The following is a 55844-nucleotide window of genomic DNA, read 5'->3' as shown; positions in this document are numbered from 1 at the left end:
CGGTCACGCCGGGGGCGTCGGTGAGCCTGCGGGCCAGCGCGGAGAACTCCGCGACGCTGCCGCCGCCGATCGACACGACGGTCCGGGCGCCGCGCTCGGCCAGCCAGGGCAGCTCGCGGGCCAGGAAGACGTCGACCCCCGGCCCCTGGAGCCCGACGGCGTTGAGAAGCCCTGAGGGCGTCTCGGCCATGCGGGGGGTGGGACGACCCGCCCGGGGCGCCATCGTGATCGTACGGGTCGTCAGGGCCCCCAGACGGGTCACGTCGGCGAAGGGGGCCAGCTCGCGGCCGGTCCCGGCGCAGCCGGAGGCGGTCAGGATGGGGTTGGGCAGCTCGACGTGCGCCAGGTAGGTGCGCATGTCAGCGGGCACGGTCGCCTCCCGGCGCCCCGTGGGCGTCGAAGGGGATCGTGCCGACGTCGTCGAACCGCACCCGCTCGCCCCGGAAGACCGGCCCGTCGACGCACGCCCTGGTCATGCGGGTCACGCCGTCGTCGCCGATCACGGGAACGGTACAGGTCATGCAGAGCCCGATCCCGCACGCCATCAGCTCCTCGACGCTCACCTGGACGGGGATGTCGAACTCGGCGCACACGGCGGTCACGCCGCTGAGCGTCGCCATCGGCCCGCACGCGTAGACGACGTCGGCGTGCGTGTCGGCGATCACCCCGGGCAGCACGTCGACCACCGACCCGCGTACACCCAGGGAGCCGTCGCGGGTCGTGAGGGTCGCCGTCTCGGCCATGCGGCGGGCGCGCAGGGCCCCGAAGACGCGGTCGGAGGAGGCGGCCCCCAGCACGAAGTCGACCCGGCAGTTGCGCTGCTGCAGCGCGTCGGCCAGGGCGAACAGCGCGGCGGCGCCGTACTCCGAGCCGACCAGCAGGCAGGTGGCCGGGTCGCGCGGCAGCGGGAAGGGCCGCCCGAGCGGGCCGATGAGGTCGAGCGGGTCGCGGGCCCGCCGGTCGGCCAGCCAGGCGGTGCCCGCGCCGCGCACGGTGAAGACCAGCTCGACGGTGCCGCCGTAGTCGGGCTTCACGTCGTGCACGGCGAAGGCCCGGCGGGTGAGGGTGGAGGTGCGCGGCCCGCCCACGGCGACGGTGACGAAGTGGCCGGGCCGGAACCGGTCGGCGATGCCCGGCGCGACGACGGTCAGCGCGTGGTAGGCGTCGACCCGGCGCATGGTCAGCACCGTCCCCGTCACCTGCACCGGGCTCCCGGCCACGTCGTACTCCCTTGTCAGCCCCTGAGGCGCTGAGCGTGCTCCTGCAGCGAGCGCACGCCCACGTCGCCGCGGACGATGTGCTGGATGCCCTGCACCGCGGCGGCCAGACCCTGGACCGTCGTGATGCAGGCGATTCCGCGCAGCACGGCGGCGGTGCGGATCTCGTAGCCGTCGAGCCGCGGCCCCGACTGGCCGGGGCTGCCGAAGGGCGTGTTCACGATGAGGTCCACCTCCCCGTCGAGGATGCGCCGCACGATCGTCGGCTCGCCGTCGGCGCCCGGACCGTCGCTCTGCTTTCGCACGATCTTGGCATGGACGCCGTTACGGCGCAGCACCTCGGCCGTACCCTCCGTCGCCAGGATCTCGAAGCCGAGCTCGGCCAGCGCCTTGACCGGGAAGATCATCGCCCGCTTGTCCTTGTTGGCGACCGACACGAACGCCCTGCCCTTGGTGGGCAGGCCGCCGTAGGCCGCCTGCTGCGACTTGGCGTAGGCCGAGCCGAACCCGGCGTCCACGCCCATGACCTCGCCGGTCGAGCGCATCTCGGGGCCGAGCACGATGTCGACGCCGCGGAACCGGTCGAACGGCAGCACCGCCTCCTTGACCGCGATCGGCGAGTCCATCGGCAGGGTGCCGCCGTCGCCGGAGGCGGGCAGCATGCCCTCCTCGCGCAGGCCGGCGATGGTGGCGCCCATCATCACCCGGGCCGCCGCCTTGGCCAGCGGCACCGCGGTGGCCTTGGAGACGAACGGGATGGTCCGGCTGGCCCGGGGGTTGGCCTCCAGGACGTACAGGACGTTGGCCGCCATGGCGTACTGGACGTTCAGCAGGCCGCGCACGCCCACGCCGCGGGCGATGGCCTCGGTGGCGGTCCGGATGCGCTTGATGTCGAAGCTCCCGAGGGTGATCGGGGGCAGCGCGCAGGCCGAGTCGCCGGAGTGGATGCCGGCCTCCTCGATGTGCTCCATGACGCCGCCGAGGTAGAGCTCCTCGCCGTCGTACAGGGCGTCGACGTCGATCTCGATGGCGTCGTCGAGGAACTTGTCGATGAGCACCGGGTGGTCGGTCGCGGCCTTGCCCATGTACGTCGTGAGCGTGTCGTCGTCGTACACGATGGCCATGCCGGCGCCGCCCAGGACGTAGCTGGGCCGCACGAGCACCGGGTAGCCGATCTCCTCGGCGATGGTGCGGGCCTCGTCCACCGACAGGGCGGTGCCGTGGCGCGGGGCGGGCAGGCCCGCCTCGGCCAGCACCCGGCCGAACGCGCCGCGCTCCTCGGCGAGGTGGATGCTCTCGGGCGGCGTGCCGACGACCGGCACCCCGGCGTCCTTGAGCGCCTGGGCCAGGCCCAGCGGGGTCTGGCCGCCGAGCTGCACGATGACGCCCGCGACGGGACCGGTGGCCTGCTCGGCGTGCACGACCTCCAGCACGTCCTCCAGGGTGAGCGGCTCGAAGTAGAGCCGGTCGGAGGTGTCGTAGTCGGTCGAGACGGTCTCGGGGTTGCAGTTGACCATGACGGTCTCGAACCCGGCCGCGGCCAGCTCGAAGGAGGCGTGCACGCACGCGTAGTCGAACTCGATGCCCTGCCCGATGCGGTTCGGCCCGCTCCCGAGGATGATCACCTTGGGCCGGTCGCCCGACGGGACCTCGGTCTCCTCGTCGTAGGTGGAGTAGAGGTAGGGGGTCTTGGCCGCGAACTCCGCCGCGCAGGTGTCGACCGTGTTGTAGACCGGCCGCAGCCCGAGGGCGTGCCGCAGGTCGCGGACCCGGACCTCGTCGAGGCCGAGGATCTCGCCGATCTGGACGTCGGAGAAGCCGTGCTCCTTGGCCTTCTTCAGCGTGGGCCCGTCGAACTCCGTGATGCTCTCGGCGACCTCGTGGATCAGGAAGAGCTGGTCGAGGAACCACGGGTCGACCTTGGTGGCGTCGTGGAGCTCCTCGATCGTGGCCCCGGCGCGGATGGCCTGCTGGATGGTCCGCAGGCGGCCGTCGTGCGGGATCCGCATCTTGGCGATCAGGGACTCCTTGGAGGCGACGGGACCCGTCCAGGAGAACTGGGAGTCCTTCTTCTCCAGGGAGCGCAGCGCCTTCTGCAGCGCCTCGGGGAAGGAGCGGCCGATGGCCATCGCCTCGCCGACCGACTTCATGTGGGTGGTGAGGGTCTGGTCGGCCCCGGCGAACTTCTCGAACGCGAACCTCGGCACCTTGACGACCACGTAGTCGAGCGACGGCTCGAAGGAGGCCGGGGTCTCCTTGGTGATGTCGTTGGGCACCTCGTCGAGCGTGTAGCCGACGGCCAGCTTCGCGGCGATCTTGGCGATCGGGAAGCCGGTGGCCTTGGACGCCAGCGCCGACGACCGGGAGACGCGCGGGTTCATCTCGATGACGATCATGCGGCCCGTGGCGGGGTCGACGGCGAACTGGATGTTGCAGCCGCCGGTGTCGACGCCGACCTCGCGGATGACCGCGATGGCGACGTCGCGCATGTTCTGGTATTCGCGGTCGGTCAGCGTCATCGCGGGCGCGACGGTGACCGAGTCGCCGGTGTGCACGCCCATCGGGTCGATGTTCTCGATGGAGCAGACGATGACGACGTTGTCGGCCCGGTCGCGCATCACCTCCAGCTCGAACTCCTTCCAGCCGAGGATCGACTCCTCGAGAAGGACCTCGGTGGTCGGCGAGGCGTCGAGCCCGGCCCCCGCGATGCGCCGCAGGTCGGCCTCGTCGTGGGCGAACCCGGACCCGGCGCCGCCCATCGTGAACGACGGCCGGACCACCACGGGGTAGCCCAGTTTCTCGGCGCCCGCCAGGCACTCGTCCATGGTGTGGCAGATGACGCTGCGGGCCGACTCGGCGTTGAGACCGTGTTCCTCGGCGACCTTGGCGACGATCGTCTTGAACTTCTCGCGGTTCTCGCCGGCCTGGATGGCGTCGAAGTTGGCGCCGATGAGCTCGACGTCGTAGCGGGTCAGCACGCCGCTCTCGTGGAGGGCGACGGCCGCGTTGAGGGCGGTCTGGCCGCCCAGGGTGGGCAGCAGCGCGTCGGGGCGCTCCTTCGCGATGATCTTCTCGATGATGTCCGGGGTGATCGGCTCGACGTACGTGGCGTCGGCGAACTCGGGGTCGGTCATGATCGTGGCCGGGTTGGAGTTGACCAGGATCACCCGGTAGCCCTCGGCGCGCAGCACGCGGCAGGCCTGGGTGCCCGAGTAGTCGAACTCGCAGGCCTGCCCGATCACGATCGGCCCGGAGCCGATCACCATGATCGACTGGATATCCGTCCGCTTAGGCACCCATGACCTCACAGAACTCGTCGAACAGGTAGGCCGCGTCGTGGGGTCCGGCGGCCGCCTCGGGGTGGTACTGCACGCTGAACACCGGCCGGTCGAGCAGCCGCAGGCCCTCGACGCAGTCGTCGTTCAGGTTGACGTGGCTGACTTCGGCCCGCCCGTAGGGGGTGTCGAAGGGGCCGTCGAGCGGGGCGTCGACGGCGAAGCCGTGGTTGTGGGCGCTGATCTCGACCTTGCCGGTCCGCCGGTCCTGGACCGGCTGGTTGACGCCGCGGTGGCCGTAGCGGAGCTTGTAGGTCCCGAGCCCCAGCGCGCGGCCGAGGATCTGGTTGCCGAAGCAGATGCCGAAGAACGGCTTCCCGGCGTCGAGCACGCCCCGCAGCGCGGCGACGGCGTGGTCGGCGGCCCCGGGGTCGCCGGGCCCGTTGGAGAAGAACACCCCGTCGGGGTCGAGGGCGAGGATCTCCTCGGCCGTCGCCGTGGCCGGGAGCACGTGCACCTCGCAGCCGCGCTCGGCCATGCGGTGGGGCGTCATGCCCTTGATGCCGAGGTCGACGGCGGCGACGGTGAACCGCTTCTCGCCGATCGCCGGGACCACGTAGGCCTCGGTCGTCGCGACCTCGGCCGCGAGGTCGGCTCCGGTCATCTCGGGGCTGCGCCGCACCTTCTCGACCAGGTCCGGTACGGGGGGCAGCGCGTCGCCCGAGAAGATGCCGGCCCGCATGGCGCCCCGCTCGCGCAGGTGGCGGGTGAGGGCGCGGGTGCCGCGCATGGCGATCCCGACCACGCCCTGCTCACGCAGGTAGTCGTCGAGCGACCGGTTGGCGCGCCAGCTGGAGTGGACGCGGGCGGGTTCGCGGACGACGTACCCGGCGACCCAGACGCGGCCCGACTCGGGGTCTTCGTCGTTGACGCCGGTGTTTCCGATGTGCGGCGCGGTCATCGCGACGATCTGTCGGTGGTAGGAGGGGTCGGTGAGGGTCTCCTGGTAACCGGTCATGCCGGTGTTGAAGACCATCTCCCCGAACGTCTCCCCGACGGCGCCGTAGGGCACCCCCTCGAAGACACGGCCGTCTTCCAGAACCAAGAGCGCGGTCATACCAGTTTCCCATCCAGAACAGTGGGGCGGCCCCGCAGGAGGGTCGCGACGACGCGGCCCGGCAGGGTGAGGCCCTCATAGGGCGTGTTGCGGCTGCGGGACACCATCGCCGTCGGGTCGACCGGGGTGCGGACCGCCGGGTCGTACAGGGTGATGTTCGCGGGCGCGCCCACCTCGAGCGGCAGGCCCTGGCCCGAGAGGCGGCCGATGCGCGCGGGGCGGACCGACATGCGGTCGGCGACGCCGGCCCAGTCGAGCAGGCCGGTCTCGACCATGGCCTCCTGGACGACGCTGAGCGCCGTCTCCAGGCCGATCATGCCCATGGCCGCCGCGGCCCACTCGGTCTCCTTGTCCTCAACCGGGTGGGGCGCGTGGTCGGTCGCGACGCAGTCGATCGTGCCGTCGGCGAGGGCCTCGCGCAGGGCGGTCACGTCCTCGTGCGTGCGCAGCGGCGGGTTGACCTTGTAGATCGGGTTGTACGGCCCGACCGGCGACGCCTCGGCGCAGGAGTCGGTCAGCAGCAGGTGGTGGGGGGTGACCTCGGCGGTCACGTTCCAGCCCTTGGACTTGGCCCACCGGATGATCTCGACCGAACCCGCGGTCGACACGTGGCAGACGTGCAGCCGCGACCCGACGTGGGCGGCCAGCAGGCAGTCACGCGCGATGATCGCCTCCTCGGCGACCGCCGGCCATCCGGTGAGCCCGAGCCGCCCCGAGACCTCGCCCTCGTTGAGCTGCGCGCCCTCGGTCAGGCGCGGCTCCTGGGCGTGCTGGGCCACCACCCCGTCGAAGGCCTTCACGTATTCCAGCGCCCGGCGCATCAGCACGGCGTCGCTGACGCACTTGCCGTCGTCGGAGAACACCCGCACGCGGGCCTGGGAGTCGGCCATCGCGCCGAGCTCGGCCAGGTGCTTGCCCTCCAGGCCGCTGGTCACCGCCCCGACGGGGTGGACGTCGCAGTGGCCGGCCTCCTGGCCGCGCCGCCAGACCTGCTCGACCACGCCGGCCGTGTCGGCGACGGGCGAGGTGTTGGCCATCGCGTGGACGGCGGTGAAGCCGCCCATGGCGGCGGCGCGGGTGCCGGTCTCGACGGTCTCGGCGTCTTCGCGGCCGGGCTCGCGCAGGTGGGTGTGGAGGTCGACGAGGCCCGGCAGGGCGATGAGCCCGTCGGCCTCGATGACGGTGTCGCCGCCGAGCCCGGCGCCGATCTCGGAGATCAGCCCGTTCGCGATGAGGATGTCGCGGGGCTCGCCGCCCAGGATGCGGGCGTTCCTGATCACGATCACTGGTTCTCGCCTCCGATGAGCAGGTAGAGCGCGGCCATCCGCACGGTCACCCCGTTGCCGACCTGCTCGACGATGGTCGAGCGGGGGGAGTCGGCCACCTCGGCGGAGATCTCCATGCCGCGGTTCATCGGCCCGGGGTGCATCACGATCGCGTCGTCGTGGAGCTTGGCGAAGCGGTCGCGGTCGAGGCCGTAGCGGCGGCTGTACTCGCGCGCGCTGGGGAAGTAGGCCGCGTTCATGCGTTCGAGCTGCACGCGCAGCATCATCACGACGTCGGCCTTGGGCAGGACGGCGTCGAGGTCGTAGGACACCTGGCACGGCCAGCGCTCCACCGAGACCGGCAGCAGCGTCGGCGGCGCGACCAGGGTCACCTCGGCGCCGAGGGTCGACAGCAGCAGCACGTTGGACCGTGCGACCCTGCTGTGCAGGACGTCGCCCACGATGGCGACCTTGAGGCCCTCCAGGCGGCCCAGGCGCTGCCGCATCGAGAAGGCGTCGAGGAGCGCCTGGGTGGGGTGCTCGTGGGTGCCGTCGCCGGCGTTCAGCACGCTGCCGCGCACCCAGTTGGCGAGCCGGTGGGGCGCGCCGGAGGCGCCGTGGCGGATGACCACGGCGTCGGCGCCCATGGCCTCCAGGGTCAGCGCGGTGTCCTTGAGCGACTCGCCCTTGGACACGCTCGACCCCTTCGCCGAGAAGTTGATCACGTCGGCCGACAGGCGCTTGGCGGCGGCCTCGAACGAGATCCGGGTCCGGGTGGAGTCCTCGAAGAAGAGGTTGACGACGGTCCGGCCGCGCAGGGTCGGCAGCTTCTTGATGGAGCGCTCGGAGACGCGGGCCAGCTCCTCGGCGGTGTCGAGGATGAGCAGGGCCTCGTCGCGGGAGAGGTCTCCGGCGGAGATCAGGTGCTTCACCTGTCGGCTCCCTTCAGCAGCTCGACGGCGTCGCGGCCGTCGATCTCGGAGAGCAGGACCTTGACCTTCTCGCTCTTGGCGGTCGGCAGGTTCTTGCCGACGTAGTCGGCGCGGATGGGCAGCTCGCGGTGGCCCCGGTCGACCAGGGTGGCGAGCTGCACGGCCTTCGGGCGGCCGATGTCGCCCAGCGCGTCGAGGGCGGCCCTGACCGTACGGCCGGAGAAGAGCACGTCGTCGACCAGGACGACGGTCCGGCCGTCGATCCCCCCGGCCGGGACGTCGGTCTTCCCGAGGGGCCGGGCCGGGCCGAGGCGGAGGTCGTCGCGGTACATGGTGATGTCGATCGAGCCGACCGGGACCTTCACGCCCTCGAACTGGGCCACGCGCTCGGCCAGGCGATGGGCGAGGGTGGCGCCGCGGGTGGGGATGCCGAGAAGGACGACGTCGGAGGCGCCGCGGGTCCGTTCGAGGATCTCGTGGGCTATCCGGGTGAGGGCCCGGTGGATGTCCGGCCCTTCGAGCACTGCCCTGGCGACCTGATTTTGGGCATGCGTCATCGGAAAGTTCACCGCCTTTCCCGCCTCACGGGACGGGTCTTAAAAGGGTGTCTGGCCACCGAAACCCTACCAGGCCCCCTACCGCTGCCAGCAGGGACGGGTCCCATGGCAGGTAGGAGGCCGACCGGCACGGAGCGCCCGAAATCCGAAGGATGCTCGGTTCTCGCCGAGAGCACGGTTTCGCCATCTTTTCCCAATCGACTTGACCTTTGACTGTGACGGCTTTACCGTCACTGTCCGTAACCACAACTCTCGACCTTCCTGGGTAAAACCCGACGCAACGGTCACCGTTGGTACCTGCCCCCAGGTGCCGCACCCGGTGAACCGGGCATACGGGACGTGGGCACACAATCAAGTAAGAACAGACATAGAAAGCCGGGGGCCCAAACGATGCCGTCTGACTACGCCAAGTCGCTTGGCGCGCGGCTGCGCGCGATCCGAACACAGCAGGGGTTGTCGCTGCACGGGGTGGAGGAGAAGTCCCGCGGTCGCTGGAAGGCCGTCGTGGTGGGCTCCTACGAGCGTGGCGACCGTGCGGTGACCGTGCAGAAGCTCGCCGAACTGGCCGATTTCTACGGGGTGCCGGTGTCCGAGCTGCTTCCCGGGGGCACCGCGCCCTCCCCGCTGCTGCCCACGCCGAAGCTCGTGATCGACCTTGAGCGTCTTGGCCAGTTGCCGAAGGACAAGGCCGGCCCGCTTGCCCGCTACGCGCAGACGATCCAGTCGCAGCGTGGTGACTACAACGGCAAGGTGCTGAGCATCCGCCAGGAGGACCTGCGCTCCCTGGCCGTCATCTACGACCGGTCCCCGGCCGAGCTGACGGAGGAGTTCATCGCCTGGGGCGTGCTCGACGCCGAGGCCCGCCGCGCCGTCGAGTCGTTCTGACTCTGCGATCACCCCTTCCGCGAGCCGGGGTGATCGCGCTGGCCATTTCGGACAAACAACGCTAAAACTTCCTTCACGGTTTCCCCAAGTGGAGGAAGATCACATGAGGCTGTCCCGGGCCGAGCGGCGTGCTCTCGACGAGATCGCGCGGCACTTCCGCCGGAGCGACCCCCAGCTCGCCCAGGACCTCGCCGAACACGGCAGCGGCGCCCCCGCGGAGCGGGAGGTCCCCATCCTCCCCGCCTTCATGACCGGCCGTCCCGCCATGGCCGTGGCCGGAATCGTGCTGATTACCGCGTTTTTGATGCCCCTTATGGCGATCAACTAGCGTTTGACCAGATTTGGTGCCGGGCAGGTCGCCGAGCATGACGTTCACCGTCGCCTCCGAGGTCGGGCGCCTGCACCACGTGCTGCTGCACGCCCCTGACCTGGCGCTGAAGCGGCTCACCCCCACCAACATGGCCGATCTGCTCTTCGACGACGTGCTCTGGGTCGCGCGGGCCGTCGAGGAGCACGAGGAGTTCCAGCGGGTCCTGCGCGAGCGCGGCGTGCGGGTCACCCTGCTGCACGACCTGCTGCGCGAGACCGCCGAGATCCCCGAGGCCCGCAAGCACATCCTCGACGGCAGCGTGGAGGAGCGGTTCTACGGCCCGATGGCGGCCGACGCGATCCGCAACACCCTCGACTCCCTGTCGGCCGCCGACCTGGCCTCCCACCTGACCGGGGGGCTGACCAGACGCGAGGCCCTCGACCTCGGCTGCGACCCCAAGTCGCTGTTCTTCCACTCCCTCGACCTCGACGACTTCGTCCTGCCGCCGCTGCCCAACCACCTCTACACGCGCGACACGTCGTGCTGGATCTACGACGGCGTCTCGGTCAACGCCATGCGCAAACGGGCCCGGCGCCGCGAGACGGTCAACATGGAGGCGGTCTACCGTTTCCACCCGATGTTCGCCGAGGAGCGGTTCGGGGTCTGGTATCCCGGCACGTCCATGGCGCCCGCCACGATCGAGGGCGGCGACGTCCTGGTGCTCGGGCGGGGGGCCGTGCTGGTCGGGATGAGCGAGCGCACCCAGCCGCAGGCGATCGAGATGCTCGCCAAGAACCTGTTCGCGGCCGGTTCGGCCTCCGTGATCGTGGCCCTGCGGCTGCCGCAGGCGCGCGCGTTCATGCACCTCGACACGGTGATGACCAACGTGGACGTCGGGGTGTTCACCAAGTACGCGGGGCTGGGCATGCTGCCGTCGTACACGATCGAACCCGGCGACACCGAGAAGGAGCTGAAGGTCACCGACCACGCGCCCGAGGACATGCACCGCGCCATCGCCCGCGCCATCGGCCTCGACGACATCCGGGTGCTGACCCCGACCCAGGACGTGCACGCCGCCGAGCGCGAGCAGTGGGACGACGGCTGCAACGTGCTGGCCGTCGAACCCGGCGTGGTCATCGGCTACGAGCGCAACACGACCACGAACAACTTCCTGCGCGCCAGCGGCGTCGAGGTCGTCACGATCAGGGGCAGCGAACTGGGCCGCGGCCGGGGCGGCCCGCGCTGCATGAGCTGCCCGCTGCTGCGCGACGGGATCTGAGCCGGCGTGAACATCGTCACCGGCTTCGTCCCCGACTCTGGGGGCCACGACGCCCTGGCGCTGGCGGGCGTCTTCGCGCGCACGCTCAACGGCCATGTGAGGGTGGCGGTCGTGCGCCCGGCGGTGTGGGAGACGCCCGGCCCGGCGAAGGCCGACGCCGAGTGGCGGGCCTATCTGCTGTCACGGGAGTCGGCGGCCCTGAGCCTGGCCGAGCAGGCCGCGCGGGAGGCCGGCCTGGACGACGCCGAGGTGGTCTCCACCGTGCACCGCAGCGCGGGCCTGGGGCTCAACCGGCTGTCGGCGCAGGAGACCTGCGACCTGATCGTCATCGGCTCGGCCCCCCACGGCCCCGGCCGCCGGATCGCCGTCGGCAGCACCGCCGACCAGCTCCTGCACAGCAGCCACACCCCCGTGTGCCTCGCCCCGCGGGGCTACGCGGCCGATCCCCCGGCCGCCCTGGACCGCATCACGTTCGGCTACGACAAGTCCCCCGCCTGCGAGGCCGCCCTGCTGCTGGCGATCAGGGCGGCCGGGACGCTGCAGCTCCCCCTCCGCCTGATCACCGTGCTGCCGACCGCCCCCCAGGTGCCCGAAGAGGTCCTGGAGCAGGTCCGCGCCCGCTACGAACACGCCCTGCGCGCGGCGGTCCGCAGCCCCCGCCGCACGGCCGCCCTCCCCCGGGGCGTCACCACCGAGGTGCTGACCGCCCCGGACGCCTCCGAGGCGCTGGCAGGGACCGACTGGACGCCGGGCGAGCTGCTGGTCTGCGGGTCGAGCTCGGTCGGCCCCCTGCGCCGCGTGTTCGTCGGCGACATGTCGCTGAAGGTCCTCCGGGCCGCCCCCTGCCCGGTGGTGGTCCTCCCCCGCGCGGCGACCAGCTAGCTCGCCTCGCGGAGCGGCGCCAGCGCCCGGCTCCAGGCGACGACCTCGTCGAGCATGGTGGTCAGCGTCGCGACCTGGTAGTCGCTCGGGTTCAGCTTGGTGAAGTCGACGAAGTCGGTGAACATCGACAGCGCCACGTTGGTCCGCACGTCGGCGAGCTTGAGCTCCCCGCCGATCAGCCGCAGGTGCTCGGCCGCCCGCGCCCCGCCCACGCTCCCGTAGGAGACGACGCCGAACGCCTTGTTGTTCCACTCGGCGAACAGGTAGTCGATGGCGTTCTTCAGCACGCCCGAGGTCGAGTGGTTGTACTCGGGTGTCACCATGACGAAGCCGTCGTAGGAGGCGATCTTCGCCGCCCACGCCTTGGTGTGGTCGTTCTTGTACTGGCCCATCAGCGGGGAGATGGGCTCGTCGAAATGCGGGAGCGGGTAGTCGAGCAGGTCGATGATCTCGAACGTGGCGTCGGTGCGCTGGGACGCGTGTTCGTACACCCATCGGGCGACCTGCTCGCCGTTGCGGCCGGGCCGGGTGCTGCCGAGGATGATGCCGATGCGGGTCATGGGGAGAGGTCCTCTCGCCGAAGGCAGCGATCATGCTCGCCACCTGCTCAGTAACTGATGAGTACTGAGTACACGGCGGTAACCGGTAACTTCAACTAAACCCGGTCACACCCGGTTGACCGACCCTGTCATTCGAGCTCGTCGTCGAGGTGGCCGGCGGCGGCGTCGAACGCGCGGCGGTTGGCGACGATCGTGTTCTGGTTGTCGGCGGCCCACTGGGCGAGGCCGATGACGGGGGCGGTGAGGGTGTGGCCGAACGGCGTGACCTCATATTCGACCCGGGGCGGTATCTCGGGGTAGATGGTGCGCTTGACGATGCCGTCGCGTTCGAGGTTGCGCAGCGTCAGGGTGAGCATCCGGCGGGAGATGCCCGGGGTGGTGTGGAGCAGCTCGGTGAAGCGCATCGACCCGGTGTCGAGCAGCCCGATCAGGATGAGGCTCCACTTGTCGCCGATCCGGTCGAGCACGGAACGGAAGACGTCGGGGTCGTGTTCGAGGCACAACTTCCCCATGGAACGCATGACACGGTCGGCCTCGACCTCATGAGACATGGCGAAAACTCCCGCGGTCGCTTTTTCGGTCACCGAACCTTACTTGAGGTGCGAAGTGGTAACCGACCAGCTCGAACCACGGCGGCGTGCGTCCGGATGCGGCGGGGAAACGCATCCGGACGCCTGCGCTATCCCGCCATGGGCAGGGTCTCCTGGGTGGTCACGCCGAGGGTGGACTCGATGATGGTCACGAACGCCGTCGCCTCGGCGATGAGCTCCTCCGCGTCGTGGACGCTCACCAGGTGGACCAGCCCGGCCTCGGCCGCGGCGCGCTTCTTGGCGCTGACGGCGAAGTAGGCGGCCCACTGGGACAGTTCGGGCTGGACTTCGGGAAGGAGCTCCCACGCGCTGCGCAGACGGCGGCGACGGCCGTCGATCGGCTGGGGACGGGCGGCGAGGATGGCCGCGGCCGAGCGGAGGGCGGCGAGGTGGGCGTGGATGTAGCGGTCGGCCGGGTTGCCCGCCTGTGCCGCGTCGGCGAGGCAGGCGCGTGCGTCGGTGAGATGCGCGAGGACGGTCCGCGACACCTTGGGCCCGCTGGCGGGCCCGGTCGGGGCGGCCCCGTGGCCGTTCTGCTGCGGTCCGGTCATGGTGGTTCGGCCTCCTAAACGAGTGGCCACCGGCGGTCTCGTCGCCGGTCAGGGTCAACAGTCGCAGACCCCACCGACATTTCCGCCGGATCGGGCGGCCGGACGAGGAGCTTCCCCTCTCCCCGTCCGGCCCGAAGCTGTGGGGCCGCGACACCCGCCCTTCCGCCGATGGCCGGCGCCCGGACCCACGCGGTGAGAGCGAGCCGCGAGTCTCGCTCCCACCTTCATCGAACATAGTTTCGACCAACATCAAAGTCAAGAAACTTCGAAAGCCCGTTCGATCAATCGGTGGCCGCGTACGGAAAAGGAAAAGGCCCCGCCGAGGGGCGGGGCCTTTCGAAAAGCAGGTGTCAGCGCCGGAACTTCCCGCGCACGTGCACCGGCACGCCCTTGCCCAGCAGGCCGGGGAGGACCTCCGCCACGTGCATCGGGAGGCGCACGCAGCCGTGGGAGGCCGGGTAGAGGGGGACCGACAACGCGCCGTGGAAGGCGATGCCGCCGTTGAAGAAGATCGGGTTGTAGAGCTGGCCCAGGTAGGACTTGTGCCAGCCGTCGCGCCGCCAGGTCGTCTTGAAGTTCCCCGTCGGGGTGCGGGCGTCGCCGGTGAACTTCTGGCGGGTGCCGTTCCAGGTCGCGTACTCCACGTAGGGGATGCCGCTGCCGCTGGAGATGTGCGAGATCAGCGTGATCCGGCCCTTGACGTACAGGACCAGGATCTGGGTCGTCAGGTTGACCTCGGCGCGGGTCGGCCTGCCGTTCGGGACCAGCACCTTCGGGAGCTTGGGGTTCTCCAGGGCGCGCCAGGTCTTCGACGCGACGGTGCTGGTCGGCTTGATGCCGTTGACCTTCTGGAAGGCCCAGACGGCCGACTGCGTGGCGCCGCCGTAGCGCCCGTCGATCTTGCCGGGCAGGTAGCCCAGTTCCTTCAGGCGCGTCTGCAGGCTCTTGACGACGCCGCCCTTCGCGCCGATCTTCAGCGTCTTGCCGGGTGAGACCCAGCCGGGAGCCGCCTGTACGGTCTGCTGCGCGGCCACCGGCGCCGCCACGGCCGGTGGTGATATCGCCAGCACGGCCCCCGCCGTGACCACAGCGGCGGCGACAGCCAGGTGCTGCCGAACCCCCATTGCTACCAACCCCTCCAAAAGTGCACAAGCTCGGGTCAAAGGACCATAACCCAAGGGTCGATTGGTCCAAGTGGGAGGCATGGTGTCGTTATCAACACGCCATGTCCCATCCGATCTGTTTAGAGTTGGCGCGTGCCAGAAAAGTTGCCGCCGAGCGCTGTCCATATCGCCGGAATCCTCCGCGCCCACGGGGCCACGGGAGAGGTCGTGCTCCTGGAGGACGCGGCGCCGACCGCCGCGACGGCCGCCGCCCAGCTCGGGTGTGAGGTCGGCGCGATCGCCAACAGTCTCGTGTTCGACGCCGACGGCGCCCCGCTGCTGGTGCTGACCAGCGGCGCCCACCGCGTCGACACCGGCCTGGTCGCCTCGCTGCTCGGGGTGGCGAAGGTACGCCGGGCCAGCCCCGAGTTCGTGCGCGAGCACACCGGGCACCCCATCGGCGGGGTGGCGCCCATCGGGCACCCGGCCCCGGTGCGCACCGTCGTCGACACCTGGCTCGGCAAGCACCCCGTCGTCTGGGCCGCCGCCGGTCACCCCCACACGGTCTTCCCGACGACGTTCGACGAGCTCGTCGCCCTGACCGGGGGTACACCCGCCGACGTGGCGTGATCGGTTAGGGTGCGGAGGATGATCGAGATGCGCCGGGTGGGGCCCGAGAGCTTCACCTCGGAACTGCGCACGGTCCTGGGCATCTACACCGCCGCCATGCGCCCGCCGCCCGACCAGTTGTCGGGGCGGCTGGCCATAATGCGCAACCACACCACCTATCCGGCCTTCGCCGGGGTGCTGGCCACGACCGAGCACGGGGAGATCGCCGGGTTCGCCTACGGCTTCCACGGCGCCCACGGCCAGTGGTGGCACGACGTGGTCAAACGGGCCCTGTTCGAACGCGCGGGCCCCCTGGTGGCCGACGACTGGTTCGGCGACGCGCTGGAGCTGGCCGAGATCCACGTCCACCCCGACCACCAGAGCAAGGGCATCGGCCGCCGCATGATCCACACGATGTGCGCGGGGCGTCCGGAACGCACGGCCGTGCTCTCGACCCACGACGCCCCGACGGCGGCCCGCCACCTCTACGCGAGCCTCGGCTTCTACGACCTGATGACGGCCTTCGCCTTCCCTGGCGGCTCGGAGCTCTACGCCATCGCCGGCGCCCGCCTCCCCCTCGCGCCGCCCGCCTAGAGACGTTCCGCAGTGATCCTCAAGACACTTGCAAGATCGCTTTGGCAGCGTGGAGGTGACTGGTCCACCTCACCCAAGGGGTTCACATGAGCGATTTCGCCTCCTCCGCCCGACAGCTCGACGAAAGCGAGCTCGCCGAGATCACCGGCGGCCACGCCCCCGACTACAACTGGGCGGAGTGGGACTGGCGCGACGCCGTGATGTGCGCTCTGCCGTAGTCATGCGAAAGGCGGGGCCGTCCGGGTGGACGGCCCCGCCTTTTCCGTCTCAGACCACCGGGACGGCCGGCATCAGCGCCTGGTAGACCTCGCGCGTCGCGTTCGACCGGTTGAACGTGATGAAGTGGATGCCCGGAGCGCCCTCGTCGAGCAGGCGGCGGCACAACTCCACGCCGTGCTCGATGCCGAGCCGGTAGACGGCGTCGGGGTCGTCCTTGACCCGCTCGAAGCGCTCGGCGACCTTCGCCGGGAACGGCGCCCCGGAGAGCTGCTCGGAGCGGGCGATCGTGGCGAACCTGGTGACCGGCATGATGCCGGGGATGATCGGCGTGTCACAGCCCGACGCCGCGACCCGGTCGCGCAGCCGCAGGTAGTCGTCGGCCTCGAAGAACATCTGGGTGATCGCGTAGTCGGCGCCGGCCCGGCACTTGCGCACGAAGTAGTCGACGTCGGACTCGATCGACGGCGACCGGGGGTGCTTGTAGGGGAACGCCGCCACCCCCACGCAGAACTCACCCGACTGACGGATCAGCCGGACCAGGTCTTCGGCGTAGTGGACGCCCTCCGGATGGGCGATCCACTCGCCCATCGGGTCGCCGGGCGGGTCGCCCCGGACGGCCAGGATGTTGCGCACGCCCGCGTCGGCGAAGCGGCCGATGAGGTGGCGCAGCTCGCGCACCGAGTGGTTGACGGCGGTGAAGTGGGCGACCGGCGTCAGCGTCGTGCTGTGGGCGATGCGTTCGACGATGTCGACGGTCCGGTCACGGGTGGAGCCGCCCGCGCCGTAGGTGACCGAGACGAAGGTCGGCTTCAGCGACTCCAGTTCCCGGATCACCCGCCAGAGCTGACGTTCCGCCTCGGGTGTCTTGGGCGGCATGAACTCGAACGAGAACGACCGCTCGCCCGCCGCGAGCAGTTCCCTCACGGTGGCGACACGGTCGGGAAAGCGTGAGGGGAGACCCAGAGCCATGCGGCCAAGGTTACTAGTCCCGCCGGAAAGTCGGCGGAAACCGTCTTACCGGATGATCAAATCTCGGCTCACCCGTCACAAACACCCCGCCAGATGAACGAATCGATCACCTGCAGATACCCTCATTACATGACAAATGCCACCGCGCCTTTGGACTTCATCCGTCCCGAGGTCGACCAGGCCCTCCAGCGCTTCGTCGACCGCCGCCGGGCGGCCTTCGACGATCCCGACCTGGCGGCCGTGTTGGGCGCGGTGCGCGACTTCCTGGTGGGGGGCAAGCGGCTGCGGCCGGCCTTCTGCTACTGGGGCTGGCGGGCCGCCGGAGGCGCCGACGACCCCGGCGTGATCTCCGCCGCGTCGGCGCTGGAGCTGCTCCAGGCCAGCGCGCTCGTCCACGACGACGTGATGGACTCCAGCGACATGCGGCGCGGCATGCCCTCGGCGCACCGGCGCTTCGAGAAGCTGCACGTCGACTCCGGGTGGCACGGGTCGGCGGTGCAGTTCGGGGAGGGCGCGGCGATCCTGGTCGGGAACCTGCTCCTCATCTGGTCGGGCGAGTTGTGGCGGACCTCCGGCCTGCCCGCCGAGAGCCTCGCGGCGGCGCAGCCCGTCTTCGACCACATGCTGACCGAGCTGATGAACGGCCAGTACCTCGACCTGCTGGCGCAGGCCCACGGCGAGAACTCCTTCGAGAGCGCGCGGCGGGTGGCCCTGTTCAAGAGCGGCAAGTACTCCGTCGAGCACCCGCTGCGCCTGGGCATGATCCTGGCGGCCCAGTCGCGCGAGCCGTGGATCGACCAGGTCTGCGCCGGCTACGGGCAGAACGTCGGCATCGCCTTCCAGCTGCGCGACGACGTCCTGGGCGTCTTCGGCGACCCGGCCGAGACCGGCAAGCCCGCGGGCGACGACCTCCGCGAGGGCAAGCGCACGATGCTCATCGCGCGCACCCTGGAGCTGGCCTCCCCCGCCCAGGCCCGTTCGGTACGCGCCCTCGTCGGCGACCCCAAGCTCGACGAGGAGGGCGTGGACACCCTCCGAGGCGTCATCGAGGACACCGGCGCCCTCGCCTCGGCCGAGGAGCTCATCACGACGTACGTGAAGGAGGCCGTGGCCGTCCTGGACGCGGCCCCCATCGAGGCGGAGGCCCGCGAGGCGCTCAAGGCGCTGGCCATCGCGGCGACCACCCGCCGCAACTAGGCCCGCAGGCGGCGGGCGAACTCCCCTGCGGCGGCCTTGGGGTCGGCGGCCTCGGTGATGGCGCGCACGACCACGACCCGCGTCGCCCCCTGGGCCAGCACCTCGTCGAGGTTGCCCAGGTCGATGCCGCCGATGGCGAACCACGGGCGGTCGGAGGGCACACCCGAGGCGTGCGCGAGGAGGGGCAGGCCCGGCGCCGGGCGTCCCGGCTTCGTCGGGGTCGGCCAGGTGGGCCCGCAGCAGTAGTAGTCGACGCCCGGCTCGGTGGAGGCGGCCGTGGCCTCGACGGCGGAGTGGGTCGAGCGGCCGATCAGCATGCCGGCGCCGACGATCTCCCGGGCCAGCGGCACCGGCAGGTCGTCCTGCCCCAGGTGGAGCACGTCGGCCCGCGCCGCGTAGGCGATGTCCGCGCGGTCGTTGACCGCCAGCAGCGCGCCGTGCCGGTCACAGGCCGCGCGGAACACCTCGAGCAGGGAGAGCTCCTCCCGGGCCTCCAGGCCCTTCTCCCGGAGCTGGACGATGTCCACCCCGCCGGAGAGCGCCGCGTCGAGGAACTCGACCAGGTCGCCGCGCTCCCGGCGGCCGTCGGTGCACAGATAGAGGCGTGAGTCGGCGAGTCTGCGCCGGGAGGAGTCGGTCACCCGACCCACGATGTCATGGGACGGCTAGAACCCGAGCGCCTGGGCCCTGCGCTTCACCTCGGTGTGGCGGCCGGCCTTGATGGCGTCGATCGGGGCGCCGGGCAGCGACTCGTCGGGGGTGAACAACCACCGGATCGACTCGACCTCGCTGTAGCCCGCGTCGGCGAGCACGGTCAGCGTGCCGGGGAGGCCCTTGATGACGTCGTCTCCGGCGATGAAGACCGCCGGGATCTGGGGCTCGCCACCGCCTCTGCGGGCGCCCACGAGCTTCTTGTCCTTGATGAGCTGCTTCGCCCTGCCGATGCTGAGCTGGAGCTTCTTCGCGACTTCCGAGAGAGGGAGCCACTCCCCCACGAGCTGGTCGGTGTCTCGGTCGATCTGCGCAACTGTAAGCGTCACGAATCCACCATTACCACACGTCCGCCACCATGAAACACCCGGTTTACGCCACGGTGCAGTCTCGAAGGGTAACGCTTGGGTCGGCGAGGCGGGCGGCGTCGAGCCTTTGCCGTCCTTCGACGAGACGTCGGCCTTGCACCAGATCGCGCGGTCTGTCGACGGTGAGGATCGCGGTCAGCCGGTGGTCGTGGGTGAGCCAGCAGGCGGCCCACTTGGCGTCGGTCTCGGGGTCGCCGCGCAGCACCAGGCGGGCGCCGTGGTGGTGGCCGGCGTACTGGACCATGCGGCCGAACTGCTCGGACCAGAAGTAGGGCACCGGGTCGTAGACGGCGTTCTCGCCCATCAGGGTCGCGGCGGCGACGTCGGGGGCGCCCAGGGCGGTGTCCCAGTGTTCGACGCGCATGCGGCGGCCGAAGCGGCGGCTGTACCAGTTGGCGCAGTCGCCGACGGCGACGACGTTGGGCACGAAGCTGCGCAGGTGCTCGTCGACCAGGACGCCGTTGTCGAGCTCCACGCCGGAGCCGTCGAGCCAGGCGACGTTGGGGCGCACGCCCACGCCGGTGACCACGACGTCGGCCTCGATGCGGCCGCCGTCCATCAGGGTCAGGCCGTCGGGGTCGACGGTTCCCACGGGGGCGTCGAGGACGAGCTCGACGCCGGCCTCGGCGTACCAGGGGATCATGAAGCGGCCGATCGGCAGCGCCGCCGCGACCGGGGCGTCGGCGGCCTCGACGACCGTGACGCGGCAGCCCGCGCGGGCCGCCGCCGTGGCCACCTCGGCGCCGATCCAGCCCGCGCCGACGACGGCCACGCGGGCGCCCTCGACCAGCGTCTCGCGCAGGGCCAGGGCGTCGTCGATGGTGCGCAGGACGTGCTGGTGGCCCTCGCCGCGCAGCCGGACGGGCGTGGCGCCGGTCGCGACGACCAGGCCGTCGAAGGCGAGTTCGCCGTCGGTGGTCGACAGGACGCCGTCGTGGAGGCCCTTGGCGGCGGTGCCGAGCATGAGGCGGACGTCGAGCGCCTCCAGGTCGGAGTCGACCACCGTGGAGTCGGCGTCGCCGAGGAGGACCGCCTTCGACAGGGGCGGGCGGTCGTAGGGGCGATGGGGTTCCTCGCCGATGAGGGTGATCCGGCCCTGGTACCCGTGGGCCCGCAAAGCCTCGACACTCCGGACACCGGCCAGGCCGGCGCCCACCACCACGACGTGATCCACGAGTAGACCCTAGATTGCCGACGGGCCCACCCGCCAATGGAGATTCGGTAACGAATTGAGTAAGTAGCTCGCACAGCGCGGCTATTCCGTGTTGTGCGAATCAGATCAATTCGCATTACTCTGGACAAAGACGCGCGGGAGTCCGGCTGACCGGGCTGAGAGGGGAACTCCACAGGTTCCCGACCGCTATCGAACCTGATCCGGATCATGCCGGCGAAGGGAGCGCGGATGAACGCTTCAGACGTGTTCGTGATCGGCGGCGGCATCGCCGGCCTGTCGATCGCCTGGCGGGCCGCCACGCGGGGCCTCACCGTCACCCTGGCCGACCCCGACCCGGGGTCGCAGGCGACCCGTGCCTCCGCCGGCATGCTGGCGCCCGTCAGCGAGGTCACCTACACCGAGGAGCCGCTGCTGCGGCTCGGCCTCGCCTCGCTCGAACGCTGGCCCGCCTTCGCGGGCGAGCTGGAGGCCGCCGGCGGGATCCCCGTCGACCTGCGCGGCGACGGGACCGTCGAGGTCGCCTACGACGCCGACGACCTGGCCCAGCTCGACGAGCTGGCCGCGTTCGAGGAGAAGCTCGGGCTGCGCGTGGAGCGGCTGACCGGGCGGCAGTGCCGCCAGGCCGAGCCGATGCTCTCGCCCAACGTCCGGGGCGGCCTGCTGGCCCGCGACGACCTGTGGGTGAACCCGCGGCGGGTGGCCCAGGCGCTGCAGCAGGCGTTCCAGAACGCGGGCGGCCGGCTCGTCAGGGAGCGCGTCACCACGCTGGAGGGCCTGCCGGCCGACCACGTCGTGGTCGCGGCCGGGGCCTGGTCGCCGAGCCTCCTGCCCGGCCTGCCGATCCGGCCGGTCAAGGGGCAGATCCTGCGGCTGCGCGGCCCGCGCGGCCTCCTGGGCACGTGTGTACGCGGCACGGTCCGCGGCTCCGAGGTCTACCTGGTCCCCCGCGACGACGGCGAGATCGTGGTCGGCGCGACGATGGAGGAACTCGGGTTCGACACCCGGGTGACCGCCGGCGGGGTCTACGAGCTGCTGCGGGACGCCCGCGAGATCGTGCCGGGCATCACCGAGCTCGAACTGGCCGAGACGTTCGCCGGGCTGCGGCCCGGCACCCCCGACAACCTCCCCTACGTCGGCAGGCACGGCGACGTGTGGGTGGCGGCCGGTCACCACCGGGCGGGCGTGCTGCTCGCCCCGCTGACGGCCGACGCCGTCGTGGCCGGCCTCTTCGGCGAAGCCGATCTCATGCCCGAATGCACTCCGGCGAGGATCTAGATGCGCATCACCATCAACGGCGACCCCCACGACCTCGACGACGGGGCGACGGTCACGAAAGCCGTGCACAGACTGACGGCCCAGGCCACCGGGATCGCGGTGGCCGTCAACGACGAGGTGGTCAGCCGGGGCGCCTGGGACGCGACCGTGCTGGCCGACGGCGACCGGGTCGAAGTGCTCACCGCGGTCCAGGGAGGCTGAAGGACATGGACGATCCCCTGCTGATCGGCGGCGAGGAGTTCGGCTCGCGGCTCATCATGGGCACCGGCGGCGCGCCGTCGCTGGAGGTGCTCGACCGGGCCCTGGTGGCCTCGGGCACCGAGCTGACCACGGTCGCGATGCGCCGGCTCGACCCGGCCGCCCGAGGGTCGGTGCTCGACGTGCTGCGCGAGCGCGCCATCAAGGTGCTGCCGAACACCGCCGGGTGTTTCACGGCGGGCGAGGCGGTGCTGACCGCGCGGCTCGCCCGGGAGGCGCTCAATACCAATTGGGTAAAGCTCGAAGTCATCGCCGACGAGCGGACGCTGCTGCCCGACCCGATCGAGACGTTCGACGCGGCGGAGCGGCTGGTGGCCGACGGGTTCGTGGTCCTCCCCTACATCGGCGACGACCCGATCCTGGCCCGGCGGCTGGAGCAGGCGGGGTGCGCGGCCGTCATGCCGCTCGGGTCGCCGATCGGGTCGGGGCTGGGCATCCGAAACCCCCACAACATCGAGCTCATCGTCGAATCCGCGCAGGTGCCGGTGATCCTGGACGCCGGGATCGGCACCGCGAGCGACGCCGCGCTGGCCATGGAACTGGGCTGTTCAGCGGTGCTGCTGGCCACGGCGGTCACCCGGGCGCAGAAGCCCGACCTGATGGCGGCGGCGATGCGCGGCGCCGTCGAGGCGGGGCGGCGGGCGTTTCTGGCGGGCCGAATTCCGCGGCGGCGATATGCTGAGGCGTCCTCGCCGGGGCGACCGTTCCAAGACGGGTAAACCTTCCTGTTTCGGTCTCGGTTTGGGATTCCTGCACTCAGCACGTGGCAAATCACCCGTAAACTCGAGGCCGTGGACACGACGCTTTCCGATCCGCTCGTCGGGCATACGCTCGACGGGCGTTACCGCGTCGAGTCCCGGATCGCCCGGGGCGGCATGGCGTCCGTCTATCTGGCTCTGGACGTCCGGCTCGACCGCATGGTCGCGATCAAGGTGATGCACCGGTCGCTGGCGGAGGACCCGCAGTTCGTCCGGCGTTTCATCGGCGAGGCCAAGTCGGTCGCCTCGTTGTCGCATCCCAACATCGTGCACGTCTTCGACCAGGGCACCGACGGCGACCACGTCTACCTCTCGATGGAGTACTTCCCGGGCAAGACGCTGCGGGCGGTGCTCGACGAGCGGGGGCCGCTGGCGCCGCGCGAGGCGCTGGAGATCATGATCCCGGTGCTGGCGGCGCTCGGCAGCGCCCACCAGGCCGGGCTGATCCACCGCGACGTGAAGCCCGAGAACGTGCTGATGACCGAAGACGGCCGGGTCAAGGTCGTCGACTTCGGGCTCGTGCGGGCCATCGAGGGCGGCAACCAGACCCGCTCCGGCGTGATGATCGGCACGGTCGGCTACATGGCCCCCGAGCAGGTCACCACCGGCCAGGCCGACGTCCGCGCCGACGTCTACGCCGCCGGGATCATGCTGTTCGAGCTGCTCACCGGGCGTCAGCCGTTCGGCGGCGAGAGCCCGGTGTCGGTCGCCTACCGCCACGTCCACGAGTCGGTGCCCGCGCCGTCGTCGTTCTCCTACGACATCCCGCCCGCGCTCGACGCGCTGGTGGCCGCGGCGACCGCCAAAGACCCGGCCGACCGGCCGCACGACGCCAACGCGATGCTGGTGGCGGCCGTCGAGGTGCACCGCACCCTCCCCGCCGCCACGACCGGCCGCCACTCGGCGGTCCGGCCGGCCCAGGCCGAGCAGGCCTTCCACTCCGGCTCCTACGCGACCGGCTCCCAGACGATGATCCAGCCCGCCATCCAGATCCCGCCGACCACGCCCCCGAGGCCGCGGCGCGGGTTCCGGGTCAACTGGGGCATCGTCGTGCTGGCCCTGGTGATGGTCGGCGGCATCGCGTTCAGCGGGTGGTATTTCACGGCGCCGCGCACCGCGATCGTGCCCGACCTGGTGCAGCGCAACGTCGAGGCGGCCCGTCAGCTCGCCGAGAGCAACGGCTTCACCATCAAGATCGCCGAAGGCCGCTACGACGCCAAGGTGCCCAAGGACATGGTGCTGGAGACCAGCCCGGTCAAGGGCGTCGAGGCCGAGCGCGGCTCGGTCATCACGATCATCGCCTCCCGCGGCCCCGAGATGGTGACCGTGCCGAAGGTCGAGGGCAAGACCGAGGCCGACGCCCGCGTGGCGATCTCCGACGCCGGGCTGAACGTCTCCCGCGTCCGCCGCACCCCGAGCGACACCATCGCGCGCGGCCTGGTGATCAAGACCGACCCCGTCGTCGGCAAGAAGGTCGAGAAGGGCTCCAACGTCATCCTCGCCGTCAGCATGGGCCTGCTGCTGCCCGACGTGGTCAACATGCCGCGCGACCAGGCCGAGGCGCTGATGCGTGAGAACGGCTACGACCCGAGCTGCATCAACGAGGTCGTCGACGACACCCAGCAGGGCACCGTCATCGCCCAGGAGCCGATCGCCGGCGCCGAGGTCGACAAGGGCGCCCGGGTCTGCCTGACCGTCTCGCGCGGCCCCGACACCGGCTGGAAGTGGCCCTGGGAGCAGGACCCGTCGGTCGCCGCGCCCGACTTCGTGCCCGTCCCCGACGTGCGGTTCAAGGACGTCAACGAGGCCAAGCGCGAGTTAGAGGCGGCCGGTTTCCGGGTGCAGGTCCACAAGCTGTTCTCCCGGGGCCGTCCCGGCGGCGACGGCGCGGGCAAGCGCGTGCGCGGCCAGAACCCGCTCGGCCAGGTGCCCGCGGGCAGCACGATCAATCTCTGGTACTAGCCCAGCAGATCGCCTAGCAGGCGTAGCCGGGCCAGGCCTCCGTCGGGGTAGATGTCGCACTTCACGTGGGTGACCGGGCGGTCGCCGTCGAGGCGGAAGCGGTGCTGGGCGTCGGGCTGGAGGCGGGTCTTGCCGAGGAGGCTGAACCAGTCGCCGTCGCCGTCGCGGCCCGACAGCGACACCCAGCCGGGGGCGTTGAAGACCAGGTGGGTGGTGTCGATCTCGGCGACGGCGACCGTGCCGCGCCCGGCCAGGCGGACCACCAGCCAGTCGTTGCCGTCGTCGCGGCGGCGCGCGGTCTCCCAGCCTTCGGCCTGGTGGCGGGCCAGGCCCGGGGCGATGACGTTGTTGGGCGAGCTGTAGAACTGGTTGGAGCAGTCGATCACCCGGGCGCCGTTGGCGAGCGCGGCCAGGTCGATCGTGAGGCCGTGCAGGAAGCGGGGGTCGGGCACGACCTCGCCGTGCACCCGGAACCGGGCCACTCCCCCGTCGGGGTAGATGTTGAGCCGCACGTGCGTGTAGCGGCCGGGGTCGTCGACGGCGAACTCGTGCTCGCGGTCGCCGCCCAGCGGGCTCCTGGGCAGGATCTGGGTCCAGCCGGTCAGCTCGTCGTGGGCCGCAGGCTCGTCGGCGGCGCAGGCGTCGACCGAGGCGTAGGGCGGGTAGTTGCCCTTGAACCAGGCGGTGTCGATCACCAGCCCGTGGATCACGCCGGGCAGGCCGAGCCGGACGATCGCCCAGTCGTGCCCGGGGGTGCGCCGGCGGCGGGTCTCCCAGCCGTCGTAGATCTGGCCCTTGGCGCCGAAGTCGTGGGTGTGGAACTGGGCGGGGTGCGGCAGGATCAGCGCCTGGCGTTCGGCGAACGCCTCGTCGTTGGCGGCGATCACCGAGCCGCCGTTGCCGCGCAGGGCGAGGTCGGGCAGGTGGCGGAAGGTCATCGGGCACCTCTCGTCAGGAACCGGCCGTGGCCGGGCGTCTCACCGCGGAGCCAGGTCTGCTGTACGACCCCCCGCAGCGTCCGCCCCTGGTAGGCGGTCACCGGGTTCTTGTGGGCCAGGTCCCCCGCCTCGACGACGAAGGCCGCGCCGGGGTCGAAGGCCACGAGGTCGGCGTCCGCCCCCACCTCGATCCGGCCCTTGTACGCCAATCCGGCGAAGTCGGCGGGCCCGCGCGCCATCCACCGGACGACGTCCTCCAGCGAGAAGCCGCGCGCCGACGCCTCGGTCCAGACGACGGGCAGGCCGAGCTGGAGCGAGGAGATGCCGCCCCAGGCCATGGCGAAGTCGCCGGGGCTCTTCATGTCGGCCGGGCACGGGGAGTGGTCGGAGACGACGCCCATGAGCGTGCCGTCGGCCAGCCCGGCCCAGAGCGCGTCGCGGTTGGCCGCCTCGCGGATCGGCGGGCAGCACTTGAACGCGGTGCCGGTGACCTCCTCGGCGCTGAGGGTCAGGTAGTGGGGGCAGGTCTCGGCGGTGATCCGCACGCCCTGGGACCGGGCCGCGCGCAGCACCGGGATCGCGTCGCCGGCCGAGACGTGCACGATGTGCGCCCGCGCGCCCGTCTCGCGGGCCACCGCGATGACCGTCTCGATGGCCCTGACCTCGGCGTCCTGGGTTCGCGAGCCGAGGAACTCGGCATAGGAGGGGCCGGTGGGCTCGGTGAGCGTCCAGGGGTCCTCGGCGTGTACGATCAGCAGGCCGTCGAAGCGGGCCAGTTCGCGCAGCGCCAGGGTGAGGCCGTCGCCGTCGAGGGCGGGGAACTCGTCGACGCCCGACGGGGACAGGAAGCACTTCACGCCGAACACCCCGGCGTCCCAGAGGGGACGCAGGTCGCCGAGGTTGCCGGGGATCGCGCCGCCCCAGAAGCCGACGTCGACCGCGATCTGGCCCCGGGCGGCCTTCTTCTTGATCTCCAGGTTGGGCACGGTCGTGGTCGGCGGCAGCGAGTTCAGCGGCATGTCGACCACGGTGGTCACGCCTCCGGCCGCCGCCGCCCGGGTGGCCGTGGCGAAGCCCTCCCAGTGGGTGCGGCCGGGCTCGTTGACGTGGACGTGCGTGTCGACCAGTCCGGGCAGCAGCGCGACGTCACCGAGGTCGAGGCCGCCGCCGGCGTCGTACGGCCGCAGCCCCGCGATCCGCCCGTCGACGACGTCGACGCCGAGCGGCCGTACCCCTTCGGGGGTCACCACCCGGCGTGACCGCACCAGAACCGTCACAGATGCTCCTTCACCACACTCGCCACGAGCCGCTCCAGCAGCGGCCCGGCCTGGGCCATGCAGATCTCGGGGTCGGGCTCGACGTCGGTGAGCGCGTACGCGGCCTCGATCCCGGCCTTGCGCAGGTCGTCGGCGGACACGGTGCGCCGTCCGCAGACCGCGACCACGGGCACGCCGTGCCGCATGGCCGCGTTGGCGACGCCGACGGGGGCCTTGCCGCGCAGCGACTGCTCGTCGAGGGAGCCCTCGCCGGTGATGACCAGGCGCGCGCCCTCGACGTGGGTCTCGAAGTCGAGCAGGCCGAGCAGGTAGGCGATTCCGGGCCGGATGGCCGCGTTCAGGAACGCGAGCGCGGCGAAGCCGACGCCGCCGGCCGCCCCGGCGCCGGGCTGCCCGGCCACGCCCATCGCGCGGACGACCCCGTCGTGCTCGACCGAGCCGGTCAGGCCGTGGGTGTGGGCGGCAACGGCGGCGAGCCGGGCCAGGCCGGACTCCAGGAGCCTGACCTGGTCGGCGTCCGCACCCTTCTGCGGGGCGTAGACGGCCGCCGCGCCGTGCGGGCCGAGCAGCGGGTTGTCGACGTCGGAGGCGACGACGTACTCGGCGGTCCCGGCGTCGAAGCCGGACAGGTCGATCGTGGCCAGATCCACGAGGGCGCCGCCACCGAGGGGAAGTTCCGCGCCGGAGGCGTCGAGGAAACGCGCGCCCAGGGCGCGGGCCAGGCCGGTGCCGCCGTCGGTGCAGGCGCTCCCGCCCAGGCCGAGCACGATCGTGGTGGCCCCGCCCCGCAGGGCGTGCGCGATCAGTTCGCCGGTGCCGTAGCTGGTGGCGGTCAGCGGTTCGAGCCCTCCGGGCAGGCGGCGCAGCCCGGACGCCTCGGCCATCTCGACGACGGCGGTCTGGCCCCTGACCGCGTACGAGGCCCGGACCGGTTGTCCCGTCGGGCCGGTCACCTCCACCTCGACGCGGGTGAAACCGCAGGCCGCGACCGCGTCGACGGTGCCGTCGCCGCCGTCGGCGACGGGCAGCAGCACGACCGGCACGTCGCCGAGCCCGGCGGCGACGTGGCGGGCGACCTCGGGGGCGGTCAGCGAGCCCTTGAACTTGTCCGGTGCGATGACGACGTGGCCGACGCTGTGATCCTTCATGCCGTCATCATGACCGAAGCAATCGCGCGTGCGCCCGCGCCCCCGCCGCTCCCGCCGCCTCGCCGGAGACCGTGCGGAGTTCGCCGTCCTCGACGACGGTCACGCCGTTGACGATCAGCCGGGCCAGAGGGGGTGTCTGGCCGTAGCCGAGCGCCACGATGGGGTCGGAGGCGGCGGCGTAGGGGCCGTCGACCCGCCAGACGGCGACGTCGGCGAGCTTGCCGGGTTCGAGGGAGCCGATCTCGCTCTCGCGGCCCAGGCAGCGGGCGCCGCCGATGGTGGCGATCTCCAGGGCCTGCCGCGCGGTCAGCGCCCGCGGGCCGTAGCGGGCGCGCTGCATGAGCATCGCCTGGCGGATCTCCCCGGCGAGCGGGATGAACTCGGCCGAGCCGGGGCCGTCGACGCCGAGCCCGACGGTCGCGCCCGCGCGGAGCAGTTCGCTGACCCGGGCGATCCCGGCGCCGAGGCGGCCGTTGGACGAGGGGCAGTGGGCGGTGCCGGTGCCCGTCTCGGCGAAGCGGGCGATGTCGGCGTCGGTGAGGTGCACGCTGTGCGCGATCCACACGTCGGGGCCGAGCCAGCCGAGCGATTCGAGGTACTCGACGGGGAGCATGCCGAACTGCTCCTTGCAGTGGTCGTCCTCGTCGAGGGTCTCGGCGCCGTGGGTGTGCAGGCGGACCTTGAGGTCCCGCGCGAGCGCGGCGGCCTGGCGCATGAGGTCGCCGCTGACCGAGAAGGGCGAGCAGGGCGCGACGGCCACCCGCAGCATCGAGTCGAACAGGGGGTCGTGGTACTTGCGCACCGCCGCCTCGGTCTCGGCCAGGATCTCGTCGAGGGTCTCGACGACCTCGTCCGGCGGCAGGCCGCCCTGCGAGCGGCCCCGGTCCATCGAGCCCCGGCACGGGTGGAAGCGCAGGCCCACCTCGGCGGCGGCCTGGATCTCGGCGGCGAACAGGTCGCCGCGGCCCTTGGGGAACACGTAGTGGTGGTCGGTCGTGGTGGTGCAGCCCGACAGCGCCAGCCAGGCCAGGCCCGCCGTCGCCGCGCCGTGCACGACCTCGGCGTCCATGCGCGCCCAGACCGGGTAGCTGGCCACCAGCCACTCGAACAGGGTGCCGTCGGGGGCCAGGCCCTGCGAGGCCCACTGGTAGAGGTGGTGGTGGGTGTTGACCAGGCCGGGGGTGACCAGGCGGCCGCGGCCGTCGATCCGCTCCCCCGCGCCGGGGTAGGGACCGGCGCCGACCGACACGATGCGGTTGCCCTCGACGGCGACATGGCCGTCGGGGATCTCGGCGCCCACGACCGGGGCGACGTAGGCGTTCTCGATGACGATCACGAACCGGCCTTCCGGCGGGCGGCCAGGCGGACCGCGTCGAGGATCTTCTCGTAGCCCGTGCACCGGCACAGGTTGCCCGCCAGGTGCTCGCGGATCTCCGCGTCGGCGGGCACCCCGTCGTGGCGGGCGATCAGCGAATGGGCCTGGACGATCAGACCGGGCGTACAGAAACCGCACTGGACGGCGCCGCACTCGACGAACGCCTGCTGCACCGGATCGAGCTCCCCCTCGCCGGAGGCCAGCCCCTCGACGGTCAGCACCTCGCGGCCCTCGGCCTGGCCGGCCGCCACGAGGCAGGCGCAGACCGGCTCGCCGTCGAGGTAGACCGTGCAGGAGCCGCACTCGCCCTGTTCGCAGGCGTTCTTCGCGCCCGGCAGGCCGAGCCGCTCCCGCAGGACGTAGAGCAGGCTCTCCCCCGGCCAGACGTCGTCGGCGGTCATCGGCGCGCCGTTGACGGTGACGTTGACCCTCATGACGTCCTCCTGTGTTCCTCCCAGGCCCAGCCGAGCGTGCGGCGGGCCATCACGGCCAGGGCGTGGACGCGGTAGTCGCGGCTGCCCCGGACGTCGTCGATGGGCGCGGCCGCGGCGGCGACGAGCTCCCCGAACCTCCTGCTCACCTCGGGATCACCCGGAGACCAGTTCTCGGCCAGGAAGGCCTCCGCCTCCGTGGCCCGGCGCGGCGTCGGCGCGGCCGAGCCGATCCCGGTGCCGACCGTTCGCGCCGCCACGTCGAGGGCGATGCCGAAGGAGCAGACCGCGATGACCATCGCGTTCCTGGTGCCGATCTTGGAGAAGTACTGCGGGCCCCGCCGCTCCGGCACGTGGACCGCCCGGATCAGCTCGTCGGGCGCCAGCGCGTTGCGCTTGACCCCGGTGTAGAAGTCGCCGATCGGGATCATCCGGACGCCGCCCACCGATTCGGCCTCGACGATCGCGCCGGAGGCGAGCAGCGGCGGGTGGCTGTCGCCCGCCGGGGAGGCCGCGCCGAGGTTGCCCGCGACCGTGCCCCGGTTGCGGATCTGCGGCGAGCCGACCGTGCGGGAGGCCTGCGCCAGGCCGGGCAGCCGGTCTGCGAGCTCGGCGATGATCCGGGTGTAGGTGACCCCGGCCCCGATCCGGACGGTGCCCGACCCGGCCGACCACTCGGTCAGCTCGGTCACGGGCGTGAGGTCGAGCAGCGCCGCCGGGCGGCCCTTGTCGAGGTTGATCTCGACCATGACGTCGGTGCCGCCCTGGACCGGCGTCGCGTCGGGCCGGTCGGCCTTCATCCGCAGGGCCTCGGCCCAGGTGGTCGCACGCAGGAAGTCCATCAGTCCCACGCCTTTCCGGCGCCGGGCGCGTCCTCGCGCAGCACGGCGCCCTCGATCAGGCCGTAGGGGCGGTCGGCGGCGAAGTAGACCTCGCCGTCGTTGTCGAGGCCGAACGGGTCGAGGTCGACGAGGAAGTGGTGCTTGTTCGGCAGTTCGAGGCGGACCTCGCAGACGTCCGGGCAGTCGGTCAGCACCCGGGCGCCCATGGCGTAGAGGGTCTGCTGGAGCGACAGGCTGTAGGTCGTCGCGAAGGCGTCGAGCAGGGCCTCGCGGGCGGTCGCGTAGGAGGCCTCCCAGTCGCCCGGTTCGCCGGCGTGCCGCCAGCGGGCGGTCACGGCGGTGGCCAGCACGCGGTCGCGGGTCTCCGGCAAGGTCGTGTACTCGTCCTTCAGGTAGCCCCAGAACTCCGAGTCGGTCGTGTTGAGCACGACCAGGTCCGTGAGCCCCGAGACCACGGTGGCCGTCTCGCCGTCGTAGTGGACCAGGCAGGTGCGCACCTCCTGGCCCTTGCGGGCGAAGGAGTGGGCGCCGCGGCGCTCCCAGGCGTACTCCTCGATCTCCACGCGGGCGTGGTGGATCGTCGGCTGCCCGTCGACGAAGTGCCGGGCCAGCAGCAGGGCGAACTCCTCGATCGCGGCCACGCCGTGCTTCTTGGCGAACGCGTAGACGGTGTTCTTCTGCGTGTCGGTCGGCAGCACGGCCGCGTTGTCGCCGGTCAGGTGGACGTCGGTCATGTCGCCCGACAGGGACGTGCTGACGTTCAGATCCTTGATCCGGTGCGCGTCGCCGTCCCGGGTGACCCGCACGACCCGGGTCTCGGCTTTGCCGTAGCGGTTGGGGCCGAGCGTGAACACTTTCTAACTCCCCCGGTAGGTCGAGTAGCCGAACGGGCTCAGCAGGAGCGGCACGTGGTGGTGCTGGTCGGCGTCGGCGATGGTGAAGACGACGGTGACCTCGGGGAAGAACGCGTCGTCTCCCAGGTAGCCGCCGGTGTCGAAGATCAGCCGGTAGGTGGCCGCCTCCAGCGTGCCGGTCCACTCGCGGCCGAGCGGCGTCCACTCCCGGATGCGGCCGTCCTTGTCGGTGCGGGCCTCGGCGAGGGCGACGTACCCGTGAGCGGCCCGGCGGGCCAGCCGCACGTGGACGTCGGCGGCCGGGCACCCGCGCGCGGTGTCGAGCACATGGGTGGACAGGCTCACGCGTCCTCCTCCCAGAGCTTGGCCAGCCGCAGCCGGACGATCTTCCCGAGCTCGTCGCGCACGACCATCCGCTCCTTCTCCGGTACGTTGCCCAGACGATCCTCCAAGATCGCCAGCATCTCGGGGGCCGACTTCCCGGTCGCGCAGACGAGGTAGACGTGCCCGAACCGCTCCTCGTAGGCCGCGTTGCCCGCGCTCAGCCGCCGCAGGACGTCCTCCTCGGCGGCGGCGGTGCCCGACTGCTCCTCGCGCGACCACGCCGACTCCCTCGACCCCCCGCCGGAGCGGTCGCCGATCCGGGGGTGCGCGGCCAGCGCCTCCTGGACGTCGGCCCAGTTCAGCATGGCCAGCACCGCGTCGCTGCGGTCGAGGAGCCCGGCCAGGTCGGCATAGGGCCGCCCGGCCACGCCGTCGGCCCAGCGGGCGGACGCGCAGCACGCCAGCAGGTCGTCGCGGCTCGGTTCACGCATGGTCGCCAGTACACAACGCGGCCCCCGCCGAATCCAGCAGCGGGAGCTCTCAAAGCCCCGTCCATGAGCGGCCGATGGTTTGTACGTTGCCACAAACCGCCGAAACCCCCGGGTAACCTGATCCCACTATGAGCACTGGAAACGCGATCGGCGGCCACGTCCTGGTGGCTGGCGGCCTGGCCACCGGAGGGCTGAGGTACGCCGCCGAGATCGGCGCCGAGATGGCCCAGGTCTTCGTCACCAACCCGCGCGGCTGGGCCCTCAACGAGGGCAACCCCGACGAGGACGCCAAACTCCGGGCGTCCGGCCTGCCGGTCTACGTCCACGCGAACTACCTGATCAACTTCGGCTCGCCGACCGAGGCGACGCTGGAGAACTCGATCGCCTCGGTCCGCCACACGCTGCGGCGGGGCCGCGAGGTCGGGGCGCTGGGCGTGGTCGTCCACACCGGCTCGGCGGTCAGCCAGCCGCGCGAGGCGGCGTTCCGGCAGTTGCGCGACCAGTTGCTCCCCCTGCTGGAGGAGATCCCCGACGACGGTCCCGACCTGCTGCTGGAGCCGATGGCCGGGCAGGGCCAGATGCTCTGCGCGACCGTCCAGGACCTCGGCCCCTACCTGTCGGCGCTGGAGTGGCACCCGAAGGCGGGCGTCTGCCTCGACACCTGCCACGCCTTCGCCGCGGGCCACGACCTGTCGACCGCCGAGGGCGTGCGCGAGACCTTCGACGCCCTCCACGCGGTCGCGCCGGGCCGGCTGAAGCTGATCCACGCCAACGACTCCAAAGACGTGCTGGGCGCGAAGAAGGACCGCCACGAGAACATCGGCGCGGGCCACATCGGGGCCCAGGGGTTCGCCGAGATCATGCGCCATCCGGCGGTCGCCGGGGTGCCGCTGTGCATCGAGACGCCCGGCAAGGCCGACAAGCACCGCGAAGACATCGACCTGCTGAAGAAACTCCGCGGATAGCGGGCGGATCCGGCCGTCCCCCGAACGACCGGATCCGTGACCGCAACCTTATTTCCCAGGTCAGCGCCACACCGGCCGATCACGACAGACGGCGTGTCAGGCGCGACGAGCGGTCAGCCGCTCCCTGACCTCCCGCGCGAGCCGCCGCGCGACCGGCAGCGTCTCGGTCCCGACCAGCAGCAGCGCCCGCCCGTCGGCGAACCTCAGCTCGCTGACGTGGCGGGCGTTGACGAGCGTGGACCGATGGGCCCGGATGAACCCGGCCTCCGCCCACCGCTGCTCCAGCGCGGCCATCGAGGTGCGGACCAGGAAGCCGCCCTCGGCGGTCCGGAGCCTGACGTAGTCGCCGCGCGCCTCGGCGAACCAGACGGCGCCGGGGTCGATGAACTTCGTCCGGCCCCCCAGCTCCACCGGGATCGACTCGTGGGCGATCTTCCTCCGCAGATGATCCAGATCGAGCTGGTCGGACAACCACCGGGCCGCGTTGCGGAGGTCGCGGACCACGTCGGGGGCGATCACCGGACCGAGCTCGCCGGTTTCCAGGCCGGCGGGCCGGGCTCGATGCCAGGCCGCCCGCTCGCGGGCCGATCTCGGAGCCGGACCGTGGACCACCAGGGCGCCGACCACCGCGCCCATGATCGTCAAGGGCAGCGCGCCGTCTGAGGGCCTGCCCCGCATGGCCGCCGCCGCCGCGTCCCAGCCGTCGGCGCGGCCCGCCAGGACCTCCGTCGCGGAGGTGATCGTCAACGGGGCGCCGACGGCCCGCTCCAGGTGGGGCAGGGCCGCTCGGGCGGCCTCGGGAGTGAGCCGGAAGGGCACGTCGAAGCAGCACACCCGGGCGAGACTAGACCTCCCGGCCGGGCTAGGGCGGGCCCTCGCCCGGGTCCTCCTGGTATGAGTAGCGCTGCTCGCGCCAGGGGTCGGCGACGTTGTGGTAGCCCCGGTCCTCCCAGAAACCGCGCCGGTCGTCGGTCAGGTATTCGATGGCGCGCACCCACTTGACGCTCTTCCAGGCGTACAGATGAGGGACCACGGCCCTGACGGGGTGGCCGCGCTCGGGGCTGAGCGGCTTGCCGTCGAGCTCGGTCGCGAAGAGGGTCGAGTCGCGGTCGAAGTCGCTCATGCGGACGTTGGCGCTGTAGCCGTACTCGGCCCAGATCATCACGTGGGCGACCCCGTCGGCGGGCGGCACGGCGGCCAGGAACGCCGAGGCGGGCACGCCGGTCCACTCGTTGCCCATGATCGAGAACTTGGTCACGCAGTGGAAGTCGGCCAGCACCGTCGAACGCGGCAGCCGGCCGAAGTCGTCCCAGGTCAGGAAGTGCTGTTCGCCGGACGCGGTGGCGCCGAAGATCTGCAGGCGCCAGGTCGCGGGCCGGAACGTCGGCACCCTGCCGTAGTGCATCACCGGCCTGCCGCGCGGGACGTACTGCCCCGGGGGCAGCCGGTTCTCCTCCTCGGGCGTCTCCGGCACCCGCCCATCCTGTCACCCGCCCCGCGGTGCGCCCGCATCAGGGTTGTGCGATATATTTCGACCATGCTTGGCGCGATCTCGTTTTGGTATGGCGACGGACCCGTGAGGACCGTTCGCCATGAGGTTGTGCGCTAGCAGCCACAGGCGGTCGAAAAGCCCCGGGTCCGATCTAGGACCCGGGGCTTTTCGCGTGTTAAGGAGAAATCATGGTCATCGTCATGGCCCCCGAGGCCACCCAGGAAGACATCACCGAGGTCGTCGCGCTCGTCGCGTCGGCGGGTGGTGAGGCGTTCGTGTCCCGCGGCGTGAGCCGCACGATCATCGGGCTGATCGGCGACGTGGAACAGTTCGCCAGCCTCAATCTGCGCGGTCAGCGCGGCGTCGCCGACGTGATGCGCGTGTCCACCCCCTTCAAGCTCGTGAGCCGCGACAACCATCCCGTCCGGTCGACGGTCCGGGTGGGCGGAGTGCCGATCGGGCCCGACACGGTCACCCTCATCGCGGGGCCGTGCGCGGTCGAGACGCCGCAGCAGACGCTTGAGGCCGCCCAGATGGCCAAGGCCGCCGGGGCCACCCTGTTGCGCGGCGGCGCGTTCAAGCCGCGCACCTCGCCGTACGCCTTCCAGGGCCTCGGCGAGCAGGGGCTGCGCATCCTGGCCGACGTCCGGGAGAAGACCGGGTTGCCGATCGTGACCGAGGTGGTCGACGCCCACGACGTGCCGCTCGTGGCGTCGTACGCGGACATGCTGCAGGTCGGCACCCGCAACACGCAGAACTTCGCGCTCCTGCAGGCGGTCGGCGCGGCCGGGAAGCCGGTCATGCTGAAGCGCGGCATGAGCGGGACCATCGAGGAGTGGCTGATGTCGGCCGAGTACATCGCCCAGCGCGGCAACCTCGACATCGTGCTCTGCGAGCGCGGCATCCGCACCTTCGAGACGGCGACCCGCAACACCCTCGACGTGTCGGCCGTGCCGGTTGCGCAGCGGCTCTCCCACCTGCCGGTGATCATCGACCCGTCCCACTCGGGCGGGCGGCGTGACCTGGTGCTGCCGCTCACCCGGGCGGCGATCGCGGTGGGCGCCGACGGCGTGATCATCGACGTCCACCCGCACCCCGAGCAGGCCCTCTGCGACGGCCCGCAGGCCCTGGTCGACGGCGACCTGGAGGAACTGGCGAGGATCATGCGCGAGTTCCCGCCGCTGCTCGGCCGCACCCAGGCCGCGAACCTGGCCGGGGAGTCGGTGGCGGTGTAGCGTGCGCCCCCGTGGCGTTTGCGGGGGATCTATATAAGAACAAGAACTTTGTCCTGCTGCTCGGTGTTCAGACGTTGTCCGTGCTGGGCGACGCGTTCTCGACCGTGGCGGTGCCGCTCCTGGCGCTGCACGCGACCGGGTCCGTCGCCCAGATGGGCGTGCTCACCGCGCTGACGGGCGTCGCCTCCGTCGTGACCGGCACGTTCGCCGGAGGCATCGTCGACCGGTTCGACCGGCGGCGCGTCCTGGTCGTGTGCGACGTCGGCCGTTTCCTCCTGTACGGCCTGATCCCGGTCCTGTGGTGGGTGACACCGGTGATCTGGCCGCTCTACGTGATCGTCCCCCTGGCGGCCGTGCTCGGCATGGTCTTCAACGTGGCCTATGTGACCGTCCTGCCGTCGATCGTCGACCCGGGCGACATCACCCGGGCCAACGGCATCCTGTACGGGATCTTCGCCGTGGCCGGAGTGGCGGGCCCCGCCCTGGCGGGCGTCGTCTCGGGGGCGTTCGGCCCCGCCGCGGCGATCGGGCTGGACTCGGTCACCTTCCTGGTCTCGGCGTTCGGGCTGCGGTTCATCCGGCTGAGGCCGTACACGAGAGAGAAGAGCGGCGGCCGGCTGGCCGGGGCCAGGTTCCTGCTCGGGAACCCGGTGCTGCGGACCATGACGATCCTGCTGACGGCGCTCATCTTCCTGACGGCGGGCCTCGACGACCTGGTCGTCTTCCACCTGAAGCAGAACCTGGAGCAGCCGGACGCGGTGGTGGGCTACGTGCTGGGCGCGGGCGCGATCGGCACGATCATCGGGTCGATGGCGGTGGCGCGGGTGCGCGGACGGCTCGGTTTCGGCCCGACGTGGTTGTGGTCGACCGCCCTGGCCGGGCTGGCGGTGACCCTGATCGCCCTCGCGCCGGGCGTGGCCGGGATCGGCGCGCTGATGGCGGTGTTCAGCCTGGCGATCTCGGTCGGGGCGATCTGCTCGATGTCGCTGCGGCAGGAGATCACCCCGGCCCACCTGCTCGGCCGGGTGACGGCGGCGTTCTGGACCATCCACTTCGCCCTGGGCCCGGCCGGGGCGACGCTGGCGACGTTCACGGCGGCCGGGCGGGGCGTGGCGCCGGTCGTGGCGGTGATGGGGGCCGGGCTGGTGCTGACCGCGGTCGGCGGCCTGTTCAGCCCGGTCAGGCGGTCAGGACTCTAGCTTGTAGGCCTGGATCGAGTCGGCCAGCTGCACCGCGAGCTCCTCGGCGTCGAGCCGCTTCTCGATCAGCTTCAGGTCTTCGATCTTGGCGGCCAGCTCGGGCTGGCGGGAGGCCAGGATCGTGCAGCAGTCCTCGTCGGGCAGCTCGGAGATGGCCAGGGTGCCGATGCGGCGGGCCTCGGCGATGACCTCCATCTTGTCGAGCCCGATCAGGGGCCGCAGGATCGGCAGGTCGGTCGCGCTGTCCTGGGCCGCGATGTTGGCCATCGTCTGGGACGAGACCTGGCCGAGGGAGTCGCCGGTGATCAGGGCGGTCGCCTTGTGGCGGTGGGCGACCTCCTCGGCGGTCTTCAGCATCAGGCGGCGCTGGGCGATCATCGCCAGGCGGTCGCTGCCGGAGGTGCGGATCGACTGCTGGGCCTTGCCGAACGGCACCACCCAGAGCCGTGAGCGGCCCTGGAAGGCGTCGAGGCGGCGGACCAGGGCGTAGGCCTTGTAGATCGACTCGGTCGTGGTGAACGGGATGCCGGAGAAGTGCAGGAAGTCGACCCGCAGGCCGCGGCGCATCATGCGGTAGGCGGCCACCGGGGAGTCGATGCCGCCCGACAGCAGCGCCAGGCCCCGGCCGCTGGTGCCCACGGGGAGGCCGCCCTGGCCGGGACGGTTGTCGACGTAGACGAAGACCTCGTCGCGGTCGACCTCGATCGAGACGGTGAGCTCGGGGTTCTTCAGGTTGACCGGCAGGCCGTAGGTGTCGTTGATCTCGCTGCCGACGTGCCGGTCGAGCTCGGCGGAGGTCATCGGGAAGCGCTTGTCGCGGCGGCGCGAGCGGACCGCGAAGGTGGCCTTGCGGGCCGCCTCGGGGGTCTCCCTGACCAGTTCGAGGGCGGCCTTGGTGACGACCGAGGGGTCTTTGGCGACTCGCCAGGCCAGGTGGACCAGGACGATGCCGGGCACCTCGCTGACCCGCTTGGCGACCGCCTCGGCGACCTCGACGCCGGTGCCCTCGGGCAGGAACAGGGCGATCACGCCGTGACGCTGGCGCAGGTCGATCTGAAAGCCCGACAGGGCGTGTTTGATGTTCGCGCGCAGCCGGACCTCGAACTGTTCCCGGTTCTTTCCTTTCAGGACGATCTCGCCCAGTTTGAGCAGCACACAGGGCTCACCCAGAGCGGTCATGGTCATGGCGACGATCCTTCGGGAAAGACTGGCGGGAACCTTTTAACTCTAGTCGAGGTCCGCCAGACCTTTTTCGATCGCGTAGCGGACCAGCTCGACGCGGTTGTGCAGCTGGAGCTTGCTGAGGGTGTTCTGCACGTGGTTCTGGACCGTCCGGTGCGACAACACGAGCCGTTCGGCGATCTGCTTGTACGACAGCCCCTTCGCCACCAGCCGCAGCACCTCGGTCTCCCGGTCGGTCAGCCGGGGGCCCTCCTCGGCGGCCTTCGGCTGGGCCGCCAGGCGGCGGTACTCCCCCAGTACCAGCCCGGCCAGGCCCGGCGTGAAGACCGCGTCCCCCTGGGCGGTGCGGGCCACCGCCTCCAGGAAGTCGGCCTGGCTCGCCGACTTCACCAGGTAGCCCGACGCGCCCGCCTTCACCGCCTCCAGCACGTCGTCGTGCTCGGCGCTGGCCGACAGCACCAGCACCTTCGGCGGGTGCTCCGAGGCCCCGAGGCCCCGGGCCACCTCGACCCCGCGCAGGTCGGGGAGCTGGAGATCGAGCACCACCACGTCGGGCCGGACGGCCGCCGCCACCCGGAGCGCCTGGCGGCCCTCGCCGCAGGTCGCCACGATCTCGTAGCCGGCCTCGGCGAGGTCGCGGGCCACGCCCTCCCGCCACATCGGGTGGTCGTCGACGACCATGACGCGCACGCTCATGGCGCCACGATAACCATCTCGATCTCGGTGCCATCAGGGGAGGAGACAATCGTGACCCGGCCGCCCAGAGCGGCCACCCGGCCCCGGATCGACTGTGAGACGCCCAGGCGGCCCAGCCGCTCGGCCTCCTCCAGGCGGCCCTCGGGGATGCCGGGGCCGTCGTCGCGGACGGTCACCGTCACGGCGCCGTCCTCGGCCTCGACGAGGATCCACGCCCTGGTCCCCTCGGGGCAGTGCCGCCGCACGTTGTCGAGCGCGTTGCCGACGGCGGCCGACAGCTCCTCGACGGTGCGGGCGGGCAGCTCGACGGGGGTCGCGGGGGTGGCGACGGTGACCGTGGCCGAGGCGTGGCGGCGCAGGTGGTCGTTGAGGTCGGCCGACTCGGCGGCCGGGGGCCGCGGCGCGGTCCGGACCAGCTCGCGCAGCACGGCCTCCTGCTCGCCCGCCAGGCGGCCCAGCTCGGCCGCCTCGCCGCCGATCTCGGCGCCCCTGCGCTGGACCAGGGCGAGGACCTGCAGCACCGAGTCGTGGATGCCGCGGGCCAGGCGTTCGCGTTCGCGTCCGGCCGCCTCGATCTCGACAGCCCGCTGCATGCGGGCCTCGGCCTGCTTGGCCAGGCGGGCGACGTGGCCGATCACGACGCCGGCCAGGAACAGCAGGACCGCGCCGTTGACCGGGACGGTGTTCAGGTCGAGCACGCCGACCCCGCGCAGCCACACGTCCAGCACGGCGATGACCGCCGCCGCGGCGGCGCCCGCGCGGCGGCCCGCGTAGACCGCCCAGGCGACCACGGGGGCGGCCACCCAGGTGGCGGTGATCGGCATGGTGCCGCGCGGGCCGTCGAAGCCCTGGACCCAGATCGACGACAGCAGGCAGGCGGCGGTGACGAGGAGGTCGGCGGTCAGCAGCGGCCAGCCGCGCAGGCGCTCGCGGGAGTAGGCGTAGGTGGCGAACACGGTCCAGGCGGTCATCAGGACGAGCACCGACCAGGCGGGCCCCGGATTGCCGTAGGCGTCGGCCTCGATCACCAGGACGGCGGCGTAGCCGAGCGAGCAGAACCGGTAGACGGCGATCGCCCGCCAGAAGGGCGTCTCGATGGTCATTTCGGTCATCGTACGACTACATAACGAACGTCACATGAACCCTTGAAACGGACAAACCTCCCGTATGGAGCGGTGCAATAATTTTGTTGCAACCACAACGAGGAGCACGCATGTCCCATATCAACCACTTCTCGCATGGAGCGTTGACTCCTCTCCTCGCCTACCTGATGTCCGTCGTCGGCTCACTGCTCGGCCTCATCCTCACGACCAGGGCCCGGTCGGCGCAGGGCGCCTCGCGCTACCGCTGGCTGGCCGGGGGCGCGCTGGCCATCGGGGGCACCGGCATCTGGGTGATGCACTTCATCGCCATGATGGGCTTCGACGTGGACAGCGAGATCCGCTTCGACGTCGGGCTGACCGCGATCTCGGCGATCGTGGCGGTCGGCGTGGTCTACGGGGGACTCCACGTCGTCTCGCGGGGCGACGGCCTCCCGCGGCTGCTCGCGGGCGGCCTGCTGGCCGGCGCCGGGGTCGGCGCCATGCACTACATCGGCATGTTCGCGATGAGCATGTCGGGAACCCTGGCCTTCGACCCGGTGATGGTGGCGCTGTCGGTGCTGATCGCGATCGTCGCGGCCACCGTCGCCCTCTGGTTCACCCTGAAGGTCGAGGGCCCCCTGGCCACCACCGGCGCGGCCCTCATGATGGGCGTGGCGGTCACGGGCATGCACTACACCGGCATGTACGCCCTCAGCGTCACCCCCGGCGACAACGTGCCCCGGGGCGCCGCGGCCATGGACTTCCTGCTGCCGCTCATCGCCGGCATCAGCCTGATCACCGTGGGCCTGCTGCTGGCGATCCTGCTCTCGCCCTCGGCGCGCGAGATGCGGGAGGACAGCGAACTGCTGGAGCGCCTGCAGCACCGCAGGACCACCCCGGCGACGCCGCCGCCCCCGCCCGCGCCGCAGCGCAGGCAGGACGGCGACGACCTGTTCACGCCGCGCAGGTAGTCCCGCGCGGCGCGCCTGTCCTTCGGGCAGATTCTCGCTTAACCGAAGAACACCTCGGCCTCGGCGTAGCGGTGGACGGGCACGGTCTTCAGCTCGGCCGTCGCGGCGTCGAGGCCGTTGCGCACGATCTCGGTGCCCTGCAGGCCGACCATCTTGCCGAAGTCGCCCTCGTGGACGGCGTCGATCGCGGCGAGGCCGAAGCGGGTGGCCAGCACGCGGTCGTAGGCCGTCGGGGTGCCGCCGCGCTGGATGTGGCCGAGGACCGTGGTGCGGGCCTCCTTGCCGGTGCGCTTCTCGATCTCCTGGGCGAGACGGTCGCCGATGCCGCCGAGGCGGACGTGGCCGAACGCGTCGAGCTCGCCGGCCTGCAGCTCCATCTGGCCGTCGATCGGGTGGGCGCCCTCGGCGACCACGATGATCGGGGCGTAGCGGGTCTTGAAGCGCGACTCGACGTACTCGCAGACCTTGTCGATGTCGAACGGCTTCTCGGGGATCAGGATGACGTTGGCCCCGGCGGCCATGCCGGCGTGCAGCGCGATCCAGCCCGCGTGGCGGCCCATGACCTCGCAGATCAGGGCGCGGTGGTGGGACTCGGCGGTGGTGTGGAGGCGGTCGATGGCCTCCATCGCGATGTTCACCGCGGTGTCGAAACCGAAGGTGTAGTCGGTCGCGTTCAGGTCGTTGTCGATGGTCTTCGGCACGCCCACGACGTTCACGCCACGGTCGAAGAGCTGCTTGGCGACGCCAAGGGTGTCCTCACCGCCGATGGCCACCAGGGCGTCGACACCCTGCGCGGCAAGGTTCTCCTTGATGCGCTCGACGCCACCCTCGATCTTGATCGGGTTGGTGCGCGAGGAGCCGAGGATGGTGCCACCGCGCGGCAGGATGCCGCGCACGGACTGAACGTCGAGGGGCATCGTGTCGCCCTCGAGCGGGCCGCGCCAGCCGTCGCGGAACCCCACGAACTCGTGACCGTAGACCGTGACGCCCTTGCGGACCACGGCCCGGATCACGGCGTTCAGACCGGGGCAGTCGCCGCCGCCGGTGAGCACTCCAATACGCATGTCGGGTTCCTCCATATGAGATAGCGCGGCCAGACTGTGTCTGGACGCCGACGGTGGCATTCTGCCGTGACGGCGCAACAATGGTCTAGACCAAAAAGTGAGGCGCCGTGGCGGTTTTGGCGATAGACGCTGGTACGACCGGTGTGACCGCACTCGTGGTGGGTGAGGACGGCCACATCGACTCGCGCGGGTACCAGGAGTTCGAACAACGGTTCCCGGAACCCGGATGGGTCGAGCACGCGCCCGACGACATCTGGCGCGCGACGCTGGCAGCCTGCCGCACCGCTCTGGCCAGGGCAAGCACCACTGTGCGGTGCGTCGGACTGACCAACCAGCGCGAGACGGCGGTGGTGTGGAACGCCACCACCCTCGACGCGCCGCGTCATGCCATTGTCTGGCAGGACCGCAGGTCCTCCGGCATCTGCGCCCGCCTTCGTGACGAAGGTCACGAGCCCCGTGTGACCGAACTCACCGGCCTGCGGCTCGACCCCTACTTCACCGGCACCAAGCTGACCTGGCTGGCCGAGCACGACCCGGAGGCCTGGGCGGCGAAGGACCTGGCGCTCGGGACGGTCGACAGCTACCTGGTGGCCCGGCTGACCGGCGGCGCCCGCCACGTGACCGACCCGTCGAACGCCTCCCGCACCCTTCTCTACGACATCCACGCGGGCGCCTGGTCTCCGGAGCTCTGCGACCTGTTCGGGGTGCCGATCGGCGCGCTGCCCGAGGTGGTGCCCAACTACGGCGAGATCGCCCGCACCGACCCCGGCCACTTCCTCGGCCTCGACCTGCCGATCAGCGGCATGGCCGGCGACCAGCAGGCCGCCCTGTTCGGCCAGACCTGCTTCGAGGTCGGCGACGTCAAGTGCACGTACGGGACCGGCTCCTTCGTCCTGGTCAACACCGGCCGCGAGGCGGTGGCCTCCGACGCGGGCCTGCTGACCACGGTCGCCTGGCAGGAGCCCTCCGGCGAGCTGACCTACGCCCTCGAAGGCGCGATCTTCGTGACCGGCGCGGCGGTCCAGTGGCTGCGCGACGGGCTCGGCCTGATCGGGACGGCGGCCGAGTCGGAGGAGCTGGCCCGCTCGGTGCCCGACGCGGGCGGCGTGGTGTTCGTGCCCGCCCTCACCGGCCTGGGCGCGCCGCACTGGGATCCCGACGCCCGGGGCACCATCACCGGCCTCACGCGGGGGACGACCAAGGCCCACCTGGCCCGCGCCACGCTCGACGCGATCGCCTACGAGGTGCGCGACATCGTGGCCACCATGTCCGAGCGGGTGACCGTGCTCAAGGCCGACGGCGGCGGCAGCGCCAACGACCTGCTCATGCAGGTCCAGGCCGACCAGCTCGGCATCCCGGTCGAACGCCCGGTGGTCCAGGAGACGACCGCGCTCGGCGCGGCCTTCCTGGCCGGCCTGGGCGCGGGGGTGTGGTCGACCCGCGAGGAGCTCAAGCACACCTGGCGGCTCGACAAGCGGTTCGAGCCCGGCCCCCGCGACGAGCGCGCCTACGACGACTGGCTCCGCGCGGTGAGCCGCTCGCGGGGGTGGGCCACGCGGTGACGGCCGACCTGCGCGGCGATTTAGCCGGATTCCTGCGCCGGCCCTGGTTCTGGCGGCGCGACCAGCAGTTGCCCGTGGTGCTGGTGACCGGCGACGACGGGCCCTCCGTGGTCGCCGAGCTGACCGCCCCGTTCGTCGACCACCTGCCGACCGCGCTGGTCCGCGACGGCGAGCAGGGGTCGGTGCTCGCGCTGGTGTCGGCGCTGGCCGGGCCGCGCGGCCAGCTCGGCCGGCCGGTCGGCGGCTCGTTCCTGCCGCCGCCCCGGTTCCCGCTGGCCCAGTTCGTGCTCTGGGCCGCCGGGCAGCACCACGCGCCCGAACCGCAGTCCCACGAGGGCTACCAGGACTTCCGCCGGCGGCTGCGCGACCGCCGGCGCGGCCCCGCCGACGCCTCGCTCCGCCTGGTCGCCGACTTCTTCATCGGCCGGGCCGCGCTGACCTGGGTGCCGATCGGCACGATCGTCGTCTGGCTGCTGGCCGGGCCGACCGACCTGGTCGGCGTCATCCCGTGGGTGCTGGGCGCGCTCGTGACCGTGCTCGGCATCGGCGGCCAGGGCCTCGCCACGATCCGGGGCTGGTTCTTCTACGGCTGGTTCCGCCGCCAGCCGGTGCTGCGCCGCAACCCGTGGGAGAGGCTCGCCTGGTACGCGCTGCGGCTGGCCAACGCCGGCCCCGAGGAGATCGAACGGCTGGCGGTCAACGCCATGTGCGAGGACCTGCGGCAGGCGTACCAGAAATGGCGCATCCCGTGGCCGAGCTGGGGGCGCGGGCTCTACTGCCTGCTGCGATTACAGATCGCCGACCCCCATGGGGTGACCGCCCGGTTCCTGCGGCTGCTGGAGGACGCCGCCGCGCTGACCGGTCGTCCGGTCCCCGTGGTCGTGGTCGCCTCGGTGCCCGAGGAGCTGGCCGACCCCCGGCCGATCGCGGCGACCCCGCTCGCCGACATCACCGGCCACGTCGCGACGTGGCGGCGGGAGCACCGGGGCCGCCGGATGCCGGTCCGGCTCGTGATCGGGCCCGGCGACCACGCCGCCCACCCCGGGGTGCCGCACCGCTTCCGCCCCCTCGCCCACCAGGCGCGGGCGTGGATCTACTGGGCCGTCGTGCTGGCGGTGCTGCCCGGCCTGATCATCGGGTTCGTCGTGGTCAACCTGTCCGACCGCGCGGCCCACTGCGGCGGCCTCCCCTACGTCGACCGCGTCGGCGGCGAGTGCGTGGGCGTGGTCAACGCCACCGAGCCCGCCCCCGACGGCCTGTTCGCCAAGCCGATCGCCGACCTGGTCCGGCGCATCGACGCCAACAACGCCTACGCCGTCGAGTCGGAGCAGTACGTCACCGTGGCCCTGTTCGGCGAGTACTCGGTCCGGCAGACCGCCCAGGACGACACCCGCTTCCCCAGCATGGTCTCGGAGCTGACGGCCGCCGAGGAGTACCAGCGCACCCTGCAGAACCCGCTGCGCCTGCGCGTCCTGATCGTCAACGCGGGCGACAACTTCGTGCACGGCGGCCGGGCCGCCGACCTGGTGGCGCGGCTGGCCGACGACGACCCCCACCTGGTCGGGGTGGTGGGCCTGGGCCGCAGCGTCGGCGGCGTGGAGCAGGCGGTCGACCGGTTCGACGCCGCCAAGATCCCCGCCATGACCACCACGGCCACGGCCGACGACCTCGGCATCGTGGGCGACCGTCCCTCGCCCTACTTCTTCCGGGTCGGCCCCACCAACTTCCGCGAGGCCACCCTGTCGGCCCGGTTCGCCCGCCGCACCCTCGGGGCGGACACCGCGGTGATCGTCCAGGACGGCACCGCCGACGACACCTACACCAACAACCTGGCCGACGACTTCGCCACGGCGCTCACCGCCGAGGGCGTCGAGGTCGGCACGCCGGTCGCCTACGGCGCCTCGGGCGAGGGCATGTCGGGCGCGGTCGCCGCGGCCTGCGACCACGGGGCCGACGTGTTCATGTACGCCGGCCGCGCCCGCGAGTTCGTCGGCTTCCTGAAGTCCCTGGAGGGCAGCAGCGCGTGCGGCGCCGGGGTGCTGAAGGTGGTCGCGGGCGACGACGTGATCAGGGTGGTCGCCGACCACCGGGCCGAGATCGCCGCGATGACGCAGACCGAGGTCTACCACGTCGCGCTGGCCAGCCGGGAGATGTGGGTCGGCGTCAACCCGACCGGCTTCGTCACCTCGTTGCGGAACGGCGCCCACCCCGACGCGGCCGACGACAACCTGATCCTGACCTACGACGCGGTCGACGTCGTCTACCGCGCGGCCGACCGCGCCTACCGGCCGGGCGACGACCTGCCCAGCCGGGGCGACGTCCTCTACCGCCTGGCCCGCACTTCGGGCCCGTCGGCGTGGAACGGGTCGAGCGGCGTCATCGACTTCGGCCACGGCGAACGGCACGACCCGGTGAACAAGGCCGTCGGCGTCATGAAGGTCGAGGAGAGGCCGACGCCGCCGCTGGTCCGCTGCGGGCCGCTCGACGCCGACGAGAGACCCGCCCGGGACCCGCTCTGCGAGAACTTGCCGGACGCTCCTTAGAGAAGGACGCAGGTCGGGGTCGGCACGGCCAGCACGTGGCCGGTCGGCTCCGGCACGCCGCCCGTCAGCCGGAAGCAGGCCACGCCCCCCGAGCGCTGGTTGGCGACGTAGAGGTCGTCGCCGTCGATCGCGAAGTGGCGGGGCCAGTCGCCGCCGCAGTCGACCTCGGCGAGCATCTTGAACGTCTCGGGGTCGAAGACGCTGATCGTGTTGGGGCCCCGGTTGGCGACGTAGAGCCGGTCGCGGTGGAGCTGGACGTGCGACGGGTAGTTGGCGCTGTCGCGGCCGCTCGCCGGGAACTGGCCGATCGGGTGCCACTTCGGGTCGAAGGCGTGGACCTGGCCGTCGAGCTCGCCGGTGACGAACCAGCCGGTGGGGGCGCTCGTCAGGTGGCGGGGGCCGGTGCCGGGGGTGAGCACGAGCGGTTCGAGCTCGGTGACCTCGGCCTGGACCCGCCACTGGCGGATCTGGTCGGCGCCCAGGTCGGTGACGTGGAGGATGCCGGCCTCGAAGACGGCCTGGTGGGCGTGGGGGCCGCGCTGGCGGTCGGAGTCGGGGCCCGAGCCGTAGCCGGGGAAGAGCAGCGGCGGGCCGGTGAACAGGCCGTCGTCGTCGAGCGCGTGCAGGGCCACCATGCCGTCGCCGTAGTTGGCCACGGCCAGCCATCGGTCGGCGACGGCCACGTGGCACGGGGAGTCGCCGCCGCTCGACCGGGTCGCCAGGCGCTCGGGGTCGTCTGTCGCGGTGAAGGCGGTGATCGTGCCGTGGGGGGCCTCGCCGACGGCGTACAGGACCGGGAGCGTCGGATGGGCGGCGAGGAACGAGGGACCGGAGACGGCGGCGACGCCGACCTCGGTCAGGGCGCCCGTCTCGGCGCGGGCGGCGACGGTGACGCCGGCCCCCGCCCCTCCGGTGTCGGGTGTGTAACCCCCGATGTAGACCGTGCTCACGTCGCTCCTTCGAGAAGGCGGGCGGGTTTCGAACCCTAGCGCATCGGGTTTATCGTTGCCCGAGTCAACGGTTTACTTGAGGAGAGCAATGGACCCGATCGCGGAGGTCCGCGCGTTCAACCGCTTCTACACCGAGGTCATCGGCGTGCTCGGCCCCGGCATGCACGACTCGCCCTATTCGCTGACCGAGGCCAGGGTCCTGTACGAACTGGGCCAGACCCCCCGCCCCATGGAGACCGGGGAGATCCGCCGGGCGCTCGGCCTCGACGCCGGCTACCTCAGCCGCCTGCTGGCCCGGCTGGAGGCCGACGGGCTGGTGACCCGCGAACGCGCCGGTCACGACGCCCGCCGCCAGGTCGTGGCGCTCACGGAGGCCGGGAGGAGGACGTACACGGAACTGGACGAGAAGTCGGCGGCCCAGGTCGCCGGGCTGCTCGACGGGGCCGACCTGCCGCGCCTGCTGGGCAGCATGGCCGCGATCAGGGAGATCCTCGGCGGCGGGCCCGAGAGCGGCGCCGTGGTCATCCGGCCGCCCCGGCCCGGCGACCTCGGCTGGGTGGTGCAGCGGCACGGCGCGATCTACGCCCGCGAGCAGGGCTGGGGGCCCGGCTTCGAGGCCTTGGTGGCGCGGATCTGCGCCGACTTCCTCGACCACCGCGACGACCCGGGCCAGGCCGGGTGGATCGCCGAGATCGACGGCCGCCCGGCGGGCTGCGTGTTCTGCGTCCGGAACGACGACGAGACGGCCCAGCTGCGGCTGCTGCTCGTCGAGCCCTGGGCGCGCGGGCGCGGGGTCGGCGCCCGGCTGGTGGAGGAGGTGATGCGGTTCGCCGCCGACGCCGGGTACAGGCGGATCCGGCTCTGGACGCGCGACGTGCTGACCTCCGCCCGGCGGATCTACAAGGCGGCCGGATTCCAGGTCACCGGCACCGAGCAGGGCGACGGTTTCACGGACGAGATCTGGGAGCGCGACATTCCCCGCTTTACTGATGGGAATTAGCGGAATATGCTCCCGGCATGCGGTTCCACTGGTTCCTCCCGACCTCGGGCGACGGCCACCACGTCCGCCCGGCGACCACCACGGTGGCGGCCGGCGCGGCGCCGGTCCGGCACCCCACGCTCCGATATCTCACCCAGGTCGCCCAGGCGTCCGAGTCGGCCGGCTTCGAGGCCGTGCTCACCCCGGTCGGCCTGGGCTGCCCCGACCCGCTCGTCACCTGCGCGGCCGTGGCGGCCACCACCGACCGGATCGGCCTGCTGGTCGCCTTCCGGCCCGGTTTCACCCTGCCGACCCTGCTCGCCCAGCAGGCCGAGGCGTTCCAGGAGATCAGCGGCGGGCGGCTGCGCCTCAACGTCGTCACCGGCGGCGACCCCGCCGAGCAGCGCGCCTACGGCGACTTCCTGAACCACGACGAGCGCTACGCCCGCACCGCCGAATACCTCCACGTGCTGCGCCGGACCTGGGAGGGCGAACCCTTCTCCTTCACCGGCGAGCACTACCGGGTCGAGAACGCGGGCCTGGCCACGCCGCTGGCGAACCCGCCGGAGATCTACTTCGGCGGCGCCTCCCCGGCGGCCGAGAAGGTCGCGGCCGAGCACGCCGACGTCTACCTGATGTGGGGCGAGCCGCCGGCGATGATCGCCGAGCGCCTGGAGCGCATGCGCAAGCTCACCGCCGAGACCGGCCGCACCCTGCGCTACGGCATCCGCCTCCACGTCATCGCCCGCGACACCTCCGAGGAGGCCTGGGCGTACGCCCGGCACCTGCTGTCGGGCATGGACCCCGACCGGATCGCCGCCGCGCAGGCCCGCTTCGCCCGCATGGACTCCGTCGGCCAGGCCCGCATGGCCGGCCTCCACGGCGGCAGCGCCGACGACCTGGAGATCTCCCCCGGGCTGTGGGCAGGCGTCGGGCTGGTCCGCGAGGGCGCCGGAACCGCGCTCGTCGGGTCGTACGCCGAGGTCGCGCGGCTGATCCGCGAGTACGCCGCCCTCGGTCTCGACGAGTTCATCCTGTCGGGCTGGCCACACCTGGAGGAGTCGATCCGGGCCGGCGAGTTCCTGCTGCCGCTGCTCAGATGAACCTCGCCCTGCGCCTCGGGGCCGTCCTGTTCCTGCTCGCGATCTGGCAGGTGGTGGCCTGGCTGAAGATCTGGCCGCCGGTGTTCGTGCCGGAACCGGTCGCCGTCTGGGACCAGCTGCTGCGCACCTCCACCGAGGGCTACAGCGGGTACACCCTGGCCGGTCACCTGCTGGCCAGCCTGCGCCGGATCGTCCTCGGCTGCCTCTACGGCATCGGCGGCGGCATCGTGCTCGGGCTGCTCATCGGGGTCGTCCCGGTGCTGCGCACGCTGCTCAACCCGCTGGTCACCTTCGTGCGCACGCTGCCGCCGCTGGCCTACCTGAGCCTGCTCGTCATCTGGTTCGGCATCGGCGAGGAGCCCAAGGTGTGGCTGCTGCTGCTCGCGGCGCTGCCGCCCGTGGCCGTCGCCACCGCCGACGCCGTCAGGGGCGTGCACGACGACTACCTGAACGCCGCCCGCTCGCTGGGCGCCCGCCCGTGGGAGATCCCCTACCGGGTGGTGCTGCCCAGCGCCCTGCCCGAGATCGTGACCGGAGTTCGGGTGGCGGTGGGGGTGGCGTACACGACCGTCGTGGCCGCCGAGACCGTCAACGGCGTACCCGGCATCGGCGGGATGGTCCGCGACGCCCAGCGCTACAACCAGACCGACGTCGTCGTGCTGGGGATCATCGTCATCGGCCTGTCCGGCCTGCTCATCGACTACCTGCTGCAGACGCTCGACCGGCGGCTCGTGCCCTGGCGCGGCCGTCACATCTGAAGGAGCCCCCTTGAAACGCGTCATAGTGGCGCTGCTGGTGCTGGCCACGGCCTGCTCCGCCCCCGCCGGCGAACCCGCCAAGACCGCGCTGCGGATCGGCTACCAGCTCATCCCCAACGGCGACCTGATCGTGAAAGACCAGAAGTGGCTGGAGCAGGCGCTCCCGGACACCGAGATCACCTGGAGCAAGTTCGACTCCGGCGGCGACGTCAACACGGCCATGATCGCCGGGGCGATCGACATCGGCCTGGCCGGCAGCTCGCCGGTGACCCGCGGCCTGTCGGCGCCGCTCAACATCCCCTACCGGGTGCCGTGGATCTTCGACGTGATCGGCGACAACGAGGCCCTGGTCGCCAAGAAGGAGATCACCTCGGTCGCCGGCCTGGCCGGGAAGACGATCGCGACCCCGTTCGCGTCCACCGCCCACTACAGCCTCCTGGCGGTCCTGGAGGAGGCCGGCGTGACCGACGCCAAGGTCATCGACCTCCAGCCGCCGGACATCCAGGCCGCGTGGGTACGCGGCGACATCGACGCCGCCTACGTCTGGACGCCGGTCCTGGCCGAACTGGAGAAGGACGGCGCCGTCCTGGCCACCAGCCGCGAGCTGGCCGGGAAGGGCAAGCTCACCGCCGACCTGGCGGTGGTCCGCAACGAGTTCGCCGACAAGCACCCCGAGATCCTCCAGGAGTGGCTCAAGCAGCAGGACCGTGCGGTCAAGCTGACCCGCACCGACGCCGCGGCAGCGGCGGCGGCCATCGGCCGCCAGCTCAACCTCGACCCCGCCGAGGCCGGCCGTCAGCTCGGCCAGCTCGTCCTGCTCGACGCCGCCGAGCAGCGCTCCCCCTACTACCTGGGCACCGCCGACGCGCCCGGCAAGCTGGCGGAGAACCTGCGCAGCGCGGCGGAGTTCCTGGCCGGCCAGAAACAGCTCGACGCGGTCCCGGACCTGACGGTTTTCCAGAAGGGCCTGCTGCCCAATGCCCTCCCCTGACCCGAGGGCCGACCAGACCCCGGGTTCCGCCGTCGTGGAGGCGACGGAACCCGGCCCGGCGGCAGTCCCGGCGAGCGGCCCGACGAGCGGCCCGACAACCGGCAAGGCGACCGGACCGGCGACTGGACCGGCGGCCGGACCGACCAGCGAACCGACCAGCGAACCGACCAGCGAACCGACCAGCGAACCGACCAGCGAACCGACCAGCGGACCGGCGAGCGGGCCGGCGAGCGGGCCGGCGAGCGGGCCGGCGAGCGGGCCGGCGAGCGGCTCGGTGACCGGCTTGGCGGCGATCGAGCTGCGGGGGGTGACGCGGGTCTACCGTGACCGCCCGGCGCTCGGGCCGATCGACCTGGTCATCCCCGCAGGGGAGTTCCTGACCGTGGTCGGGCCGTCGGGCTGCGGCAAGAGCACGTTGCTGAGCCTGGTGGCGGGGTTCGCCCCGCCGACGGCCGGGACCGTGCTGGCCGACGGGGCGCCGGTGAGCGGGCCGGGGCCGTCCCGGGGCGTGGTGTTCCAGCAGCCCCGGTTGTTCCCGTGGTTGTCCGTGTCCGGAAATATCGCATTCGGGCTGCGGCGGTCGCCCAAGGCCGCCCGGAAGGAGCGGGTCGCCGAGTTGCTGGCCATGACCGGGCTCGAAGGCGCGGCCAAGCTGAAGCCCTACGAGCTGTCCGGCGGCATGCGGCAGCGGGCCGCCATCGCGCGGGCGCTCGCGCCGCGCCCGAAGGTCCTGCTGATGGACGAACCCTTCGGCGCCCTCGACGCCTTCACCCGTGAACGCATGCAGGAGGAGATCCGCGAACTCTGGCGGGACACCGGGGTGACGGTGCTGTTCATCACCCACGACGTCACCGAGGCGACCACGCTGGGCACCCGCGTCATCGCCCTGGCGGGACCGCCCGGCCGCATCACCCTCGACGCCCGGGTCGGCGGCGATCTACGCGAGAAAGTGGAGGCCGCGATCAGGGACGCCGCCTCGGCCCGCGCCGCAGCGGCCGGATGACGAGGACCAGGTCAGCGATCCGGGTATGCCCTCTCGGCCGCACCTGAGGCTCCTGAACAAGACCGTCGACGACGATCTGGGTTCGGCCGATGCGGTCGTACCGAGGAGATCAGCCCTTGAAGGGGCCGGTGACCTCGTAGGTGATCCCGCCCTCCCGGGAGGAGAAGTAGAGGCGCTCCCCATCGGGGGAGAACGCCAGGCCGGTGATCGACTTCTCCGGGCCGCCGACACGCAGGAGCGGGGTCACCGCGCCGTCGTCGCCGATGATGTTGATCTCGCCGTCGCGGGTGACGAACAGGTCGCCCGGTCCGGCCAGCAGTCTCGGGTCGGCCCCGTAGAGGACCGAGAGCTCGCCCGCCGACGGGTCGTACGACCACACCCGGTCGTCGCCGGTCGAGAAGTAGCAGTAGCCCCCCGACGTGGAGCAGCGTCCGGCCCGCTCGAAGCGCAGCGCGCCCTCGACCTGGTCGCGGGTGGGGGCGTCGGTGGCGGCGGGGTTGGGGACCCGCGACCACGTCACCTTCCCGGCGCCGGAGCCGACCATGACCTCCAGGACCCCCGTCGTCAGGTCGCGCCAGTCGTCGGGGCGGAACCGGTAGAGGCAGCCCTCGGGATGGTCTTCGGTCAGGTAGACCACCTGGCCGACCTCGTCGCACACGGCGCTCTCGTGCCGGAACAGGCCCATGGCCAGGCGCGGCATCGCGGCGAAGTGGCCGTAGGGGTCGCACTCGAAGACCCGGCCGCGGCTGCTGTCCTCACACGACAACCACGTGTTCCACGACGTCGCTCCCCCGGCCCGGTTGCTGTCGGTGCCCGACAGGATGCGGTAGCCGGAGCGGATCGACCCGTCGGGGCCGAACCGCAGCGCCGACACCCCGCCGAGGAGCGGGATCTCGGAGTTGGAGACGTAGATCCAGCCGTCGCCGTCGGCGAAGCACGCGCCGTCGTCGGGCGCCTGGTGCCAGGTGAGCCCCCCGACCCGTTCGCCCGTGCGGCCGACCACGCGGCTGGTGAAACCCTCGGCCAGCTCGATGGCCGGATCTTCACATGTTCTCATCAGGGCCGCGAACCTCCCCGAACCGGCAGCCATGTAACCTCCCTCGCAAATCACGCTACGCGCGGCAGGCGGGGCCAGTCGAACCGAGTGACGTGAACTTACGGGGAATCGGCGCGGGTCCCACGCTAAAACTTTGCCCAAACCACGGGCGGCGGAGAGCTGGACCATTTCTAGAGTGATCGGCCATGCCCCTTCCTCCAGGAGACGTGCTCGCGCCCGCCGTCACCTCGCGCCGCGCCCTCGTCTTCCTCGACCAGGACCCACCGGGCCGCCGGCTGGCCAGTGCCCTCAGATCGTCCGGCTACGCCGTCGAGACCTGCCCGTCGGGGCGGCGCGACCACGAACGGCTGGCCGCGTTCCTCGCCTCCGGACGGCCGGGCGACCTGCTGCTGGTGCGCTGGCCGTCGACCGCGACCTGGTCGGGGGCCGACTTCGCGACGCTGGTGAAGCGGTTCGGGGCCTCCGTCGGCGAGACCACCGCCTCGGCCGTGCTGATGATCGTCGACTTCGGGTGGATCGGCAGCGCCTCCCCCGACGAGCAGACCGTCAGCGCGCTGTTGACCCCGCCGGGCATCGCCGCCGCCGCGCTGACCACGGGCCTGGCCCTCGGTACGGAGGTGCGGCCGGGGGCGCCGTCCCTGACGGAGGTGGTCGCCGACGGGCTGCTGACCTTCGACGCCGACCTCGGCGGCGACGGCGTGGTCTCGGTCGCCGACCTGCTGGCCCACGCCCTGGCGGCCTTCGGCGAGCACGCCGAGTTCCTGCCCCACCTGCTGACCTCGCCGGAGGCGCTCGACGTGGCGGTGGCGGTGCGCGGCACCGTGCCGGGCACGCTGCCCACGGTGTTCGAGCGGGCCGCCGCGATGCTGGGCGGCCCCCGGCCGAAGTCGGCCGAGCAGGCGGTCGCCCGGATCTACGACGAGCACCTGTCGGCGGAGGCGCAACTGCTGCTGCGGCGCGGCAGCCTGCTGGCCGAGGGAGAGCGGCTGACCGGCGAGGTGGCCGAGGTGCTCGGCGGCACCAGGAAGGGCCGCACCGAGCTCGCCGAGTGGGGCCTGCTGGGTGAACCGTTCAGCCACCCCGCGGTGGCCGTCTTCGGCCGGGCCCGGCTCGACGACGACGAGCGGGCCACCCTGCCGGGCGCGCTGCGCCGCTGGCGGGCCCGCCGCCGGGCCACCCGCCCCCGCGCCCGGCTGACCCCCGACCGGTGGACCGTCGACGACCATCTCGGCCACCGCGTCTACGCCGAGGCCATCGCCGCGTTCATCCGGCACGCCGAGACCCGGCCGCCGCTGACGATCGGGGTCAAGGGCCCCTGGGGCACCGGCAAGACCTCGCTGATGCGGATGATCCAGGAGGAGCTCGACCCCGGCGCCCCGGCCGGGAAGGCCCGCGAGCTGCGGCTGCCCCGCAGCCTCCCGGCCCGCCCGCCGGCCCGGTTGATCCGGCTGCTGGCCCGGCTCTGGCCGGGGAGCCGGACCGCCGAGGGCGTCACCAACGCCGAGGTCCGGGCCGCCGCCAAGGAGTCCGAGGGGGCGTCCGCGCCGGTCGAGGCGGCCTCGGGGAGCTGGCGTCCGACGGTCTGGTTCAACCCGTGGATGTACCAGAACGACGAGCAGGTCTGGGCCGGGCTGGCTCACGAGATCATCACCCAGATCACCGGCCGGCTGCCCCGCGCCGAGCGGGAGCGCTTCTGGCTCCGGCTCAACCTGGCCCGCGTCGACCGCGAGGCGGTCCGCCGCCGCGCCTACCACCTGGCGCTCATGCGGCTCGGCCCGGCGCTGCTGGGGCTGGTCCTGACGCTGCTGCTGTCGGGCGCGTCCCTGCTGGCCGCGCCGCTGCTCCCGGTCCTGTCCGGCGCGGCCGGCGCGCTCGCCTCGGGCGGCGCGGTGGCCGCGGTCTTCGCGGCCTCTGTACGCCTGGCGCGTTTCCTCACCGAATCGGCCGAGTCGGCCTTCGCGTCGCTGGTCCGGGCGCCCGATCCGCTGAGCGGGGACGGGCCGGGCTACGGGGCGCGGACGGGCTTCCTGCATCTCGTCCAGACCGACATGGGCCATGTGCTCGACCTGGTCGCCACCTCCGAGCGTCCCCTGGTGGTCTTCGTGGACGACCTCGACCGCTGCTCGTCGGGCGCGGTCGCCCAGGTGATCGAGGCGATCAACCTGTTCCTGGCCGGAGAGTTCCCCAACTGCGTGTTCGTGCTGGCCATGGAGCCCGAGGTGGTGGCCGCACACGTCGAGGTGGCCTACCGCGACCTGGCCGAGAGCATGCCCGCCCACCTGCGCGAGGACCTCGGCTGGCGGTTCCTGGAGAAGATCGTCCAGCTGCCGCTGCGGGTGCCCCTGCTGGACGAGGACGCCCGCCTGCCCGAATACGTGCGCGCCCTGATGGACATTCCGGCCCAGCGCCGCGCGCCGGTCGCCGCCCCGGTCCGCCCGTCGGTCGACCTGGCGATGGTGGCCCGCATCGAGCGGCAGATCCGGGGCTCCGGCGCCCGGGTCGACACCCTGGACGAGGCGGCCCGCGCGGCCCAGGACACGGTGGCCGTGGCGGAGGGCGAGACCTCGGCGCTCGGCGGCCTGTGGGCGGAGACCCGCCTGGCCGCCGACCGTGTGTTCGACGACCTCTACAGCGACGAGAACGCCTACCGGGCCATCCGGGGCGCGCTGCCGGTGCTGACGGCGTCCAACCCGCGCGAGCTCAAGCGCTATGTGA

56 protein-coding genes and 1 riboswitch (2 of these 57 only partly in view) are annotated in these 55844 nt (G+C 72.0%); of the genes, 24 read left to right on the top strand and 32 right to left on the bottom strand.

The genetic code is table 11. The annotated features are described in order from the left end of the window. The 7 genes in view from QSK34_RS03130 to pyrR are tightly spaced (at most 56 nt apart) and all read right to left on the bottom strand, a layout consistent with a single transcriptional unit that may run on beyond the window. Window positions 1-370, bottom strand: partial view of a dihydroorotate dehydrogenase gene (locus QSK34_RS03130; RefSeq protein WP_285579645.1) — the beginning only. Its footprint begins 590 nt before the window's first position; only the first 370 of its 960 coding nucleotides appear in the window; its start codon is at window positions 368-370; its stop codon lies beyond the left edge, outside the window. After that, entirely contained in the window at window positions 360-1178 is an 819-nt protein-coding gene (locus QSK34_RS03125; RefSeq protein ID WP_285582012.1) for a dihydroorotate dehydrogenase electron transfer subunit, read from the bottom strand. The genes QSK34_RS03130 and QSK34_RS03125 overlap by 11 nt, the downstream gene beginning before the upstream one ends. A gap of 56 nt (window positions 1179-1234) precedes the next feature. Further along, the gene (carB, locus tag QSK34_RS03120) at window positions 1235-4513 is read right to left on the bottom strand and encodes a carbamoyl-phosphate synthase large subunit (protein WP_285579642.1); all 3279 of its coding nucleotides are present in this window, start codon (window positions 4511-4513) and stop codon (window positions 1235-1237) included. Next, window positions 4506-5609, bottom strand: coding sequence for a glutamine-hydrolyzing carbamoyl-phosphate synthase small subunit (carA, locus tag QSK34_RS03115; protein WP_285579641.1), 1104 nt, complete (start codon window positions 5607-5609; stop codon window positions 4506-4508). The genes carB and carA overlap by 8 nt, the downstream gene beginning before the upstream one ends. Continuing rightward, a complete protein-coding gene (locus tag QSK34_RS03110; protein ID WP_285579640.1) occupies window positions 5606-6895 on the bottom strand; it encodes a dihydroorotase in 1290 nt (429 codons plus the stop codon). The genes carA and QSK34_RS03110 overlap by 4 nt, the downstream gene beginning before the upstream one ends. Further along, on the bottom strand, window positions 6892-7806 hold the full coding sequence (locus QSK34_RS03105; protein ID WP_161480110.1) for an aspartate carbamoyltransferase catalytic subunit: 915 nt from the start codon (window positions 7804-7806) through the stop codon (window positions 6892-6894). Before QSK34_RS03105 ends, QSK34_RS03110 begins: the two co-directional genes overlap by 4 nt. Then, window positions 7803-8363 (bottom strand): bifunctional pyr operon transcriptional regulator/uracil phosphoribosyltransferase PyrR, encoded by a 561-nt coding sequence (gene pyrR / locus QSK34_RS03100; RefSeq protein WP_030450383.1) that lies wholly within the window; start codon window positions 8361-8363, stop codon window positions 7803-7805. The genes QSK34_RS03105 and pyrR overlap by 4 nt, the downstream gene beginning before the upstream one ends. 390 nt (window positions 8364-8753) lie before the next feature. Here pyrR and bldD point away from each other — a divergent pair, with 390 nt between their 5' ends. From bldD to QSK34_RS03080, 4 genes are all read left to right on the top strand, one after another. Further along, window positions 8754-9248, top strand: coding sequence for a transcriptional regulator BldD (gene bldD / locus QSK34_RS03095; RefSeq protein WP_030450384.1), 495 nt, complete (start codon window positions 8754-8756; stop codon window positions 9246-9248). Between the two features lie 103 nt (window positions 9249-9351). Further along, complete coding sequence (locus QSK34_RS03090) at window positions 9352-9576, top strand: DUF3040 domain-containing protein (RefSeq protein ID WP_285579637.1); 225 nt, start codon at window positions 9352-9354, stop codon at window positions 9574-9576. 37 nt (window positions 9577-9613) lie between these two features. Then, window positions 9614-10837: an arginine deiminase gene (locus QSK34_RS03085; RefSeq protein ID WP_285579635.1), complete on the top strand. Its 1224-nt coding sequence runs from the start codon at window positions 9614-9616 to the stop codon at window positions 10835-10837. Window positions 10838-10843: 6 nt separating this feature from the next. Further along, window positions 10844-11719: a universal stress protein gene (locus QSK34_RS03080; RefSeq protein WP_285579633.1), complete on the top strand. Its 876-nt coding sequence runs from the start codon at window positions 10844-10846 to the stop codon at window positions 11717-11719. Here the strand turns inward: QSK34_RS03080 and QSK34_RS03075 are convergent. The 4 genes from QSK34_RS03075 to QSK34_RS03060 all read right to left on the bottom strand — a co-directional run bounded on the left by QSK34_RS03075 (window position 11716) and on the right by QSK34_RS03060 (window position 14544). Further along, window positions 11716-12279, bottom strand: a complete 564-nt coding sequence (locus tag QSK34_RS03075; RefSeq protein WP_285579631.1) for an NADPH-dependent FMN reductase — start codon at window positions 12277-12279, stop codon at window positions 11716-11718. The two genes, QSK34_RS03080 and QSK34_RS03075, sit on opposite strands and share 4 nt — an antisense overlap. Window positions 12280-12407: 128 nt before the next feature. Further along, a complete protein-coding gene (locus QSK34_RS03070) occupies window positions 12408-12830 on the bottom strand; it encodes a winged helix-turn-helix transcriptional regulator (protein ID WP_285579628.1) in 423 nt (140 codons plus the stop codon). Window positions 12831-12958: 128 nt separating this feature from the next. Further along, the gene (locus QSK34_RS03065) at window positions 12959-13420 is read right to left on the bottom strand and encodes an SAV_6107 family HEPN domain-containing protein (protein WP_034382613.1); all 462 of its coding nucleotides are present in this window, start codon (window positions 13418-13420) and stop codon (window positions 12959-12961) included. Between the two features lie 350 nt (window positions 13421-13770). Beyond that, the gene (locus tag QSK34_RS03060; RefSeq protein WP_285579624.1) at window positions 13771-14544 is read right to left on the bottom strand and encodes a L,D-transpeptidase family protein; all 774 of its coding nucleotides are present in this window, start codon (window positions 14542-14544) and stop codon (window positions 13771-13773) included. A 132-nt stretch (window positions 14545-14676) separates the two neighbouring features. Here QSK34_RS03060 and QSK34_RS03055 point away from each other — a divergent pair, with 132 nt between their 5' ends. The 3 genes from QSK34_RS03055 to QSK34_RS03045 all read left to right on the top strand — a co-directional run bounded on the left by QSK34_RS03055 (window position 14677) and on the right by QSK34_RS03045 (window position 15944). Further along, window positions 14677-15153: a YbaK/EbsC family protein gene (locus QSK34_RS03055; RefSeq protein WP_161480116.1), complete on the top strand. Its 477-nt coding sequence runs from the start codon at window positions 14677-14679 to the stop codon at window positions 15151-15153. 18 nt (window positions 15154-15171) lie between these two features. Continuing rightward, complete coding sequence (locus QSK34_RS03050; protein ID WP_030450393.1) at window positions 15172-15726, top strand: GNAT family N-acetyltransferase; 555 nt, start codon at window positions 15172-15174, stop codon at window positions 15724-15726. Window positions 15727-15812: 86 nt separating this feature from the next. Then, window positions 15813-15944 carry a hypothetical protein gene (locus tag QSK34_RS03045; protein WP_268903265.1) on the top strand — a complete coding sequence of 44 codons (132 nt, stop codon included), beginning with the start codon at window positions 15813-15815 and terminating at the stop codon, window positions 15942-15944. A gap of 49 nt (window positions 15945-15993) precedes the next feature. On the opposite strand, the gene metF is transcribed toward QSK34_RS03045, so the two are convergent. Further along, the gene (gene metF, locus QSK34_RS03040) at window positions 15994-16914 is read right to left on the bottom strand and encodes a methylenetetrahydrofolate reductase [NAD(P)H] (RefSeq protein ID WP_285579615.1); all 921 of its coding nucleotides are present in this window, start codon (window positions 16912-16914) and stop codon (window positions 15994-15996) included. A 129-nt stretch (window positions 16915-17043) separates the two neighbouring features. On the opposite strand from metF, the gene QSK34_RS03035 reads away from it, so the two are divergent. Continuing rightward, window positions 17044-18111: a polyprenyl synthetase family protein gene (locus QSK34_RS03035; protein ID WP_285579613.1), complete on the top strand. Its 1068-nt coding sequence runs from the start codon at window positions 17044-17046 to the stop codon at window positions 18109-18111. Here QSK34_RS03035 and thiE read toward each other — a convergent pair. The 3 genes from thiE to QSK34_RS03020 are packed head-to-tail and all read right to left on the bottom strand — an operon-like array spanning window position 18108 to window position 20364. Further along, window positions 18108-18752: a thiamine phosphate synthase gene (gene thiE / locus QSK34_RS03030; RefSeq protein ID WP_285579611.1), complete on the bottom strand. Its 645-nt coding sequence runs from the start codon at window positions 18750-18752 to the stop codon at window positions 18108-18110. The two genes, QSK34_RS03035 and thiE, sit on opposite strands and share 4 nt — an antisense overlap. Before the next feature lie 24 nt (window positions 18753-18776). Then, window positions 18777-19151 (bottom strand): Rv2175c family DNA-binding protein, encoded by a 375-nt coding sequence (locus QSK34_RS03025; protein ID WP_030450397.1) that lies wholly within the window; start codon window positions 19149-19151, stop codon window positions 18777-18779. A gap of 43 nt (window positions 19152-19194) precedes the next feature. Continuing rightward, the gene (locus QSK34_RS03020; RefSeq protein WP_285579608.1) at window positions 19195-20364 is read right to left on the bottom strand and encodes an NAD(P)/FAD-dependent oxidoreductase; all 1170 of its coding nucleotides are present in this window, start codon (window positions 20362-20364) and stop codon (window positions 19195-19197) included. Between the two features lie 124 nt (window positions 20365-20488). After that, a riboswitch (TPP riboswitch) is annotated at window positions 20489-20603 on the top strand. Here QSK34_RS03020 and thiO point away from each other — a divergent pair. The 4 genes from thiO to pknB all read left to right on the top strand — a co-directional run bounded on the left by thiO (window position 20593) and on the right by pknB (window position 24617). Next, window positions 20593-21639, top strand: coding sequence for a glycine oxidase ThiO (gene thiO / locus QSK34_RS03015; protein ID WP_285579606.1), 1047 nt, complete (start codon window positions 20593-20595; stop codon window positions 21637-21639). Its footprint overlaps the riboswitch before it by 11 nt. Further along, window positions 21640-21840 (top strand): sulfur carrier protein ThiS, encoded by a 201-nt coding sequence (gene thiS, locus QSK34_RS03010; RefSeq protein ID WP_161480123.1) that lies wholly within the window; start codon window positions 21640-21642, stop codon window positions 21838-21840. Window positions 21841-21845: 5 nt separating this feature from the next. Then, on the top strand, window positions 21846-22616 hold the full coding sequence (locus QSK34_RS03005; RefSeq protein WP_030450401.1) for a thiazole synthase: 771 nt from the start codon (window positions 21846-21848) through the stop codon (window positions 22614-22616). 72 nt (window positions 22617-22688) lie between these two features. Further along, window positions 22689-24617, top strand: a complete 1929-nt coding sequence (pknB, locus tag QSK34_RS03000) for a Stk1 family PASTA domain-containing Ser/Thr kinase (RefSeq protein WP_285579602.1) — start codon at window positions 22689-22691, stop codon at window positions 24615-24617. Here the strand turns inward: pknB and alc are convergent. From alc to uraD, 9 genes are read right to left on the bottom strand one after another with little or no spacing between them, the layout of a single operon-like run. Further along, window positions 24614-25555 (bottom strand): allantoicase, encoded by a 942-nt coding sequence (alc, locus tag QSK34_RS02995; RefSeq protein WP_285579600.1) that lies wholly within the window; start codon window positions 25553-25555, stop codon window positions 24614-24616. The genes pknB and alc overlap by 4 nt on opposite strands. Next, entirely contained in the window at window positions 25552-26832 is a 1281-nt protein-coding gene (allB, locus tag QSK34_RS02990; RefSeq protein WP_285579598.1) for an allantoinase AllB, read from the bottom strand. The genes alc and allB overlap by 4 nt, the downstream gene beginning before the upstream one ends. Continuing rightward, window positions 26829-27980, bottom strand: a complete 1152-nt coding sequence (locus QSK34_RS02985; RefSeq protein WP_285579596.1) for a glycerate kinase — start codon at window positions 27978-27980, stop codon at window positions 26829-26831. Before QSK34_RS02985 ends, allB begins: the two co-directional genes overlap by 4 nt. A 7-nt stretch (window positions 27981-27987) precedes the next feature. Further along, the gene (locus QSK34_RS02980; protein WP_285579594.1) at window positions 27988-29316 is read right to left on the bottom strand and encodes an 8-oxoguanine deaminase; all 1329 of its coding nucleotides are present in this window, start codon (window positions 29314-29316) and stop codon (window positions 27988-27990) included. After that, window positions 29313-29789: a (2Fe-2S)-binding protein gene (locus QSK34_RS02975; protein WP_161480128.1), complete on the bottom strand. Its 477-nt coding sequence runs from the start codon at window positions 29787-29789 to the stop codon at window positions 29313-29315. Before QSK34_RS02975 ends, QSK34_RS02980 begins: the two co-directional genes overlap by 4 nt. Beyond that, window positions 29786-30628: an FAD binding domain-containing protein gene (locus tag QSK34_RS02970; protein WP_285579591.1), complete on the bottom strand. Its 843-nt coding sequence runs from the start codon at window positions 30626-30628 to the stop codon at window positions 29786-29788. The genes QSK34_RS02975 and QSK34_RS02970 overlap by 4 nt, the downstream gene beginning before the upstream one ends. Continuing rightward, window positions 30628-31482 carry a factor-independent urate hydroxylase gene (gene pucL, locus QSK34_RS02965; RefSeq protein WP_285579589.1) on the bottom strand — a complete coding sequence of 285 codons (855 nt, stop codon included), beginning with the start codon at window positions 31480-31482 and terminating at the stop codon, window positions 30628-30630. The genes QSK34_RS02970 and pucL overlap by 1 nt, the downstream gene beginning before the upstream one ends. Window positions 31483-31485: 3 nt before the next feature. Further along, window positions 31486-31827 (bottom strand): hydroxyisourate hydrolase, encoded by a 342-nt coding sequence (gene uraH / locus QSK34_RS02960; RefSeq protein ID WP_030450410.1) that lies wholly within the window; start codon window positions 31825-31827, stop codon window positions 31486-31488. Further along, the gene (gene uraD, locus QSK34_RS02955) at window positions 31824-32297 is read right to left on the bottom strand and encodes a 2-oxo-4-hydroxy-4-carboxy-5-ureidoimidazoline decarboxylase (RefSeq protein ID WP_285579586.1); all 474 of its coding nucleotides are present in this window, start codon (window positions 32295-32297) and stop codon (window positions 31824-31826) included. The genes uraH and uraD overlap by 4 nt, the downstream gene beginning before the upstream one ends. A 128-nt stretch (window positions 32298-32425) precedes the next feature. Between uraD and QSK34_RS02950 the strand changes: the two genes are divergently transcribed. Beyond that, window positions 32426-33262: a deoxyribonuclease IV gene (locus tag QSK34_RS02950; protein ID WP_285579584.1), complete on the top strand. Its 837-nt coding sequence runs from the start codon at window positions 32426-32428 to the stop codon at window positions 33260-33262. A 96-nt stretch (window positions 33263-33358) separates the two neighbouring features. Here the strand turns inward: QSK34_RS02950 and QSK34_RS02945 are convergent, their stop codons facing one another. Both QSK34_RS02945 and QSK34_RS02940 read right to left on the bottom strand, forming a co-directional pair. Continuing rightward, window positions 33359-34096, bottom strand: coding sequence for a LytR/AlgR family response regulator transcription factor (locus tag QSK34_RS02945; protein ID WP_285579579.1), 738 nt, complete (start codon window positions 34094-34096; stop codon window positions 33359-33361). 28 nt (window positions 34097-34124) lie between these two features. Further along, window positions 34125-34667: a molybdopterin-dependent oxidoreductase gene (locus QSK34_RS02940; protein WP_285582010.1), complete on the bottom strand. Its 543-nt coding sequence runs from the start codon at window positions 34665-34667 to the stop codon at window positions 34125-34127. 275 nt (window positions 34668-34942) lie between these two features. Between QSK34_RS02940 and aroF the strand changes: the two genes are divergently transcribed. Beyond that, the gene (gene aroF / locus QSK34_RS02935; protein WP_285579578.1) at window positions 34943-35989 is read left to right on the top strand and encodes a 3-deoxy-7-phosphoheptulonate synthase; all 1047 of its coding nucleotides are present in this window, start codon (window positions 34943-34945) and stop codon (window positions 35987-35989) included. A gap of 11 nt (window positions 35990-36000) precedes the next feature. Then, window positions 36001-37188 carry an MFS transporter gene (locus tag QSK34_RS02930; RefSeq protein WP_285579576.1) on the top strand — a complete coding sequence of 396 codons (1188 nt, stop codon included), beginning with the start codon at window positions 36001-36003 and terminating at the stop codon, window positions 37186-37188. Here the strand turns inward: QSK34_RS02930 and thiI are convergent. Genes thiI through macS form a run of 3 tightly spaced genes read right to left on the bottom strand, consistent with a single transcriptional unit; the run spans window position 37177 to window position 40169 of the window. Further along, window positions 37177-38373, bottom strand: coding sequence for a tRNA uracil 4-sulfurtransferase ThiI (thiI, locus tag QSK34_RS02925; RefSeq protein ID WP_285579575.1), 1197 nt, complete (start codon window positions 38371-38373; stop codon window positions 37177-37179). The two genes, QSK34_RS02930 and thiI, sit on opposite strands and share 12 nt — an antisense overlap. Window positions 38374-38415: 42 nt before the next feature. Next, a complete protein-coding gene (locus QSK34_RS02920; protein WP_062351398.1) occupies window positions 38416-39066 on the bottom strand; it encodes a response regulator in 651 nt (216 codons plus the stop codon). Continuing rightward, window positions 39063-40169: a MacS family sensor histidine kinase gene (gene macS / locus QSK34_RS02915; protein WP_285579572.1), complete on the bottom strand. Its 1107-nt coding sequence runs from the start codon at window positions 40167-40169 to the stop codon at window positions 39063-39065. Before macS ends, QSK34_RS02920 begins: the two co-directional genes overlap by 4 nt. 143 nt (window positions 40170-40312) lie before the next feature. On the opposite strand from macS, the gene QSK34_RS02910 reads away from it, so the two are divergent. After that, complete coding sequence (locus QSK34_RS02910) at window positions 40313-41119, top strand: MHYT domain-containing protein (protein ID WP_285579569.1); 807 nt, start codon at window positions 40313-40315, stop codon at window positions 41117-41119. A 38-nt stretch (window positions 41120-41157) separates the two neighbouring features. On the opposite strand, the gene QSK34_RS02905 is transcribed toward QSK34_RS02910, so the two are convergent. Continuing rightward, window positions 41158-42183 (bottom strand): 6-phosphofructokinase, encoded by a 1026-nt coding sequence (locus tag QSK34_RS02905; protein WP_062342535.1) that lies wholly within the window; start codon window positions 42181-42183, stop codon window positions 41158-41160. A gap of 107 nt (window positions 42184-42290) precedes the next feature. On the opposite strand from QSK34_RS02905, the gene QSK34_RS02900 reads away from it, so the two are divergent. Then, window positions 42291-43745, top strand: coding sequence for an FGGY family carbohydrate kinase (locus tag QSK34_RS02900; protein WP_285579564.1), 1455 nt, complete (start codon window positions 42291-42293; stop codon window positions 43743-43745). Next, window positions 43730-46288 carry an ABC transporter substrate-binding protein gene (locus QSK34_RS02895; RefSeq protein WP_285579562.1) on the top strand — a complete coding sequence of 853 codons (2559 nt, stop codon included), beginning with the start codon at window positions 43730-43732 and terminating at the stop codon, window positions 46286-46288. Before QSK34_RS02900 ends, QSK34_RS02895 begins: the two co-directional genes overlap by 16 nt. Here QSK34_RS02895 and QSK34_RS02890 read toward each other — a convergent pair. Beyond that, entirely contained in the window at window positions 46285-47238 is a 954-nt protein-coding gene (locus QSK34_RS02890) for a lactonase family protein (protein ID WP_285579560.1), read from the bottom strand. The two genes, QSK34_RS02895 and QSK34_RS02890, sit on opposite strands and share 4 nt — an antisense overlap. 88 nt (window positions 47239-47326) lie before the next feature. On the opposite strand from QSK34_RS02890, the gene QSK34_RS02885 reads away from it, so the two are divergent. From QSK34_RS02885 to QSK34_RS02865, 5 genes are read left to right on the top strand one after another with little or no spacing between them, the layout of a single operon-like run. Beyond that, a complete protein-coding gene (locus tag QSK34_RS02885) occupies window positions 47327-48238 on the top strand; it encodes a bifunctional helix-turn-helix transcriptional regulator/GNAT family N-acetyltransferase (RefSeq protein ID WP_285579558.1) in 912 nt (303 codons plus the stop codon). A 17-nt stretch (window positions 48239-48255) separates the two neighbouring features. Next, on the top strand, window positions 48256-49320 hold the full coding sequence (locus QSK34_RS02880) for an LLM class flavin-dependent oxidoreductase (RefSeq protein WP_285579556.1): 1065 nt from the start codon (window positions 48256-48258) through the stop codon (window positions 49318-49320). Then, complete coding sequence (locus QSK34_RS02875; RefSeq protein ID WP_285579554.1) at window positions 49317-50078, top strand: ABC transporter permease; 762 nt, start codon at window positions 49317-49319, stop codon at window positions 50076-50078. The genes QSK34_RS02880 and QSK34_RS02875 overlap by 4 nt, the downstream gene beginning before the upstream one ends. A gap of 10 nt (window positions 50079-50088) precedes the next feature. Further along, window positions 50089-51069, top strand: coding sequence for a taurine ABC transporter substrate-binding protein (locus QSK34_RS02870; protein ID WP_285579553.1), 981 nt, complete (start codon window positions 50089-50091; stop codon window positions 51067-51069). Continuing rightward, window positions 51056-52072: an ABC transporter ATP-binding protein gene (locus QSK34_RS02865; RefSeq protein ID WP_285579551.1), complete on the top strand. Its 1017-nt coding sequence runs from the start codon at window positions 51056-51058 to the stop codon at window positions 52070-52072. The genes QSK34_RS02870 and QSK34_RS02865 overlap by 14 nt, the downstream gene beginning before the upstream one ends. Window positions 52073-52181: 109 nt before the next feature. Here QSK34_RS02865 and QSK34_RS02860 read toward each other — a convergent pair whose 3' ends face one another. After that, window positions 52182-53129, bottom strand: coding sequence for an alkaline phosphatase PhoX (locus QSK34_RS02860; RefSeq protein ID WP_285579548.1), 948 nt, complete (start codon window positions 53127-53129; stop codon window positions 52182-52184). A 185-nt stretch (window positions 53130-53314) separates the two neighbouring features. Here QSK34_RS02860 and QSK34_RS02855 point away from each other — a divergent pair, with 185 nt between their 5' ends. Then, window positions 53315-55844: the 5' portion of a KAP family P-loop NTPase fold protein gene (locus QSK34_RS02855; protein WP_285579547.1), read on the top strand. It continues 296 nt past the right edge of the window; 2530 of the gene's 2826 nt are visible here — the first part of the coding sequence; the start codon lies at window positions 53315-53317; the stop codon falls past the right edge of the window.

The organism is Herbidospora sp. NBRC 101105 (genome assembly GCF_030269205.1).
Lineage (GTDB): Bacteria > Actinomycetota > Actinomycetes > Streptosporangiales > Streptosporangiaceae > Herbidospora > Herbidospora solisilvae.
The sequence above is the reverse complement of the archived record's forward strand: the minus strand, read 5'-3'. Positions and strand labels throughout refer to the sequence as shown.

Coding starts and splice junctions, on each gene's coding strand:
- QSK34_RS03125 (WP_285582012.1), bottom strand. CDS start 1,178: ATGCGCCGGGTCGACGCCTACCACGCGCTGACCGTCGTCGCGCCGGGC.
- carA (WP_285579641.1), bottom strand. CDS start 5,609: ATGACCGCGCTCTTGGTTCTGGAAGACGGCCGTGTCTTCGAGGGGGTG.
- pyrR (WP_030450383.1), bottom strand. CDS start 8,363: ATGACGCATGCCCAAAATCAGGTCGCCAGGGCAGTGCTCGAAGGGCCG.
- bldD (WP_030450384.1), top strand. CDS start 8,754: ATGCCGTCTGACTACGCCAAGTCGCTTGGCGCGCGGCTGCGCGCGATC.
- QSK34_RS03090 (WP_285579637.1), top strand. CDS start 9,352: ATGAGGCTGTCCCGGGCCGAGCGGCGTGCTCTCGACGAGATCGCGCGG.
- QSK34_RS03085 (WP_285579635.1), top strand. CDS start 9,614: ATGACGTTCACCGTCGCCTCCGAGGTCGGGCGCCTGCACCACGTGCTG.
- QSK34_RS03075 (WP_285579631.1), bottom strand. CDS start 12,279: ATGACCCGCATCGGCATCATCCTCGGCAGCACCCGGCCCGGCCGCAAC.
- QSK34_RS03070 (WP_285579628.1), bottom strand. CDS start 12,830: ATGTCTCATGAGGTCGAGGCCGACCGTGTCATGCGTTCCATGGGGAAG.
- QSK34_RS03065 (WP_034382613.1), bottom strand. CDS start 13,420: ATGACCGGACCGCAGCAGAACGGCCACGGGGCCGCCCCGACCGGGCCC.
- QSK34_RS03060 (WP_285579624.1), bottom strand. CDS start 14,544: ATGGGGGTTCGGCAGCACCTGGCTGTCGCCGCCGCTGTGGTCACGGCG.
- QSK34_RS03050 (WP_030450393.1), top strand. CDS start 15,172: ATGATCGAGATGCGCCGGGTGGGGCCCGAGAGCTTCACCTCGGAACTG.
- QSK34_RS03045 (WP_268903265.1), top strand. CDS start 15,813: ATGAGCGATTTCGCCTCCTCCGCCCGACAGCTCGACGAAAGCGAGCTC.
- metF (WP_285579615.1), bottom strand. CDS start 16,914: ATGGCTCTGGGTCTCCCCTCACGCTTTCCCGACCGTGTCGCCACCGTG.
- QSK34_RS03035 (WP_285579613.1), top strand. CDS start 17,044: ATGACAAATGCCACCGCGCCTTTGGACTTCATCCGTCCCGAGGTCGAC.
- thiO (WP_285579606.1), top strand. CDS start 20,593: ATGAACGCTTCAGACGTGTTCGTGATCGGCGGCGGCATCGCCGGCCTG.
- thiS (WP_161480123.1), top strand. CDS start 21,640: ATGCGCATCACCATCAACGGCGACCCCCACGACCTCGACGACGGGGCG.
- QSK34_RS03005 (WP_030450401.1), top strand. CDS start 21,846: ATGGACGATCCCCTGCTGATCGGCGGCGAGGAGTTCGGCTCGCGGCTC.
- alc (WP_285579600.1), bottom strand. CDS start 25,555: ATGACCTTCCGCCACCTGCCCGACCTCGCCCTGCGCGGCAACGGCGGC.
- QSK34_RS02985 (WP_285579596.1), bottom strand. CDS start 27,980: ATGAAGGATCACAGCGTCGGCCACGTCGTCATCGCACCGGACAAGTTC.
- QSK34_RS02975 (WP_161480128.1), bottom strand. CDS start 29,789: ATGAGGGTCAACGTCACCGTCAACGGCGCGCCGATGACCGCCGACGAC.
- QSK34_RS02970 (WP_285579591.1), bottom strand. CDS start 30,628: ATGGACTTCCTGCGTGCGACCACCTGGGCCGAGGCCCTGCGGATGAAG.
- uraD (WP_285579586.1), bottom strand. CDS start 32,297: ATGCGTGAACCGAGCCGCGACGACCTGCTGGCGTGCTGCGCGTCCGCC.
- QSK34_RS02950 (WP_285579584.1), top strand. CDS start 32,426: ATGAGCACTGGAAACGCGATCGGCGGCCACGTCCTGGTGGCTGGCGGC.
- QSK34_RS02940 (WP_285582010.1), bottom strand. CDS start 34,667: ATGCACTACGGCAGGGTGCCGACGTTCCGGCCCGCGACCTGGCGCCTG.
- aroF (WP_285579578.1), top strand. CDS start 34,943: ATGGTCATCGTCATGGCCCCCGAGGCCACCCAGGAAGACATCACCGAG.
- thiI (WP_285579575.1), bottom strand. CDS start 38,373: ATGACCATGACCGCTCTGGGTGAGCCCTGTGTGCTGCTCAAACTGGGC.
- QSK34_RS02920 (WP_062351398.1), bottom strand. CDS start 39,066: ATGAGCGTGCGCGTCATGGTCGTCGACGACCACCCGATGTGGCGGGAG.
- macS (WP_285579572.1), bottom strand. CDS start 40,169: ATGACCATCGAGACGCCCTTCTGGCGGGCGATCGCCGTCTACCGGTTC.
- QSK34_RS02905 (WP_062342535.1), bottom strand. CDS start 42,183: ATGCGTATTGGAGTGCTCACCGGCGGCGGCGACTGCCCCGGTCTGAAC.
- QSK34_RS02885 (WP_285579558.1), top strand. CDS start 47,327: ATGGACCCGATCGCGGAGGTCCGCGCGTTCAACCGCTTCTACACCGAG.
- QSK34_RS02880 (WP_285579556.1), top strand. CDS start 48,256: ATGCGGTTCCACTGGTTCCTCCCGACCTCGGGCGACGGCCACCACGTC.
- QSK34_RS02875 (WP_285579554.1), top strand. CDS start 49,317: ATGAACCTCGCCCTGCGCCTCGGGGCCGTCCTGTTCCTGCTCGCGATC.
- QSK34_RS02865 (WP_285579551.1), top strand. CDS start 51,056: ATGCCCTCCCCTGACCCGAGGGCCGACCAGACCCCGGGTTCCGCCGTC.
- QSK34_RS02860 (WP_285579548.1), bottom strand. CDS start 53,129: ATGAGAACATGTGAAGATCCGGCCATCGAGCTGGCCGAGGGTTTCACC.